This is a genomic window from Thioclava sp. JM3 (genome assembly GCF_002213185.1).
In the GTDB taxonomy this organism is placed as follows: Bacteria; Pseudomonadota; Alphaproteobacteria; order Rhodobacterales; family Rhodobacteraceae; genus Thioclava; species Thioclava nitratireducens.
Genome location: NZ_NBOB01000010.1, coordinates 1 through 56,563, shown reverse-complemented (window position 1 = coordinate 56,563; position 56,563 = coordinate 1). Strand labels below are relative to the sequence as shown.

Genomic DNA, 56,563 nt, shown 5'->3' with positions numbered 1-56,563 from the left:
CCGGCTTCCTGATCGAAGGCCCGGGGGTCAACATCTGGGATCTGCCGATGCCTGACCCCGCGTTCGAGGATGCGCTTCACGGTTGCGGTTGGCTGGACGATCTCGCCGCGCTGGGCACCCGCGAGGCCCGGATCCGCGCGCAGGATTGGGTCTTCGGCTGGATCGACCGCTTCGGCGACGGCAAAGGGCCGGGCTGGACGCCTGATCTGACCGGGCGCCGCCTGATCCGCTGGATCAACCACGCGGTCCTGCTTCTGAACGGGCGCGAGCGCGTGGATGCCGACCGCTTCTTCCACGCCTTGGGCAAGCAGACGATCTTCCTTTCGAAGCGCTGGTCCGGCGCGGTGCAGGGGCTGCCCCGGTTCGAGGCGCTGACCGGTCTCGTCTATGCGGGACTTGCGCTGACCGGGATGGAGCGGCACGCCGCCCCCGCGCTCGAGGCGCTGTCGCGCGATTGCGCGCAGGAAATCGACGCGGAGGGCGGGATCGCCAGCCGGAACCCCGAGGAACTGCTCGAGATCCTGACGCTTCTCAACTGGGCAGCCGAGGCATTGGAAACGGCGGGGCGCACGCCGCCGGGTCCGCTCCTCGATGCGATCGCTCGGATTGCGCCCACCCTACGCGCACTGCGCCACTCCGATGGGGCGCTGGCGCGGTTTCACGGCGGCGGACGCGGCCCCGAAGGGCGGCTCGACGCAGCGCTCTCGGCGACCGGCATCCGCAGCGTGCGGCGCGAACCGATCGCGATGGGCTATGTGCGAATGCAGGGGGGGCGCGGCTCTCTCATCATCGACGCGGCGCGACCTCCGCAGGGCGAGGCCTCGGCCAATGCCCATGCGTCGACGCTGGCTTTCGAGCTGACCTCCGGTCGTCGCCCGCTGATCGTCAATTGCGGCTCGGGCGCGCAGTTCGGCGCGGATTGGCACCGGGCGGGCCGGGCCACCGCCAGCCATTCGACCCTCTCGATCCGCGGCTATTCCTCGTCGCGCCTCGGCCCCGAGCGCCTCTTCGGACGGGCACCGCGCGCCTTTCTCGACAAGACGCCGAAAAACGTCTGGTTCAAGCCCGACGATCTGTCTGAGACCGGGATGATCTTCGGCCATGACGGCTATGCCGAGACCCACGGCATGTCGCATATCCGCGAATTGGACCTCTCCGTCGACGGGCGCGAATTGCGCGGCCGCGACACCCTAGGGGCGATGACTCCCGACGATATCGAGCGCTTCGACCAGATCTTCGAGCGCGAGGGGCTGCGCGGCATCCCCTTCGATATCCGCTTTCACCTGCATCCCGATTGCGACGCGGCACTCGATCTGGGTGGCACCGCCGTTTCGGTCGCGCTGCGCACCGGGGAAATCTGGATTTTCCGCCATGACGGGGTCGCCGATCTGGCATTGGAACCCTCGGTTTACCTGGAAAAAGGGCGCATTCGCCCGCGTCCTGCACAACAGATCGTGCTTTCCAGCAAGGTTCTGGACCGGGCCTGCCAGATTGGCTGGACCTTTTCGCAAGCACGCGATAACCCCTCGGCCATCGACGCGCCCTGACCTTGGGGCAAATCCCCCAAGGATGGCCGGGCGCCCCTGACCTGAGCCTTGCGAGGAGCTGCCCGTGACCCGCCCGATCCCCCTGACCCGTGCGCTGATTTCCGTTTCCGACAAGACCGGACTGGTCGACTTCGCCCAAGCGCTTGCTGCGCGCGGTGTGGAACTGCTATCCACCGGCGGCACCGCCAAAACCCTGCGCGAAGCTGGCCTCAGCGTGCGCGACGTGGCCGATCTGACGGGCTTCCCGGAGATGATGGACGGTCGCGTTAAGACGCTCCACCCGAAGGTGCATGGCGGCCTGCTGGCGCTGCGCGACAACGAAGAACACCTCGCCGCGATGGAAGCGCACCAGATCGAGGCGATCGACCTGCTGGTGGTGAACCTCTACCCGTTCGAGGAAACCGTGGCGAAGGGCGCCGATTACGACACCTGCATCGAGAACATTGATATCGGCGGCCCGGCGATGATCCGGGCTGCGGCGAAGAACCACGCGTTTGTCTCGACCGTCGTGGATGTCGAAGATTACGCCGCCGTGCTGGAAGAGCTCGACGCGAATGATGGCGCGACCTCCTACCCGTTCCGCCAGCGCCTCGCCCAGATCGCCTATGCGCGCACCGCGGCCTATGATGCCGCCGTCTCGACCTGGATGGCTGGCGCCATCGGCGAGCAGACCCCGCGCCGCCGCGCTTTCGCGGGTACGCTCGCCCAAACGCTGCGCTATGGCGAAAACCCGCACCAGTCGGCGGCCTTCTACCTCGACGGTACGAACCGCCCCGGCGTCGCGACCGCGAAGCAGCTGCAGGGCAAGGAACTGAGCTACAACAACATCAACGACACCGATGCCGCCTACGAGCTGGTCTCGGAATTCGGTACCGAGAAGCCCGCCGTCGCGATCATCAAGCATGCCAATCCCTGCGGCGTGGCGACAGGCGAAACCGTGATCGAGGCCTATAAGCGCGCCTTCGACTGCGATCGCACCTCGGCCTTCGGCGGCATCATCGCGCTGAACCAGACGCTCGACGCGGCGACCGCCGAAGAGATCACCAAGATTTTCTCCGAAGTCATCATTGCGCCCTCGGTGGACGAGGCGGCGAAAGAGGTTATCGCGAAGAAGAAGAATGTGCGCCTTCTCGAAACCGGTGGCCTGCCCGACATCACCGCACCGATCACGACCTATCGTCAGGTCGCGGGCGGTTTCCTCGTACAGGACAAGGACAACGGCGTGATCTCGCTGGACGATCTGAAAGTCGTGACCGAGCGCCAGCCCTCCGAGCAGGAGCTGAAAGACCTTCTGTTCGCGTGGAAAGTCGCGAAACACGTCAAGTCGAACGCGATCATCTACGTCAAGGACGGCGCGACCGTCGGCGTGGGCGCGGGCCAGATGAGCCGCGTCGACTCGACCCGGATCGCGGCGCGCAAAGCGGAAGACATGATGGAAGCCGCTGGTCTGAGCGAGACTCCCACCAAGGGGTCTGTCGTGGCCTCGGACGCCTTCTTCCCCTTCGCCGACGGCCTGATCACCGCGGCTGAGGCAGGCGCCACCGCGATCATCCAGCCCGGCGGCTCGATGCGCGATCAGGAAGTGATCGACGCGGCGAACGAGCGTGGTCTCGCGATGGTCTTCACCGGAATGCGCCATTTCCGCCACTGATCCGCCCGTATCTTCGCGTAGCCCGGTGGATGCCGGGCTGCACCTTCTGGCATGAAGACGTGACGAGAAACAAACGAGGGCCAGATGCGGCTAGCAGCGAAAGTGACAGCGGGCGTCCTGCTCCTCGACCAGGTGTCGAAATATATCGTGGTGCAGGGGATGCATCTCGACCAGCGCGGCGCGATCGACGTGGTGCCGCCCTACCTCAACTTTCGCATGGCATGGAATCGCGGCGTCAATTTCGGCCTGTTCTCCGGCGAAACCGACTGGATGCGCTGGGTGCTGATTGTCGTCGCGCTGGTGATTTCGCTCTGGGTCTGGGTCTGGATCGCGCGTGAGCCGCATTCGCGCCGGGTGAATATCTCGGCCGGGCTGCTGGTCGGTGGCGCGCTCGGAAACGTCGTCGACCGGCTCGTTTACGGCGCGGTGGCGGATTTTCTCAACATGTCGCTACCGGGTTGGGAGAACCCCTATTCTTTCAACGTGGCAGATGTGGCAATTTTCCTTGGCGCTGTCGGTCTGGTGCTGTTCACCGGCAAGGACCATCGCGCCAACGAAGGCTAGCCTGTTTTTCGCAGGTGACGACGCTCCAATGTTGCGTTAAGACAGGGGCGGAACTGGCAAGGGAGTGGTTCATGCAGGCGAAGATCGGCACGCTCGGACTCGCGTTTACAGCGGTACTGACGCTGGCTGCCTGCGGCAATTCCCGCGACCCCAGCCTGATGAATCTGCGGTCTTCGCACCAAGGCCCGGACGAATTCGGCGTAATTCCGACGAAGCCGTTGGAGATGCCGGAGAACCTGGATGCCCTGCCGCCGCCCACGCCGGGCGGCGCGAACATCACCGATCCCACGCCCGAAGCTGATGCCGTCGCCGCTCTTGGCGGCAATCCGCGCCGCCTCGATCGGAACGGCCAGGTGCCGACGTCGGATCGGGCGCTCGTCTCCGCGGCTTCGCGTTACGGCAGCCAGGCGGGCATCCGCCAGACCCTCGCCGCCGAAGATTACCAGTGGCGCAAGGATCACGACGGTCGCCTGCTCGAACGTCTGTTCCAGGTTTCGGTCTACTACAAAGCCTACAAGCCGATGGAGCTCGACCAGTCGGCAGAGCTCGAGCGCTGGCGCCGTCTCGGCGTCGTCACCCCGGGCGCCCCGCCCTCGGGTGAAGCGCAGCAAGCGGTCAAGTAATCCGAAAGATCATCACGAGAACGTCACCAGCGTTTGCACGCGAAGCGAGAGTGCTTATCTTCGCCGAAACTGTGTCTTGTGAGGAGTTGGGCATTGCGTGCATTCCTGTTCGCCCTGCTGACATTGGCAGGTCTGAGCCCGGCGGTGGCCGGTGACGTCTCTACTTTCGAGTTGGAAAACGGCCTGAAAGGCGTCGTGATCGAAGATCACCGCGCGCCCGTCGTGGTCCATATGGTCTGGTACAAAGCCGGATCGGCCGACGAGAAGCGCGGCAAATCCGGCATCGCGCATTACCTTGAACACCTGATGTTCAAGGGCACCGACACCATGGCCCCCGGCGAGCTGTCGAAGACGGTCGCCGCCAATGGCGGTTCGGACAACGCCTTCACCAGCTTCGATTACACCGCCTATTTCCAGCGCATCGCCGCGGACCGACTGCCGCTGGTGATGAAGATGGAAGCGGACCGGATGCGCAATCTGCGTATCTCGCCCGACGACGCGAAGACCGAGCTGCAGGTGATCCTGGAAGAGCGTGCGCAGCGTACCGATTCCAACCCGCAGGCGCTGTTCAACGAACAGGAGCGCGCCGCCCAGTTCCTCAACTCGCCCTATGGCACGCCGGTCATCGGCTGGCGCAAGGAAATGGAAGGCCTGACCCGGCAGGACGCGCTCAAGTGGTATCACGAATATTACGCGCCAAATAACGCGGTACTCGTGGTCGCGGGCGATGTGAAGCCCGACGAGGTGAAGGCGCTGGCCGAGAAGTATTACGGCAAGCTGAAACCGACCGAGGACCTGTCGCCCCGCGCCCGCCCGCAAGAGCCGCCGCAACGCGCCGCGCGCCACCTGACCTTCGAGGACGCCCGCGTCGCCCAGCCCTATCTGGTCCGCACCTATCTCGCCCCCGAGCGCAATCCGGGCGATCAGAAGCGCGCGGCCGCCCTGACCGTTCTGTCGGAGATTCTCGGCGGCAATCAGGCGACCTCCGTACTTGGCCGAAAGCTGATCTACGGCGACGGCACCGCGATCTACGCGTCGAGCTATTATGACGGCATGTCGATCGACCCGACGACGTTCAACCTCTCGGTCATGCCTGCCAAGGATGTGAGCCTCCCCGAGGCCGAAAAGGCGCTCGACAAGGCGCTGGCGCAATTTCTGAAGGAAGGCATCGACCCTGAGCAATTTGCCCGCATCAAGACGCAGGTGAAGGCCTCCGAGATCTATTCGCGCGACAACACGCAGGGCCTCGCACGGCGCTATGGCGAAGCACTGGCCTCGGGCTTCACGGTGAAGGATGTCGAGGACTGGCCGGACGTTCTGATGTCGGTGACCGAGGAGGACGTGATGGCCGCGGCCCGCGATCTGTTCCAGAACAAGTCCTCGGTGACGGGCTATGCCAAGCGTCCCGATGACGCCCCCGCCGAGACTGCGGCCCCCGCCGCGCCGCCCGTGACCGCGCAGGAGATCACGCAATGATCCATACCCGTTTCCCGATCACAGCGCGCCTCGTGATGGCGTCGCTCTTCGCCTTTGTGCTGGCTCTGCCCGCCCGCGCGATCGACATTCAGCAGGTCACCTCGCCCGGCGGTATCAAGGCGTGGCTGGTGGAGAACCACGACATCCCCTTCACCGCGCTCGACATCGCCTTCCGGGGCGGGGCGAGCCTCGATGCCAAGGGCAAACGCGGCGCGATCAACCTGATGACCGCCACGCTCGAAGAAGGCGCGGGAGAGAAGAACTCGCAGCAATTCGCCGAGGCCGAGGAAGCACTGGCCGCACAGTTCGGCTTCGATGTGGGCGACGACTCGCTCGACATCTCGGCCCGGATGCTGACCGAGAACCGCGACAAATCCGTCGATCTTCTGCGCGAGGCGCTGGTCAATCCGCGCTTCGATCAAAGCGCGATCGAACGCGTGCGCCAGCAGGTGCTCGCCGTGATCGCGTCGAGCAAACAGGACCCGAACGACATCGCGGGCGAGAAATTCCGCGAGATCACCTATGGCGATCATCCCTATGGTAGCTCGCTCAACGGCACCACCGAGAGCGTGAAGGGCCTGACGCGCGAGGACCTGTTCGAGGCCAAGGACCGTGTGATGACCCGCGATCACATGGTGGTCTCCGCAGTGGGCGACATCACCCCGGAAGAACTCGGGCCGATGCTCGACAAGCTGCTGGGCGATCTGCCCGCCAAGGGCGCCGACATGCCACCCCCCGCGGATCCGAGCTTCAAGGGCGGCGTGACCACGGTCGATTTCGACAGCCCGCAATCGGTGGTGATGTTCGGCCAGAAGGGGATCGGGCTGAAAGACCCCGATTTCTTCGCGGCCTATGTCCTCAACCAGATCCTCGGCGCGGGCGGGTTCTCGTCGCGCCTGATGGACGAGGTGCGCGAGAAACGCGGCCTGACCTATGGCATCGCCTCCTATATCGTCGACAAGGATCTGGCGAAGACTTGGCAGGGCAGCTTTGCCTCCGCCAATGAGAAGGTCGCAGAGGCGATCTCGGTCGTGAAAGAACAGTGGAAGAAAGCGGCGACCGGCAAGGTCACCGACAAGGAGCTGGAGGACGCCAAGACCTACCTCACCGGTGCCTATCCGCTGCGTTTCGACGGCAATGGCACGATCGCGGGCATTCTCACGGGGATGCAGCTCAACGACATGGCGCCGAGCTATATCGACACCCGCAACGACAAGGTGAACGCGGTCACGAAGGAGGATATCCAGCGCGTGGCCAAGCGCATCCTGAACCCCGACAACCTGACCTTCGTCGTCGTCGGACGCCCGCAGGGCCTGAACTGATTTCGCTGGGGATAGCTGGCGCGAATCTCTTTAGATGAGCGCCGCGCCATGCTATCCGTAGTGGAATGAACCAGCACAACCGCAATATCGGCGCGTCTGAGCGTCCCGTGATCCGGCAGCTCGATGACGCTGCGGCAAACCGCATCGCAGCGGGCGAAGTGGTCGAGCGCCCGGCATCGGCGGTGAAAGAGCTGGTGGAGAACGCGCTGGATGCAGGCGCGTCTCGGGTCGCGGTGGAATATTGCGATGGCGGCAAGACGCTTATCCGCGTGACCGATGACGGCTGTGGGATGACCGCCGAGGATCTGCCGCTGGCGCTCTCGCGCCATGCCACCTCGAAGATCGACGGATCGGACCTTCTGAACATCCACACTTTCGGCTTTCGCGGCGAGGCGCTGCCCTCGCTCGGCGCGGTCGGACGGCTAACGATCACCTCGCGCGTCGATGGTCTCGACGCCTTCCAGATCAGCGTGGCGGGCGGCCAGATCGGACCGGTGAAACCGGCGGCGCTGAACCGGGGTACCGTGGTCGAACTGCGCGACCTGTTCTTCGCCACGCCCGCGCGGCTGAAATTCATGCGCACCGACCGGGCCGAGGCGCAGGCGATCGCCGATGTGATGAAGCGGCTGGCGATGGCGGAGCCCTATGTCAGCTTCACCCTCACCGATGTGTCCAACGGCAAATCGCGCGAGATTTTCCGCGCCGATGGCGAGCAGGGCGAATTGTTCGACGCGCTGTCCGAGCGTCTGGCCCGGGTGATCGGGCGGGCCTTTTCGGACAACGCGGTGAAGATCGACGCCGAGCGCGAAGATATCCGCCTGACCGGTTACGCCGCGCTGCCCACCTATTCGCGCGGCGCGGCGGTGGAGCAGTTTCTCTTCGTCAATGGTCGCCCGGTCCGCGACAAGCAGCTGACCGGCGCACTGCGCGCGGCTTACATGGATTTCCTCAGCCGCGAGCGTCACCCCGCCGCCTGCCTGTTCCTGACCTGCGAGCCCGAGCGCGTCGACGTCAACGTCCACCCCGCCAAGGCCGAGGTCCGCTTCCGCGAGGCCGCGACCGTGCGCGGGCTGATCGTGACGGGGCTACGCCATGCGCTGGCGCAAGCGGGGCATCGGGCGTCCTCGACCGTCTCGGATGCGACGCTCGGCGCGATGCGGCCCGAACCGACCGTCGATCAGCCACCGCGCATTTACCAGATGGATCGCCCGAGCCTTGGCGCGATGCGGTCGTCCTACTCCGCGCAGGCGCCGCTGCCCGATCCGGCCTATCAGCCCCCATCCTACCCGCAGCCGTCCTTCCAAGAGGCCCCTGCGCCCAGCTTCGACTATGCGCCCTCGGCGCGGGCCGAGGCCCCGGCCCCCGCAGAGCCCGCGCTGACCGAAAAGCCCTTGGGGGCTGCCCGCGCGCAGGTGCATGAGAATTACATCATCGCCCAGACCGAGCGCGGCATCGTCATCGTCGATCAGCACGCGGCCCATGAGCGGCTGGTCTATGAGAAGCTGAAGGGCCAGATGGCCGAGAACGGCGTGCCCGCGCAGGCGCTGTTGATCCCCGAGATTGTGGAGCTTTCCCAAGGCGACGCCGCGCTGCTCCTGGAACATGCCGACGCGCTTTCCCGCCTTGGGCTGACCATCGAACCCTTTGGCGGCAGCGCGATTGCGGTGCGCGAAACCCCTGCCGTTCTGGGCGAAATCAATGCCGAAGGGCTGCTGCGCGACGTGCTCGACGAGCTGTCCGATCTGGGCGACAGCCAGTTGGTGCAGGCCAAGATCGAAGCGGTACTCAACCGCATGGCGTGCCACGGCTCGATCCGCTCGGGCCGCCAGATGCGCGCCGACGAGATGAATGCGCTGCTGCGCCAGATGGAGGCCACCCCCCATTCCGGCCAATGCAACCATGGGCGTCCGACATATGTCGAACTGAAGCTCAGCGATATTGAAAGACTGTTTGGCCGCACATGATCCAGCTCGGTTCCCTCACGCTCGACCTCAACGATCCCGTGGTTCAGGCTCTGATCGGCGCAGTCGTCGTCGCGCTGATCTTCGCCGGGCTGTGGCTGTCTGCGCGCAAGCGCGCGGCGGAACTGGATGCCGATCTGACCGCGGCCGAACCTTATCGCGAAGAGGCCCAGAACCTGCGCGAGGCGCTCGCTGCCTCTGAAGCTGCGGCAGAACGTCTGCACGAGGTCGAGGCCACGCTGGAGCGTACGCGAAACGCGCTCAACGACGAATACCGGGCGCGCGTTGCCAAGTCCGAGGCTTATGAGAGCCTGCAGCGCGAACATGCGGCGCGCCTCGAAGAATTGCGCGGCATGAAGAAGGAGATCGAGGATCGGTTCTCCTCGGTCGCCTCCGGCGTGCTGCAGAAGAACTCCGAGGCTTTCCTGTCGCTCGTCTCGGAACGGTTCAAAACCCATGAGAAGACCGCGCAGGAGGAACTCGACCGCCGCCGCGATGCGATCGAGCATCTGGTGAAGCCGCTCAACACCCGGCTCAACGAGTTCGGCGAGCAGATCCAGTCGATCGAGAAGGCCCGCAACGAGGCTTACGGCGCGATCCATGCGCAGGTGAAGACGCTGGCCCAAGGGCAAGCGCATCTGGGGCAGGAGACCCGCAAGCTTGTGCAGGCGCTACGGGCGCCGAAGACGCGGGGGCGCTGGGGCGAAATGCAGCTGCGGCAGGTCTTCGAGATGGCGGGGATGTCCGAGAACGTGGATTTCCACCTCGAGCAGCATTTCCAGACCGATGCAGGCGCGCGCCGCCCCGATGCGATCGTCCATATCCCCGGCGGCAAGAGCATCGTGATCGACGCCAAGACCCCGCTCGAGGCTTATCTCGATGCGCTGGAGGCGGAGACCCCGGAACTGCAGAACGCGGCCATCACCCGCCACGCGCAGCAGGTGCGTCAGCATGTGAAGCTGCTGTCCTCGAAATCCTATCAGGACCAGCTGCACGAGACGCCCGATTTCGTCGTCATGTTCATCCCCGGCGAGACCTTCGTGGCCGCCGCCGCCGAGGCCGATCCGGGCCTTATCGAATACGCGTTCGAGAACAAGGTGCTGATCGCCTCGCCGACGACGCTGATGGCGCTGGTGAAAGCCATCGCCTATGGCTGGCAGCAGGAGAAGATGGCCCGCAACGCCATTGAAGTGCAGAAGACCGCCAAGGATCTCTACGAGCGGATCAAGACCTTCGGCGGCCATGTCGAATCCGTCGGCAAGGCGCTGACCCGCTCGGTCGAGAGCTACAACAAGGCGGTGGGCTCGCTGGAAAGCCGCGTGCTGCCTTCCGCCCGCCGCTTCGAACAGATGGGCGTCGTGCCCGATGGCGGCACGCTGGAGACGCCCGCGCTGGTCGACAGCCATCCGCGCGCAGTCTCCGCCCCGGCGCTCGTGCAAGAGGAAGACTGACACCTATTGCCGCGTGCGCAAAAGAGGGCGGAGGCGCAAACTCAAGCCTCAGGAGGGATACATGCTCACCATAAGCCCGGCCAAAATCGCCCATGTCATCATCCGCGCCCGCAAGTTCGACGCGGGCGTGCCCGGCTCCGGCCAAGCCCGTGAGCTGCGTGCCTTCATCGCCGCGCTGAACGAGGATGAGCAAGCAGGTCTGACTGCGGTGATGTGGGTCGGGCGCGACACTTATGACGCGTCGGAACTGGATGAGGCGATCGCCACCGCCAAGGCCGAGGCCACCGCGCCCACCGAAGATTACCTGCTGGGCAATCCGATGCTGGCCGATCATCTCGAAGACGGGCTGAATGCGCTTGGTATCTCGCTCGAAGAGGCCGAGGAAGACATCTACCCCACGGTCTGAGCCGCGCATCCCAAGCGCCGGACAAGGAAAAGGCGGCCCCCGCAGGAGCCGCCTTCCTCATTTCCAACCTTGGCGCGCGTCACGCAGCCCATGCCGCATAAAGCGTCTCGGATCAGGCCACCAGACGATAGCCGCCCGATTCCGTCACCAGCAGGCGCGCATTCGAGGGATCGGGCTCGATCTTCTGACGCAGGCGATAGATATGCGTCTCGAGCGTGTGGGTGGTGACACCCGCATTATAGCCCCAGACCTCGTGCAGCAGCACGTCGCGCGGCACCACGCCGTCGGTCGCGCGATAGAGGAACTTGAGAATATTGGTTTCCTTCTCGGTCAGACGCACCTTGCGGTCCTTGTCGTCGACCAGCATCTTCATCGCGGGCTTGAACGTATACGGGCCGAGCTGGAATACGGCGTCTTCAGACTGTTCATGGGTGCGAAGCTGGGCGCGCAGACGTGCCAGAAGCACCGGGAACTTGAAGGGCTTGGTGACGTAGTCGTTGGCGCCGGAGTCGAGGCCGAGGATCGTATCGGCGTCGGTGTCATGCCCGGTGAGCATCACGATCGGACATTTCACACCGCTTTTGCGCAGCTTCTTGCACAGTTCACGGCCATCGGTGTCGGGAAGGCCCACATCCAGAACGACGAGGTCGTAAAGCGTCGATTTCGCCTTATCTACAGCTTCGTGACCATTGCTGGCCTCGAACACCTCGAAATCATCGGTCGCGACGAGCTGCTCGGCGAGCGCCTCGCGCAGATCGTTGTCATCGTCAACCAAAAGGACCTTCTTCAATGATGCCATGTCCTGAGCCTCCATTTGCGTTTGACGAATAGCTGTTGCCCTTTCACAGCGATGGCAAGGGTGGTGAAACCTATCTCACGCTGACGTGTCGAATCACCGGCAGATATTTCAATTTGTTACAGTCGAGGCTATCTCAGAGCGCATGACCGGTACCTATTCCCTCGGGCCGAGCCCGGCTGAACGACTGAATCGCGCCCGCGCCGATCTGCGCATGGGGCTGCCCGTCTTGCTGTCAGATCACCTCGCGGTGGCGGTCGAAACGCTCTCGCCCGAGCGGCTAGCGGCGTTGCGCGCACTGGGGCCGCTGACGCTGGTGCTGACCGCGCGCCGGGCCGAGACGCTGAAAGCCCGGGTCTATGACGCCGATATCGCCCGGATCGAAGTGCCTGCAGACGCCGATCTGCTCTGGCTGCGCGCGCTCGCCGATCCGGCCGACGATCTGCGCGTGCCGATGAAAGGCCCGCTCAAGGCCCTTCGCGGCGGCGATGCGGATCTCTCCCGTGCCGCTATCCGGCTGGCAAAGTCCGCCCAGCTTCTGCCCGCAGCGCTGATGGTCGCAGCGCCCGACCCCACGCCGACGGATCTGACCTGCATCACCGCCGAAGAGGCGCTCGCCGCTGCCGACATCCCGCAGGCTTTCGCCCCGGTCTCTGCCGCGCGCGTGCCGATGCGCGCCGCCGAAGCGGGGCGCCTGCATATCTTCCGCCCCGACAATGGCGCCGAGGAGCATTACGCGATCGAGATCGGTCGCCCCGATCGCTCGAAACCGGTTCTCGCGCGGCTGCATTCGGCCTGTTTCACCGGCGACGTTCTGGGCTCTCTGAAATGCGATTGCGGCCCGCAGCTGGACGCGGCGCTGACGCTGATGGGCCATGAGGGCGCGGGCATCCTGCTCTATCTCAATCAGGAAGGGCGCGGGATCGGGCTGGCCAACAAGATGCGCGCCTATTCGCTGCAGGATCAGGGTTTCGACACGGTCGAGGCGAACCACCGCCTCGGCTTCGAGGATGACGAGCGCGATTTCCGGATCGGCGCGGCGCTGCTGCGCAAGCTCGGGTTTTCGCAGGTGCGGCTGCTGACCAACAACCCCGCCAAGGTCGCGATGCTGGAGGCCAACGGCATCGACGTGACCGAGCGCGTGCCGCTGAAGGTCGGCATGAGCCGCCATAACGAAAACTACCTCGCCACCAAGGCGGCGAAATCGGGGCATATCCTGTGATGCGCCTGACGCCCGCGGGCCTGCTGTTTCGCGGCCGCCGTTTCCCGGTCGAGATCGGCCGCGGCGGCATCACAGGCAGCAAGCAGGAGGGCGACGGCGCGACCCCGTCGGGGCGGCTGCATATCCTGCGGATGTTCTACCGCGCGGATCGAATTGTCGCGCCTCAAGACTGGGCCGAACCGATTGGGCCACGCGATCTGTGGTGCGACGCCTCCGGGGATTCGGCCTATAACCAATTGGTTCGCGCCCCCTACCCCGCCTCGCATGAGGCGATGCGGCGCGCCGATCCGCTTTACGACATCGTACTGGTCACCGATTGGAACTATCCGCAGGCGCAGGCAGGCAAAGGCTCGGCCATCTTCCTGCATCAGCGCCGCCGCGCGGGCTACCCTACCGCAGGCTGCCTCGCCTTCCGCCGGGACCACCTGATCTGGATCGCGCAGCATGTTGCACCGGGCGAACCGCTCGACATTCCAATTCGGCTTGGAGGAAATATCCTCCGGGGGTCCGGGGGCGGAAAGTCCCCGGCGCTCAGCGCCCGGTACAAAGCTTAGGAATAGTCGCGTGCACCGAAGATTGCCGAGCCTACGCGCACGTGGGTCGCGCCGGCGGCAATCGCTTCCTCGAAATCAGAACTCATCCCCATCGACAGACCGTCGAGCCCGTTGCGCCCGGCCATCTCGGCCAGCATCGCGAAATGCGGCGCAGGGTCTTCGGATTCGGGCGGGATGCACATCAGCCCGACGACCGGAAGATCCTTCGCCCGCATGTCCGCGACGAAAGCGTCCAGATCATCGGGCAGCACGCCCGCTTTTTGTGGCTCCTCGCCAGTATTGACCTGAATGAAAAGATCGGGAGAAGCCCCGCGCGCCTGCGCCAGATTGGCCAGCTTCTTGCCCAGCGAGGGCCGGTCGAGCGTGTGAATTGCCTCGAACAGCTCCACCGCCAGCTTCGCCTTGTTCGACTGCAGCGGTCCGATCATATGGACTTCGCAGCCGGGAAAGTCCTCGCGCCAGGCGGGCCATTTGCCTTGCGCTTCCTGCACGTAGTTTTCGCCGAAGAGCCGATGCCCTTTGCGCAGAACCGCCTCGACCCGCTCGGCGGGCTGAACTTTCGACACGGCGATCAGCTTCACCGATCCCGCGTCGCGCCCTGCCTCGTCTTCCGCTTTCGCGATCCGCGCCTGAATGTCACTCAGTCCCATCTGGCCCTCCCTCGTCAGCGCGCCCAAGAAACACCGAAGGGCCCAAAAAGAAAAGAGCGGGCGCAAGGCCCGCTCTTCCCATCGTTCTGTCCCGAAGGATTAGAACGAGAACTTCACGCCGAGGTCGGCAACCATGTCCGAACCCGTGAGGTCGTTGTCAGCAACGCCGCCCTTGATGGTCGCGCCGCCGCCGAGGTCGTACTCAGCACCGAGACCGTACCAGGTCACGTCGGTGTTGTCGGTGTTGTCTTTGGCGTGCTGAACGTAGCCACCGACGGTGGTTGCGCCGAAGACGGACGAAGCACCGATGCCGTAGTAATCAAGGTCGAGATCTTTGCCAGCATGCGCGATGTGGGCTTTGACCGAGGTGTTGCCGAACTGAGCGACACCAGCGAGGGTGACCATGTCAGCTTTGCCGGTCGCGTCGACGGCCGGCGGGGTATTACCATCGAAGAAGGTCGCGTCGAGGTATTCGTAGCCCAGACCAACGGTGTAGTTGCCGAAGGTGTAAGCACCCGCAATGGCGTACTCTTGGCTTGCATCGGTCGAGTCTGCTTTGCCATCCGACATGGAGGCTGCGACCGAGAACGCACCGAAGGTACCGGTGTACAGCAGGTTCGGGCCGGTGTTCATAACCGTCTGCGTAGTGGCGGCTGCAATGCTACCCACGTCACCGCCGTTATCGCCGGTCAGGTACATGATGTCGTTGCCGTAGCCGTCCATCGAGGACAGATCAGTGTAGCCGACTTCGTAGTAGTCGCCGAACAGAGCTTCCGGAGCGCCAACAACGTCGCCCATCGAGAGCTTGCCGAATGCGCCGGAGATGTAGACCGAAGCAGCGGTGCCGTTGGTGGCAGCAGTCGCTTGGTCAGCGCGCATGGAGCCGCCGAACTCGAGGCCACCGTCGGTGGTGCCCGAAGCGGTGAACGAGACGCGGATACGGCTCGAGAAGTTCCAGTCGGTGCCGTTGTACACGACACCCATGCGGCCGTCGCCGCCAACCGAGACCTCAGCGGCAGCGATGCCAGCCGAGAACACGAGCGCGGTCGTCGCGAAGAGAACCTTTTTCATCGTTTTCCCTCATTGTCTTACAGGTAACCCCCAACCTGGGGAATCCGAAGTTGGGTATGACGGTGTTTTCTCTCCCCACCCCTTTTATTGCAACTCAAAGCGCCCGACCGGGTCGAATAGGGTGTTTGATGGTGCAGACATGTCACAGTAACGTCAGCCCGCCCTTGCAGCCTTTCCTTGCCACCGCCTCGCGATAGCCCTCATGTGCGTGTATAGCGGCACAAGACCCGCGAATGGCAGCGGGCCGATCGGGCGAATTCCGGGGCGAAAAGGGAAAAACCTTGTCGGGCTTGGGGCCATGGGCTAGAGAAAAGGCAACCAATGACGCAGGCCGACGGGGACAGCTTCGCATGACTTCCAGAACCCTTTTGAAACGCACGGCAATTCTGGGCCTGTGCCTCGCGCTCGCAGGCTGCGGCAAGGGTATCTCGAGCGGCAACATCTTCTCGGGTAGCGGTGGCACCCCCGCGCAGCGCGATGCCAATCAGCTCGACCACCTGTCCGGCTCCAACGAGGCCGTAATCGACGGGCCCTCGCGCCGGGTTCAGAAAAAATCCACCGTTTGGGACCTCTTCAGCGGCAAGGGCGATCCGAACATCACCGTCGAGGTGAACAAGTATCTCTGGCAGGCTTCGCTCGAAGTGCTCGACTTCCTGCCGATTCAAGAGGTTGACCCCTTCTCCGGCGTCATCGTGACCGGCTACGGCACCCCGCCGGGCGGCGGTCGCGCCTACAAAGCCACTGTTTACGTCACCGATCCGGCGCTCGATGCGCGCTCGCTGAAAGTGTCGATCCGCACCCGGGGCGGAGCAGTTTCCGCCGATACGCAGCGCGCCGTGGAGAACGCGATTCTCACCCGCGCACGTCAGCTGCGGGTCCGCGACTCGCAACTCTGATCCCGAAAGTCGACCGCAGGACGCATTCAGATCCCCGCCCGAGCCAGCCTCCGGCGGGGATATTTCTGTCCAAATGAGCGCGGCGGCTGGACCTCGCCCCCAAGGCCAGTGTAGCAAGCTCGCGCAGAATTCGACGTGATGAGGGGCCCGACATGGCACGCTACGAACCGAGCCAGAGCGAGACGAAATGGCAAGAGGCCTGGAACGAGGCGGATCTCTTCGCCGCGCGCCGTGATCCGGCCAAGCCGAAATATTACGTCCTCGAGATGTTCCCCTACCCGTCGGGCCGCATCCATATGGGCCATGTGCGCAACTACACGATGGGCGACGTCGTCGCGCGCTACAAGATGGCCAAGGGCTTTTCCGTGCTGCATCCGATGGGCTGGGACGCCTTCGGGATGCCCGCCGAGAACGCCGCGATGGACAATGGCGGTCACCCGAAGGACTGGACCTACGGCAATATCGCCGTAATGAAGGACCAGATGAAGCCGCTGGGCCTCTCGATCGACTGGTCGCGCGAATTCGCGACCTGCGACCCGGACTATTACGGCCAACAGCAGGCGATGTTCATCGACATGCTCGAGGCCGGTCTCGTCTATCGCAAGAACGCGGTGGTGAACTGGGACCCGGTCGACATGACCGTGCTTGCCAATGAACAGGTGATCGATGGCAAGGGCTGGCGCTCTGGCGCCGAGGTCGAACGCCGCGAGCTGACGCAGTGGTTCTTCAAGATTTCCGACTATGCCGAAGAACTGCTCGACGCGCTCGACAACCTGAAAGACTGGCCGGAGAAGGTGCGCCTGATGCAGGCAAACTGGATCGGGAAATCGCGCGGCCTGCAATTCGCCTTCTCGACCGTCGATGCGCCGGAAGGTTTCGACCGGCTGGAGGTCTACACGACCCGCCCCGACACGCTGCGCGGTGCGAGCTTTGCGGCGATCTCGCCCGATCATCCGCTCGCCAAGCATCTGGAACGCCACGATCCCAAGGTCGCGGAATTCGTCGCGAAATGCCGTGCGGGCGGCACGACGGAAGAGGCCATCGAGACCGCCGAGAAGCTCGGCATGGATACCGGCATCAAGGTCCGCCACCCGCTCGACACGAGCTGGGAACTGCCGGTCTATATCGCGAATTTCATCCTGATGGATTACGGCACCGGCGCGATCTTCGGCTGCCCGGCGCATGACGCGCGCGACTTCGAATTCGCGACGAAATACGAGCTGCCGATCACGCCCGTTTTCGAGCCGCTCGAGGGCGACTATCCCGACGCCGAATACGTCCCGCTGAAATCGGAAAAAGTCCGCTATATCCGCGGCTTCGCGGGCGACGAAGTGCAGACCGGCGAAGAGGGCGTAGCAGCCGCGATCGCCTTCTGCGAGAAAAACGGCATCGGTCAGGGCGTGACCAAGTTCCGCCTGCGCGACTGGGGCCTGAGCCGCCAGCGCTACTGGGGCTGCCCGATTCCGGTCGTGCATTGCGAGACCTGCGGTGTGGTGCCGGAGAAGAAGGAAAACCTGCCCGTCGAGCTGCCTTACGACGAGGACGGCCAGAAGATCGACTTCTCGATACCTGGCAACCCGCTCGACCGTCATCCCAGCTGGCGCGACTGCACCTGCCCGAATTGCGGCGGGCCGGGTCAGCGCGAGACCGATACGATGGATACCTTCGTCGATTCGAGCTGGTATTACGCGCGCTTCACCTCGCCCGGTGCCGCCACGCCGACCGATCCGGCCGAGGCCGAGTATTGGATGAACGTCGATCAATATATCGGCGGCATCGAGCATGCGATTCTTCACCTGCTCTATTCGCGCTTCTATGCCCGCGCGATGCACAAGACCGGCCACCTGCCAGCGAAAGCGATCGAGCCGTTCGATGCGCTGTTCACGCAAGGCATGGTGACGCACGAGATCTACCTCACGCGCGACGCCAAGAATCGCCCCGTCTACCACCTCCCCGAAGAGGTCGAGGACGGTAAGCTGAAGGCGACCGGCGAAGCGGTCGAGACCATCCCCTCGGCCAAGATGTCGAAATCGAAGAAGAATGTCGTCGATCCGATGAACATCATCGCCGAGTTCGGGGCCGATACCGCCCGCTTCTTCGTGATGTCCGACAGCCCGCCCGAGCGGGACGTGGAGTGGACCGCCGCCGGCGCCGAAGCCACGTCGAAATTCCTCGCCCGCGTGCACCGCATTGCCGACGATATCGCCAATTCGGATGCGCCCGCGAACGAGGCCGAGGATACGGCGCTGCTTAAGGCCACCCACAAGGCGGTCGACGAGGTCACCAAATCGATCGAGGGCTTCACCTTCAACAAGGCGGTCGCGACGCTCTACGGCCTGACCAATACGATGTCGAAATCGAAGGCCGGGGCCGAGACAAAGCGCGAAGCGATGAAGCTGATGGCGCAGCTGATGGCGCCGATGGTCCCGCACCTCGCCGAAGAGGTCTGGTCGATGCTGGGCGGCGAAGGTTTCGTGATCGCAGCCCCTTGGCCAGAGGCGGACCCGGCCCTGCTGGTCGAGGATTCGGTGACGCTGCCGATCCAGATCAACGGCAAGCGCCGCGCCGAGATTTCGGTGCCCAAGGACATGCCGAAGGAAGAGGTTGAAAAGCTGGTTCTGGCCGACGAAGCTGTGGTCAAGGCGCTGGCCGGTGGCCAGCCCAAGAAGCTGATCGTTGTGCCGGGGCGGATCGTCAATGTGGTCATCTGACAGACGCGGATTTCTGGGGCTCGCGGGGGCCGCTGGCCTGCTCGCGGGCTGCGGCTTCACCCCGGCCTACGGGCCTCAGGGCGGGGCCGCGAAACTGCTCGAAGGGGTCGAACCGGCTGCGCCCACGACGCGCGACGCCTTCGCCCTCGTTCAGCAGCTGAATGCCCGACTCGGCCCGTCGCAGGCCACCCGCTACCGGCTCGATTACAAGATCGACACCGAGGCGGTCGGTCAGGGCATCTCGCCCGACAACGCGACCACGCGCTACCAGTTGAACGGCACTGTGGATTACACGCTGCGCGATGCGGCCGATAACGCCGTACTGCTGACCGGACGCGTCACCTCCTTCACCTCGTGGTCCGCGACCGGCACCGTGGTCGCCTCACAGGCCGCGCAGGAAGACGCTCATCGCCGTCTGATGGTGATCCTTGCCGATCAGATCGTGACGCGCCTGCTGTCCCAAGCACCGAGCCTTCCGGAATGAAACTGACCGGCGTAGCAGCGACCCGCTATTTCGCCAAACCCGAGCCAGAGCGCACCGGCCTGCTGATCTTCGGGGGCGATGCGATGCGCGTGGCCCTCCGCCGTCAGGAAGTCATCGCCGCATTGATTGGCGCAAAGGGCGAAGAGGAGATGCGCCTGAGCCGGATCGCGGGCGGCGATCTGCGCAAGCAACCCTCGCTGCTGCTCGATGCGATCAAGGAGGTCGGCTTCTTCCCTGGCCCGCGCGTGGCCTTCGTCGAAGACGCGACCGACGCGGTAGCCGATGCAGTGAAAAACGCGCTCGACGCATGGCGCGAAGGCGATGCGCAGATCGTGATCACCGCAGGCTCGCTCGCCGCGAAATCGAAGCTGCGCAAAGCTTTCGAGGGTCACAACAACGCCTATTCTGTAGGGATTTACGACGACCCGCCGAGCCGCGAGGAAATCGAGGATATCCTGCGCCGCGCCGGTCTGCGCGACATCTCGAACGACGCGATGACCGATCTCGTGGCGCTGTCTCGCGCGCTCGATCCGGGCGATTTCCGCCAGACCGTCGAAAAGATCGCGCTCTACAAATTCGGTGATACTACGCCGCTTGCCCCTGCCGATGTGGCTGCCTGCGCGCCGTCTTCGGTCGAGGCAGGCGTCGATGACGTGCTCTCCATCGTGGCCGAGGGCCGCGCGCCCGAGCTTGGTCCGGTGATGCGGCGGCTGGAAAGCCAAGGGGTGCAGCCCGTGCAGCTCGCCATCGCCGCGATGCGCCATTTCCGCGCGCTGCATGCCGCGGCCTCCGACCCGCAAGGCCCCGGTGCAGGCATCGCCCGGATGCGTCCGCCGATCTTCGGCCCGCGCCGCGACCGGATGCAGCGGCAGGCGCAAAGCTGGGGCATGTTCAAGCTGGAGACCGCGCTGAAGGAACTGGTCGAGACCGACCTGACCCTGCGCTCCGCCAGCCGCGCGCCGCAGATGGCGGTGATGGAGCGCGCGCTGATGCGGCTCGCGATGCTGGCCCGGCGGTGAGCGCGGCGGCGAAATCCGCGCTCGTCATCGGTGGCGGCCCGTCGGGACTGATGGCAGCCGAGGAACTGGCGCGGGCCGGTGTCGCCGTGACATTGGCAGAGGCCAAGCCGACGCTCGCGCGCAAATTCCTGATGGCGGGAAAGTCCGGGCTGAACCTGACCAAGGATGAGCCGCTCGATGCCTTCCTGTCCCACTATGCCCACCCGCAGATCGCCGCGATCACGCGCGCGTTCGGCCCCGAGGCGACGCAGAGTTTCGCCCGCGATCTGGGTATCGAGCTGTTCACCGGCTCCACCAGTCGGGTCTTCCCGACGGGGATGAAAGCCTCGCCGATGCTGCGCGCCTGGATCGCGCGGCTCGAATCTCTCGGCGTCACGATCCACACCCGCTGGCGCTGGCAGGGCTTCGATGGCGACGCACTGATCTTCGACACGCCCGAGGGACGCCAGAGCTTGAGCCCCGATGCCACGATTCTCGCGCTTGGCGGCGCAAGCTGGCCGCGGCTTGGCTCGGATGCGGCATGGGTGCCTTGGCTGAGCGCGAAGGGCGTAAAGATTGCCCCCTTTGCCCCCGCCAACATGGGGTTCGAGATCGACTGGTCGGCGCATATGACAAGCCAGCTCGGCCAGCCCGTGAAAGGGGCCGCGCTGATCACGCCGACCCGGCGCACGCGCGGGGAAATCGTGATCTCGGAGCGTGGCCTTGAGGGCGGCGGCATCTATGAACTTTCCGCCGAATTGCGCGAGGGCGCGCCGCTGAGCCTCGATCTCGCCCCGGATCAGAGCGCCGAAGACCTCGCCGCGCGGCTTGCGAAGATCCCGCCCAAACAGAGCCTGACGAACCGCTTGCGCAAAGGCGCGAAGCTGGACCCGGTGAAACTCGCGCTCGCTCTGGAATGGGGACGCCCGCTACCCAAGGACCCGACGCAACTTGCGACAACGCTCAAATCCTTGCCCGTGCCTCTCGGCGCGCCGCGCCCGATCGCCGAGGCGATCTCCAGCGCGGGCGGCATCGCGTGGGACAGCCTCACCGACGACCTGGAACTGACCGCCCTGCCCGGCCTCTACGCCGCAGGCGAAATGCTCGACTGGGAGGCCCCGACGGGCGGCTATCTGCTGACCGCCTGCCTCGCCTCCGGCCGCCATGCCGGACGCGCCGCCGCGCGACAGCTCTCTTCTTCTTGATAGAAATATCCCGGGGGAGGTCCGTAGCACCGGGGGCAGAGCCCCCTTACTCGTCCCGCTTCGCCACCGCGCGCTTATAGGCGGGGCGCGCCCGCATCCGGTCGTGATATTCGCTCAGCCGATGCTCGACGATCGGGAATTTCGCCATCAGCGCCCAGTCGAGGCAATGCGTCAGGATGATATCGGGCACGGTCATTTCCTCGCCCATCACGAACTCCCCATCCCCCATTCGGTGGATGAGCGTGCGCTGCGAGCGCTCGAACTCCCAGCGCAGGGAATTCTTGATGCCCGACAGCCGCAGCTCTTCGGGCAGGACGAAACTGTGGCGCGCGGCGGTCCAGAGATTCGCATCGAACTCGTCGAGCAGGAATTGAGTCAGACTGTCCTGCCGCGCACGCTCCAGCGTACCCGCCTCATGGGTGAACTTCCCATGCGCATCAGCAAGATAAGTGAGGATCGCGGTGGAATCGGTGATCGGCGTGCCGTCGACAACGAGCACCGGCACCTTGCCTGCCGGGTTGAAGGCCACGACATCCTCCGAGCGCGGCGCGGCCCGCACGTGCTGATACTCCACGCCCAGCTCCTCCAGCATCCACAACACGCGCAGCGTCCGCGAGCCGACCGTTCCGATAACCGTATACATCCTGCCTCCCCTCGAAAGTCACGCCATTGGGCCATGGCTGCGGGGGAGGTTCAAGAGCGGCTCTGGGGCATTCCCGCGCGATTGTGACCGAGACAAGCTCGCGATTGACGCGCTGCAGCATCCATGGCGATATGCCGCCCGCGCGGAAGGGAGATCCGCCGGGAGACGTAGAATGACACAAGGCAGACTGTTCACGCCGGTTCTGATCGGAGGGGCCGTGATCCTGATGCTGAGCTTCGCCATCCGGGCGAGCTTCGGCGTTTTCCAGATTCCGATCGCCAGCGAGTTCAACTGGCCACGCGCCGAATTCTCGCTCGCCATCGCGGTGCAGAACCTCGCCTGGGGCATTGGTCAGCCGATCTTCGGCGCGATTGCCGAGCGCTGGGGCGACCGGCTGGCGATCATCCTCGGTGCGCTGGTCTATGCGCTCGGCCTCGTGCTCTCGGCCTTCGCGGTGGAGCCTGGACAGCATCAGCTCCTGGAAATCCTCGTGGGTTTCGGCATCGCGGGTACCGGCTTCGGCGTGATCCTCGCCGTGGTAGGCCGAGCGACCTCGGACGAGAACCGCTCGCTCGCGCTTGGCATCGCGACGGCGGCAGGCTCGGCCGGTCAGGTCTTCGGCGCGCCGATGGCGGAGCTGCTGCTAGGCCATTTCCCGTGGCAGACCGTCTTCGTGATCTTCGCCGCCGTGATCCTCGCCTCGCTGACCTTCCTGCCGCTGATCCGCGCGCCTGAGCGCGCCAGCCGCGAAGAGATGGCCGAGAGCATGGGCACCGTTCTGATGCGCGCCTTCCGCGATCCGTCCTACACGCTGATCTTCCTCGGCTTCTTCTCCTGTGGTTATCAGCTGGGCTTCATCACGGCGCATTTCCCCGCGATGGTGACCGAGATGTGCGGCGCGGTGCCGCCCGGATCGCTGCTGGCCGGGATCGGGATCGAGACGACCTCGGCGCTCGGCGCCGCCGCGATCTCGGTGATCGGCCTCGCCAATATCGCTGGCACGATCTATGCGGGTTGGGCGGGCAAGCGCTGGTCGAAGAAATACCTGCTGGCGGGAGTTTACCTGCTGCGCACATTCGTCGCCGCCGCATTCATCCTGACGCCGATGACGCCCGCGACGGTGCTGATGTTCTCGCTCGCGATGGGGGCGCTGTGGCTCGCGACCGTGCCGCTGACCTCGGGGCTGGTCGCGCATATCTACGGGCTTCGTTACATGGGCACGCTCTACGGGATCGTCTTCTTCTCGCACCAGGTGGGCGCCTTCCTCGGCGTCTGGCTGGGCGGCAAGCTCTACGACATCTACGGCGATTACACGCTGGTCTGGTGGGTCGGCGTGGGCGTGGGTGCCTTCTCCGCCATCGTCCACCTGCCCGTGCGCGAGAAGCGGGTGGAGCTTCAGCCCGCCTGATCGAGAAGCGCGCGCAGCCCTGCGCGGTAATCCGGATAGCGCAGCGTGACTCCGAGGTCGTGTTTGATCTTGTCGTTTCGCACTCGCTTGCTCTCCGCATAGAAGCTGCGCGCCATCGGGCTAAGATCGGCCTCCTCAAACGGCACCTCGGGCGGTAGCGGCAGGTCGAGCAGTTCCGCAGCATAGGCGATCACGTCCTGCGGCGGCGCGGGATCGTCGTCGCAGACATTATAGACCGCGCCCGGATCGGGACGGTCGATCGAGGCGAGCAGCACCTGCGCGATGTCCTCGACATGAATGCGCGAGAAGACCTGCCCCTCCTTGATAATCCGCCGGGCCTTGCCCTGCCGCACCTTCTCGAAGGGCCCGCGCCCGGGGCCGTAGATGCCCGCGAGCCGGAAGATATGCAGCGGCAGGTCATGGGCTGCGGCCAGCGCACCCCAAGCCGCCTCGGCCTCCACCCGCGCCTGCCCGCGCTTGGTCGAGGGAGTCAGCGGCGTTGCCTCATCTACCCAGCCGCCCGCGTGATCGCCATAGACGCCGACGGTCGAAAGATAGCCGATCCACTCCAGATGCCGCGATGCAGCAATTTCGGAATGCTGCGCAGCGAGGACCGGATCACCCTCCTGTCCCGGGGCAACCGAAGACAGCAGATGCGTCGCTTGATCGAGCGGCAGAGGCCCACCTTCCCAGACCAGCGGCTCCACGCCTTCGCTGCGCAGCATTTCGGCCTTCTCGGCGCTGCGCGTGGTGCCGATCACGCGCCAGCCACGCGCCAGAAGAAGCGGTGCGAGTGCACGGGCGGAATAGCCGTGTCCGATGGAAAGAAGCGTCGGCATCACGGCCTCCTTTGCGTTTCTGTCATCCGTCATAGGTAGAGGCTGTGTGAAGGCATAACAACGTCTCTTGAACCTTCCCGCACGCAATGACAGGCTTGGACATGGAACAGAAGAACAAGATCAAATCCTGGCCCGAAGCCGCACCGCGATTGATTGCCGTGGCTGCCGGGCGCGAACCTGCCGACCTCGTGATCCGGGGTGGCAAATGGGTCAATGTCCACACACGAGAGGTTCTCGACGGCTACGATATTTCCGTGACCGAGGGGAGATTTGCTGCCGTGGCCCCCGATCTCTCGGACAGCATCGGACCCGATACCGAAGTGATCGAGGCCGGAGGGCGCTATATGGTGCCGGGCCTGTGCGACGCGCATATGCATATCGAGAGCGGTATGCTCACGCCCGCCGAATTCGCCGCCGCCGTGATCCCCCACGGCACGACGAGCATGTTCACCGATCCGCATGAGATCGCGAATGTGCTGGGGCTCGCCGGCGTGCGGATGATGCATGACGAGGCGCTGATGCAGCCGGTCAACATCTTCACCCAGATGCCTTCCTGCGCGCCCTCTGCGCCCGGGCTGGAAACGACGGGCTTCGAGATCACCCCCGAAGATGTGGCCGAGGCGATGACATGGCCCGGCATCATCGGTCTGGGCGAGATGATGAACTTCCCCGGCGTGATCAATGCCGACCCGAAGATGCTCGCCGAGATCGCAGCGACGCAGAACGCGCATAAGACCGTGGGCGGACATTACGCCTCCCCCGATCTGGGCGCGCCGTTCCGCGCCTATGTCGCGGGCGGGCCCGCCGACGATCACGAAGGCACCTGCGAGGCGGACGCGATCGCGCGGGTGCGCAACGGGATGCGCTCGATGATGCGGCTGGGCTCGGCTTGGTATGACGTGGAGACGCAGATCACCGCCGTCACCGAGAAGGGTCTCGACCCGCGCAATTTCATCCTGTGCACAGATGACTGCCATTCCGGCACGTTGGTGAATGACGGGCATATGAACCGCGTCTTCCGCCACGCCGTGGCGTGCGGGGCAGATCCTCTGGTCGCGCTGCAGATGTGCACGATCAATACCGCGACCCATTTCGGGCTGGAGCGCGAGCTGGGCTCGATCACGCCGGGCCGCCGGGCCGATGTGATCCTGACCTCGGATCTGGCGACCCTGCCGGTCGAGCAGGTCATCGCGCGTGGGCGCACGGTGGCGAAGGATGGAAAGCTGCTGGCGGACTGCCCGCATTACGACTGGCCTGAAAGCGCCCGCAACACGGTGCATCTGGGCAAGACCCTGACGGCTGCGGATTTCGAGCTTGCCGCGCCGGAGGGCGCTAACACAGTGACCGCCAAGGTGATCGGCGTGGTCGAGAACCAGGCCCCGACCAAGGCGCTGACCGCAGAGCTGGACGTGACCGACGGGCTCGCCCAGCCCGACACCTCCAAGGACATCGCCCAGATCGCGCTGGTGGAGCGCCATCAGGGCACGGGCGGCGTCACCAACGGCTTCGTCTCAGGCTTCGGCTACAAGGGCCGCATGGCGATGGGCTCGACTGTCGCTCATGACAGCCACCACATGATCGTGGTCGGCACTGATCGCGAGATGATGGCCGCCTGCGCCAATGCCCTCGGAAAAATGGGCGGCGGCGTCTCTGTCTGGAAGGACGGCGCAGAAATCGCCGCCGTCCCGCTGCCGATCGCAGGGCTGATGTCGGACGATCCGGCACAAACGGTCGCCGCGCGCGCCGCCAAGATGGTCGAGGCGATGGGCGCCTGCGGCTGCACCTTGAACAACGCTTACATGCAGCATTCGCTGCTCGCGCTCGTCGTCATTCCCGAGATCCGCATTTCGGATCTTGGCCTCGTCGACGTGACGCGTTTTGAACTGACGGACCTTTTTGAATGAACGAAACGCTAGACCTCATCACCCCTGACGCAGCCCCTGCGGAGAGCTTCACCGATGCCGCCGAGGCCGTCGCCCGGCTCGAGGCGCTCTATGACGAGGCGACCGCCTTCCTGCTCGAGAAATTCAACGAGACGTTGGAGAGCAAGACCGCGCGGAACCGCTTTCGCGCCTTCTACCCGGAAGTGCGCATCTCTGTGCCATCGCATATCAAGGCCGACAGCCGGCTGAGCTTCGGCCATGTGGCGCTGCCGGGTACCTACATGGCGACGATCACGCGGCCCGACCTGTTCCGCAACTACCTGACGCAGCAACTGGGCCTGCTGATCAAGAACCACAATATCCCGGTCACGGTCGGCCCGTCGGAAACCCCGATCCCGGTGCATTTCGCCGTGGCTGCGCATCCGGAAGTGACCGTTCCGCAGGAAGGCGTGCTCGATTTCAGCCTGCGCGACGTGTTCGACGTGCCGGACCTTGCGGGGATGAACGACGATATCGTCAACGGCATGGCGGGGCCGAACCCGGACGGCTCGGGCCATCTCGCCCCCTTCACCGCGCAGCGGGTGGATTACTCGCTGGCGCGCCTGTCGCATTACACCGCGACCAAGGCCGAGCATTTCCAGAACCACGTGCTGTTCACGAACTACCAGTTCTATGTCGACGAGTTCGAGGCCGTTGCGCGCCGCCTGCTGGGCGACAAGAACTCGGGCTATACGAGCTTCGTGGCTCCCGGCAATCAGGAGATCACCGACCCGCAGGACGAGATCCCGGGCCTTGCGAAACTGCCGCAGATGCCCGCCTATCACCTCAAGCGCGCCGATGGCGGCGGGATCACGCTGGTCAATATCGGCGTCGGCCCGTCCAACGCGAAGACCGCGACGGACCATATCGCCGTGCTGCGCCCGCATGCCTGGCTGATGGTCGGTCACTGCGCGGGTCTGCGCAATTCGCAGCAGCTGGGCGATTTCGTCCTCGCCCATGCCTATCTGCGCGAGGACCACGTGCTCGATGACGACCTTCCCGTCTGGGTGCCAATCCCGGCGCTGGCCGAGATCCAGATCGCGCTGCAGGAAGCGGTGGCAGAGGTGACGAAACTGGAAGGCTACGAGCTGAAGCGGATCATGCGCACCGGTACGGTAGCGACGATCGACAACCGCAACTGGGAGTTGAGAGACCAGTCAGGCCCGGTCCATCGGCTGAGCCAGTCGCGCGCGGTTGCGCTCGATATGGAAAGCGCGACGATCGCGGCGAACGGCTTCCGCTTCCGGGTGCCCTACGGCACGCTTCTCTGCGTCTCGGACAAACCGCTGCATGGCGAGCTGAAGCTGCCCGGCATGGCGACCGAATTCTACCGCACCCAAGTCGCGAGCCATTTGCTCATCGGCATCCTCGCAATGGAGAAACTTCGCGAGATGCCTCTGGATCGTATTCACAGCCGGAAATTGCGTAGCTTCGAGGAAACAGCTTTTCTGTGACGTGGGAAAAACCCGCGCATTCTGGGAAAAGGGCTTGCCATGCTCAATAAAAACGTGTGGAACATGGCCCACCAACCGTGCAACGCGGACGAAATTGACCCTGGATTACCGGGGCGGAGAGAGGAACGAACATGTCGAAACCGATGACCAAGACCCAGCTGGTGGCAGCCCTCGCCGAGGCGATGGACGCCGACAAGAAGACGGCTTCGGCCGCGCTCGACGCAATCACCGACGTCGTCACCAAAGAAGTGTCGAACGGCGGCGCCGTTACCCTGCCGGGCATTGGCAAAGTCTACTGCCGCGAGCGCCCCGAGCGCATGGTCCGCAACCCGGCCACCGGCGAGCAGATGCAAAAGCCGGCTGACAAGCAGGTCAAAGTGACCGTGGCGAAAGCGCTCAAGGACAGCGTGAACTCCTGATCGCAGGACTCTCTCTAGAGAGGGACAGCCAAGTTTTTAGGGCGCCCGCGAGCAATCGGGGCGCCCTTTTTCAGGCCCGGAGGAAAGATGGATCTGCGCGCGATCGGAATGGGGCTCGCCTTTGCCCTGATGTGGTCTTCGGCTTTCACGTCCACGCATATCATCGTGGCGGAGGCGCCGCCCCTTGCGGCGCTGGCGTTGCGGTTCGCCCTGTCCGGCGGGATCGGCATCGCGCTTGCGCTGGCCTTCGGGCAAAGCTGGCGGCTGAGCCGGGCCCAATGGCGCGCCACGATCATTTTCGGTATTTGTCAAAACGCGCTCTACCTGGGGTTTAACTGGGTCGCGATGACGACGGTCGAAGCCTCGGTCGCAGCGATCATCGCCTCGACCATGCCGCTGATCGTCGGCGCGCTCGGATGGATCGTCTTCCGAGACCGGATTCCGCTCCTCGGTATCGCCGGGCTGATCGCTGGTTTCGCGGGCGTCGGCATCATCATGGGGGCGCGGCTGCAAGGCGGGATCGATCCGTTCGGGCTGGGTCTTTGCGTCGCGGGCGCCTTGGCGCTGGCAGTGGCCACGCTGACCGTGCGCGGCGCGAGCGGCGGCGGCGGCGGCGTCTTGATGATCGTCGGGCTGCAGATGCTGGTGGGTTCCGTGAGCCTCGCCGTGGTCTCCGCCTTCACCGAGCATCTGGACGTGACCGTTACGCCGAAACTGGCGCTGGCCTTCACCTATACGGTAATCGTGCCAGGCCTGATGGCGACCTGGGTGTGGTTCCGCCTCGTGGGCCGCATCGGCGCGGTGCGCGCGGCGACGTTCCACTTCCTCACGCCGGTCTTCGGCGTCGCCATCGCCTGGGCTGTGCTGGGCGAGCATGTCGACTGGCACGACGCGCTTGGCGTGCTGGTGATCGCAGGCGGCATTCTCGCCGTGCAGATCTCAAAGCAAGAGGCGCGGAGGTAAGCCCCGCGCCCCTGCACTTCGCGTTCGCCAATTCACGAGCCGCGCAGCACCTGCAGCAACTCCAGCGTAGCGTAGCCATCGGGCGGAAGACCGCGCGACTTCTGGAAGGCCACGATCGCCTTCGAGGTATTCGCACCGATCTTGCCGTCGGTCCCGTCCGTATCGAAGCCCGCCGCGGTCAACCTCTCCTGCAGCTCGACCTTCTGCTTCGAATTGAGCGGCTTGCCCGTGCGGGGCCAATCCTGCACGAAGGGCCCCTTCCCTTTCAGACGATCGGACAGATGCCCGACGCCGATCACGTAGCTGTCGGCGGAGTTGTAGCGCGAGATGGCGCGGAAGTTGCCGAAGATCATGAAGGCCGGACCTTTCGCGCCTGCGGGCACGAGGATCGACGCTGCGCCATAATTCGGCACCGTGCCGCCCGTGGCCGAGCGCACGCCAAGCGCCGCCCAATCGGCAGGGCTCTTCTTCGTGCCCTTGCCAGTGAGGCCGTAGTCGAAGCCAGAGGGCAAGATGACCTCCACGCCCCACGGCTGCCCCTTCGACCAGCCCGAGCGCGCCAGATAGGCCGCCGTCGAGGCCAGGGCATCGGTTGGATCTTCCGACCAGATATCGCGCCGACCATCGCCGGTGAAATCAACCGCGTAGGACAGATAGGAGGTCGGGATGAACTGTGTATGGCCCATTGCCCCGGCCCAGGAGCCGGTCATGTGCCGCGCATCCACGTCGCCGGACTGGATGATCTTGAGCGCGGCGATCAGCTGCTTGGCGAAGAACTCGCCGCGTCGCCCGTCATAGGCCAGCGTCGCGAGCGCCGGGATTATCGCCGTCTTCCCACGATAGGCGCCGTAACGGCTCTCCATGCCCCAGATCGCGACGACGACTTCCTTGTCGACCCCGTATTTGCGTTCGATCGCATCCAGCTGCGGGCCATATTGGCGCAGCATCTGCTTGCCGGTGGCGACGCGCTCATCCGAGACCGCGCTGTCGAGGTAGTCCCAGATCGACTTGGTGAATTCCGATTGGTAGCGGTCGCGCTCGATCACCTTGGGATTGTAGCGCACGTCGGCCATCGCGCGGTTCCAGGTGTACTCGGTGATGCCGTTCGCCAGCGCGCGTGATTTGAAGCCCGCGAGCCAGGACTCGAAACGCGCTTCCGTTGCGGCGTCCGTCGGCGGGATCGGATCCGCCACGGGCGCGCTGCCCCGCGCCAGCGGCCGGGGCGAGGATTCGGGAGGCCCCGCACAGGCCGAGAGCGCGGAAAACGCCATGAATGTCAGTGGGATAATCTTGCCCGGAATTGCCATGTTGCCTGCTCGCTGTTTTGCCCTTTGAACCACTGTATCAACGGTTCGTGAGGTTTCAACGGGCGTCAAAAGACACTCTATGGCTTACTGCAGCGGCTTCTTGTCGTTGCCGAAAAACGGCTCCATCTGGGCGATTATCACGGAGTTCTCGTCGAGCGCCCGTTGCATCAATTCACGTTCAGCGTCGTCGATCTCGTGCCCCTGTTTCTCGCGTTCCGCGAGCGTGCCGTAACCCGTGACGTCAAGCGGCGCCATCTCGGCCTGCTTGAGGATCGCCACGGTCTCGCGCACGGCCTCTGCCTCGTCCACGCCCGATGCGTAGCAGAGCAGCCCCGCCCCGGACGCGCCTTTCGGCAGACCGTCATTGGGCGAGCGACCGACCTCGACCAGCAGGGTGAAGACCTGCTGGCGCGAGGGTTTCTTCTTCGGCTTTTCCGGCTTGTCAGTCACGCAGCAGCTCGTTGATGCCGGTCTTCGACCGGGTTTGTGCGTCGACGCGCTTCACGATCACCGCGCAGTAGAGGTTGATGCCGTTCTTGGACGGCATCGAGCCCGACACGACGACCGAATAGGGCGGCACTTCGCCATACATCACGTCGCCGGTCTCCCGATCAACGATCTTGGTCGACTTGCCGATATAGACGCCCATGCCCAGAACCGAGCCTTCGCGGACGATGCAGCCTTCGACGACTTCCGAGCGCGCGCCGATGAAGCAGTTGTCTTCGATGATGGTCGGGCCGGCCTGCATCGGCTCCAGCACCCCGCCGATGCCAACGCCGCCCGAGAGGTGAACGCCCTTGCCGATCTGCGCGCAGCTGCCGACGGTGGCCCAGGTGTCGACCATCGTGCCCTCGTCGACATAGGCGCCGAGGTTCACGAAAGAGGGCATCAGCACCACGCCCGGTGCGATGTAGGCCGATTTACGCACGATGCAGTTCGGCACGGCGCGGAAACCGCCGGCTTTCCACTCGTTGTCGCCCCAGCCCTTGAACTTGCTGTCGACCTTGTCCCACCAGTGACCGCCCTGCGGGCCGCCATCCTGCTGCTCCATGTCCTTCAGGCGGAAGCCCAACAGAACCGCCTTCTTGGCCCATTGGTTCACATGCCAATCGCCGTTCTCGCGCTTTTCGGCCACACGCAGTTCGCCGCGATCCAGCGCGTTGAGCGTGTCCTCGATCGCCTCGCGGGTCTCACCGCCGGTTGACGGGGTGATCGTGTCGCGGGCTTCCCAAGCGGCTTCGATTGCAGTTTCGAGCGCGGCGTTCGACATGGGCAAATCCTCTTTCAGGTGGCCTTTACAGCGTTCAGCCTATAGTTGGTCAGAGCCAATCGCGCAATGAGCAGGTGCCCCTATGAAGGACGACACGACGCATTCGTTCCGCCACTCGCGGGAAGACGCGCAGACCGCAAAGAACATTCCCGACACGCCACAGACCCGCGCGCCCGCCTATCGGCTGGCCTATACGGACGTGGACTTCATGCTGCGCGACGAGCTGCGCCCGGTTCGGCTGCAGCTCGAATTGCTCAAGCCGCAACTGATCATGGACGAGCGCGGCATCGAGTCGACCATCGTCATGTTCGGCGGCGCACGCATCCCTGCCCCCGAAAACAAGGCGAGCGCCAAGACCGAATATCTCGCGGAACTGTCGGGTTACTACGAGGAGGCCCGCAGCTTCGCCCGCGCGATGACGGAGCGTTCGATGCAGGAATATGGCCGGGAGAACGTGATCTGCACCGGCGGTGGCCCCGGCGTGATGGAGGCAGGCAACCGCGGCGCGCATGAAGCGGGCGGACAGTCCATCGGCCTCAATATCGTGCTGCCGCACGAGCAGGCGCCCAACGAATTCGTGACGCCCGATCTGACGTTCAACTTCCACTATTTCGCGATCCGGAAGATGCATTTCCTGATGCGCGCCCGCGCCGTCTGCGTTTTCCCCGGCGGCTTCGGCACGCTCGACGAGATGTTCGAGGCGCTGACGCTGATCCAGACGGGGCGGATGTCGAAGATCCCCTTCATCCTGTTCGGGCGAAAATTCTGGGAAGAGATCATCAACTGGGATCGGCTGGCCGAGGCCGGGACGATCTCGCCCGAAGATCTCGAGCTCGTCAGCTTCGTAGAGACCGCAAAAGACGCAGTCGCGATCATCGACGGCTGGGATTACGACAACTGCTGAGGCGTGGGCTCAGGCCTTCGCCTCGGCGCTGACCTCGGGAAGCTGCGCGCGATGTTCGACACCGGCGCGCGCGGCCGCCACCAGCGCCCGAAACAGCGCCCGTTGCCGGTGTGCATAGGTGAGGTATTCCGGGTGCCACTGAACGCCGAGGGCGAAAGGTTCCTCGATCCGCTCCACCGCCTGCACCATGCCCGAGCCGTCGCGCGCCGCGACCCGTAGGCCGTCGCCCAACCGATCCACCGCCTGACTGTGGAGCGCGTTGACCCGCATCAGCTCCAGGCCGGCCAGCGCACCGAGGCGGGTGCCGGGTTCGATCCGCACATCCTTTTTCGGCAAGAGCGTCGTGTGTTTGCGCGCGTTGTAATGGTCGTAGGCGTCCTGATGCAGATCACCGCCGAGCGCCACGTTGATCATCTGTGCGCCGCGGCAGATCCCCAGCACCGGCTTTCCCTGTGCCATCGCCTCCTCGACCAGACATTTCTCCAACTCGTCGCGCGCCGGATCGAGGACCGCGCTCGCGATCAGATCGCCGCCATACAGCTCTGGAGAGATGTCGTCGCCCCCGCCCACGATGACGCCATCGACATGGCGCACCTCGGCGCGTTTGCCTGCTACCCAGCGCACCGAACGCCCGCCCGCAAGCCAGACACCGAAGGCGATGAAAGGATAGACCCGCCACCCGGTGCGACGCGAGGTCGATATGCCGATCAGAGGCTTCATTTATGCCCGGCAAGCCTCAGAATTTTCTCGCAGGTTTCGAGCCATTTCCCACCCAGCAGATGAAATTCGGTTTTCGCCGTCAACCATTCGCGACACATCAGACCCAGCAGTTCAGGGTCTGCCGCGAGCGTCTCCACGAACCACCAACGCTTCCATTCGTTATCGAGCGACCATGTCTCATCGTCGATGCGGCAATCGGGCAGCCGGAAATGGAAGGCGGGACGCGGCGAAACGGTGCCACCCTTCCCTTCTTCCGGCGCGATCAGGTCGGGTCGCAGTTCGCAGAAGATCGGAAGCATGTCGAGCCCGTGGTTCCGCGACAGCGTGTGCTTGCGATAAGCCAGGATCACCGCGTCGAGCGCGGCATCCGGGCCGAGCCGCGCCAAATCTTCGATCAGCTTCTTGGGGTAAGGGGCGGTGAAGGGCAGCACTTCGCGGGTCGCCTCGATCGGCCATGTCTCCCGCATCCACTCCTCGATCAGCGCGAAGGCCAGTAGAGGGCGGACGATGTCCTCTGCGTTGCTGGACGCGATCTCCGGGTTTAGGTGAAGCCCGAAACCATAGAGCAGCGACCGACCGGTTCCTTGCGCGCCCTCGCTGCGCAGCAAGTCAAGGAAATCAGATAGCTGCAGGAGCCCTTCGCGGTCCAGCGGATCGGTCACGATCTCGACCGGAATGACCTCGCGCCCGATGCGTAGACCAAGCTCTTTGAGCGTCCCACCGGCTTGTTTGCGCAGCGAGATATCGAGATAGACCTGCAGATCGCCGAGCTTCGTACCGGTGACTTCCCAGTCCTGACCGTCGCTGCGCCGCGCCTCGCCCCCCAAGGCCCGCGCAGCGATCTGCGCGATGCGCGCCTCGGTCAGCCCCGCGAACTCGATCTCCACGCCGGTGCGGCGCGGTTTTCCCTCGGCATTGCAGGGCTTTGGCAGCGGGGCGATGGCCTCTCGCGTCATGACGTCTCCGGAAACTAGCCACACCCAGCGTCAATGCGGACCCGGCGAAGCGGGTTCCTTAAAGACCCGCCTCCGCCTGAATTTGCGCCCGCGACTTGCGCGCCCGCTCGGTCGCCGATTTCAGCTGACCGCAGGCGGCCATGATGTCCTCGCCGCGCGGCGTACGGATCGGCGAGGCATAGCCCGCCTTGTAGATGATGTCGGCGAAGCTCTCGATCCGCTCCCAGTCGCTGCGCTCGTAGGGCGCGCCCGGCCATTCGTTGAACGGGATCAGGTTGATCTTCGCGGGGATGCCGCGGATCAGCTTCACCAGGCGCCGCGCGTCCTCGTCGCTATCGTTCACCCCCTTGAGCATCACGTATTCGAACGTGATCCGCTCGGAGTTCGACAGGCGCGGATATTCCCGCAGCGCGTTCAGCAGCGTCTCGATATTCCAGCGCTTGTTGATCGGCACCAGCTTGTCGCGCACTTCGTCGGTCGTGGCGTGGAAGGACACCGCCAACAGACAGCCGATCTCCTCGGCGGTCTTCGCGATCTCCGGCACCACGCCCGAAGTCGAGAGCGTGATCCGGCGGCGGCTGAGGCTCAGCCCCTCGCCATCCATCACGACCTTCATCGCGTCGCGGACATTCTCGAAGTTGTAAAGCGGCTCGCCCATGCCCATCAGAACGACGTTCGACACCAAACGGGTCTCGTTCTTCGGGCTGTTCTTCTCGGGCCATTCGCCCAGATCGTCGCGTGCGAGCATGACCTGGCCGACGATCTCGCCGGGCGTCAGGTTGCGCACGAGTTTCTGCGTGCCGGTGTGGCAGAACGAACAGGTCAGCGTGCAGCCCACCTGGCTCGAGATGCACAGCGTGCCGCGGTTTTCCTCGGGGATGTAGACCGCCTCGACTTCGTGGCCGCCCGCGATCTTCAGAAGGTATTTCCGCGTGCCGTCCTCGGAGACCTGCTTCGAGACGATCTCGGGCAGGGTAATCTCGAACGTCTCGGCCAGCATTGCCCGGTAATCCTTGGCGAGGTTGGTCATCGCCGCGAAATCGCGCACACCCCAGTAATAGATCCACTGCCAGATCTGGCCGACGCGCATCTTCGCCTGCTTCTCGGGCGTGCCCGCCTCGATCAGCGCCGCGCGCAGCTGGTCACGGGTGAGGCCGATGAGATTCACCTTGCCGCCTTCGGGCAGCTTGCGCGGGATCGTGTGCACGTCTTGCGTGATCGGAGCCTGAGACTGGGTCATCGCATGTTTCCTTGAAATGAGGCGCCTCATATAGGGGATTCGCCCCTGCATTAACAGGGGGCGTCGCGCTTTTGGCTCGAACGCGAAAACCCCGGCGCATGGCCGGGGCTCAAATGTCAGGCGCGAGGGTCGCTTACTTGCAGCGCTGCTCGGCCTCGTCGGTCGCGGCGGTGAAGCCCATCAGCGAGAACGTGTCCTCGGTCTGGGTGCCACGGCTCGAACGACCGGTCAGTTTCACGTCTGCGCCAGCCTTTAGGGCGGCGATGATCTTCGCGTCCTCTTCCGGCGATCCGGCCCAAGCGCCGCCACCGTCGGTGAAGAGGGTGTATTTCTGCCCCCCGACTTCCAGATCGACGGTCGAGCCATCCGCGAAAGGATAGCCGCCCATGAAGGAAATCTCGGGCGCCTTACCCGGACGATAGGTCACGAAGAGCAGGATATCCCCGCGGTTCACCTGTACGACCTTCCCAGCCTTGGTGTTGACCGTTTTCTTCGGCTTCGACACGCCCCAACATTCTTTCGGATCGTTATCGACGAAGACGCTCCAATCGGTATTCGCAGCGACGCGGTTGGTGCTTTCCTGCGCAATTGCGCCGTGCCCCGCCCCGATCATGAGCGCGGCGACCGCCGCGATCCGCAGACCCTTCATCATCATGCTTACAGCCTCCAGCTGTCACGTTGCCTCTGCATCGCCCGGGCTGGTCACCCTGTTTTCGGTGGCGGATGCGTTTTCCTCTCGATAACACTCATTTAACCCTAAAAAGCCTAGGGGGAAAACCCCGCGACGGCGAGATTTCGCGCATAGGAGGCAGGCGATGACGGCACCCGAGGCAATGATTGAGCTATGGCGCGGAGGGATGTGTGAATCCGTCCATCATGGCCATGCAGTGATCTTCGGCCCCGAGGGCATCGAAGCGGCTTGGGGCGATCCCGAAACAGTAATTTTTCCGAGATCGTCCGTGAAGATGATTCAGGCTTTGCCGCTGCTGGAAAGCGGGGCGGCGGAGGCGGCTGGCCTGACCACTTGCCAGCTGGCCCTGTCCTGCGCGAGCCATTCCGGCGCTCGCATGCACCGCGCCGCAGTCGAAGACTGGCTCGCGACGCTCGGGATGAAGGACGATGATCTGCGCTGCGGGGCCCATCTGCCGCGCGACAAGGCCGAGAAGAAACATCTGATCTGCGCGGACGACGCGCCTTGCCAAGCACACAACAATTGCTCGGGCAAACATGCCGGCTTCCTGACGCTGAACCGGCATCTGGGCGGCGGGCCGGACTATATCGATATCGATCACCCGGTGCAGCGCGCCGTGAAATCCGCCTTTGAAGAGGTGACCGAAGAGAGCTCTCCGCGCTATGGGATCGACGGATGCTCGGCCCCGAATTTCGCGACGAGCCTCGCTGGCCTCGCGCGAGCGATGCAATTCTTCGCGTCGGCGAAACCGGACGGCGATCTGCGGGCGCGCGCTGCCGCCCGACTGGTCGACGCGATGATGGAGTATCCTGAAATGGTCGCGGGCGAAGGGCGCGCCTGCACCGAAATCATGCGCGAGGCGAACGGGCGTGTCGCCGTCAAAACCGGTGCGGAAGGCGTCTACGTCGCCATGCTTCCGGATCAGAAGCGCGGCGTCGCCCTGAAAATCACTGATGGCGCAACCCGGGCCTCGGAAGCGGCGATAATCGCGCTGCTGATCCGCCTTGGTGCGCTCGATGCCAGCGCGCCGGTGGTACATCGCAGATTGACCGGGCCAATCACCAATTGGCGCGGCCTGAAAACGGGCGAGCTGCGCCGTGCAGCGCAGTTCCCCTAAAGCCTAGAGTCGAAGGGACAGGCCCTGCGTCCCTGTGTTCCGCAACAGGCTGAGCGCGACATTCTGCGGAGAGACGCTGGCCTTGTTCGAAAGCTGCGCGCGCAGTAGATAGTCCCGCGTCAGGGCAGCCAGCTTCTCCGGCGCGGCGAGTTCAGCCGGATCGGAGGTGCCGTAGACGCGTTGCGCCTTGGACATGTAGATGTCGCGCTGCTGCTCGACATCCAAAGCGCCGACACTCGGCGGCAGGTTGAGCGCGGTCTGGAAGACCCGGCTCAAAGCGGGCGATCCGATAATCGTGTACCATTTCGCAGGCTCGGACAGGTCCCTTGCCGCGAGTGCGGGCAGATCACGCTGAAGGGACATCGCCATGCGCATGTCGTTGTCGACCCCGCCGACCGCGACTTCGAATTCCCGGCTCTCGAATTGGTTCAGGATCTCATCCGCGAATGTCGAAAGCTTGGTGCGCGGAATAGCGAAATCTCCAAAACCGAATGCCTTGGTCAGTGCGAGATAGCTTTTATCCGACAGCTTATTGGCAAGCGCCGTGCGATCCAAAGACCCCTCTTCGAGTACTTTGCGGATGAAGTACTTGTTGTCGATATCGGCATCGAGACCGAACGCGCCCAGCGCCACGCTCAAAAGGCGCCGGTCATCGACCAGTTCCTGTGCCGTATCGATGCTTCCGATCGTCTCACGGAAATAGCGATCAAGACGCTGGTTTTCCGACGACGCCGCGAAAGCCGCCTTCTGCGTTTCCATCGTGCGCGAGAGAAACCGCCACCCCGCGAACCCGGAAAAGGGAATAACGGGTTGATAAGTCATGACGCCCCCGCGGCGAGAAGACGTTCCTCCCGTGGGAGAAGCGTCCGTAGCGCCTTCAGCGCTTGGTAATGCTGGTTCTCGATCACGGCGAGCGTGGCCGCATTCAGCTGCGCCCGGCTATCGTGATCCTTGAGAACTTGGCTGAGTTGTTCGATCCCCCGAAGCAACTGCATCCTTGCCTCTTCGGGGTCGGTGTCCCCCGACAGCACGAGCTGCGCGATATAGCACACGCGCCGGACAGGCGTGTTCACCTCTTCCGGATGGATCGCGTCGCGCAACCGCAGGATATTTGCGTTCGGCGTCATGATCGCGAGCCGCGATCGGCGATCTCCGTTTTCGATAACCGCGCCATTAATCAGCACTCTCTCCTTTGGGGCGAGTTTAAGCACGAGGCCGCTCATTGTTTGATCCCTTCTTGCCGCAACCCGCGCATGATTGCGGTGTTCACGTCGATCAAAACATCGACCGAACGCTTTTCCGAAAGGACGAGGCGGCTATGCGCCTGCGTGAACTCGTTTAGAAAGAAAATGCGCGCGCGGAGGTCCTGCGGCAAGCCATTCTCGGGATCCGCCACATCCGCCGCGAGCGCGGTCCAGAGGCGGCGGTTTTCGAAGATCGCTTCTGCCAGCGCGGCAAAGGGCACGTCCTGCGAAGACACCTGTTTAAGGCGACGCGTGATGCGGGCAAATAGCTCGAATTCGAGACCGCGCGGTGTGCGCATCGGCTGGCTCGGATTGGAATAGGCCGTTTTGGCCAAAGTCGTCGCGTACACGGGAAATCCTTCCGGTGACTGAAACTGATCATGTGCGGAGGGCATGAGGGAAGCGGGGGCGCCGGATCAGGCGCCCCTACCCGAACTTTAACGGAACAGCGAAAGGATGTTCTGGGGCTGCTGATTGGCGATCGAGAGCGCCTGGATACCTAGCTGTTGCTGAGTTTGCAGAGCCTGAAGCCGTGCCGAGGCCTCTTCCATATCCGCGTCTACCATCGACCCGATACCGGCCTTGAGCGAGTCGCTGAGGCTGGAGATAAAGTCGGCTTGCGTGCCAATCCGGCCCTCGACCGAACCGAAGGAAGAAGCCGCATCGGTTGCCGTCTGGATCAGCGTCTCGATATTGGTGAGCGCAGCGGTCGCCCCCGCGTCAGTGGTCACGTCAATCGATGCGACCGCGGCGAGACCGCCTGAGCCCGCATTGAGGAATTGCGACACGATCGTCAGATCGCCGGCCAGATCGGCGCCGCCATCATTCTTGAAGGTCAGGGTCGAGTCGCTGGTGGTGCTCACACCGGCGGTGAAGTCGACTTGCAGGTTGGCGATGCCCAGCGCGTCGATCGCCGATTTCAGTCCAGCGGCGATCAAGTCGGTGCGTGCAGTGCCGGTCTGCGCCGCATCCGCTTCGGAGAGCGTGTAGCTGACCGTTTGATCTCCGAGGCTGACCTTCACGCTATCGCCCGCGGCCCAGGTAACCGTGTCATCGAGAAAGACTTTGACGCCCGTCGTATCAGCCTTGGCGAGAGTCGTGGCGGCGGTATCCTTATCGGTAGACACCCCGGCCGAACCGGTGAAGGCCGCTTTCGCAGAGTAACTGCCGACAGAGAGGTTTTGGGCGGTGACGTCGATATGGCTCGCGGAAACGGTGCCGTCCGAGGCGCGGTCGAGCGACGACAGCACTTTAACGGTCGCAGCCGAGGAGCCATCGACCAGGTTCAGGCCATTGAACTGCGCCGCCCCGACGACCGACGTCAGTTGCTCCTGAAGTGCGTCGATATCCGTCTGAATCTTGTCGCGGTCGACATTCGACTCCTGTGCCGCGACGATCTTGCTTTTCATATCGGTCAGCAGGTCAGTCACGGTTTCGGCGGCCTTACGGGCCACCGCGACAGTCGATTCCCCCAGCGCGAGGCTATCCGAAATGCCAGAGAAGCTTTTTACGTCGGACTCCATGACCTTCGAAATCGCCCATACGGCCGCGTTGTCTTTCGCCGAGCCGACCGATTTGCCGGTCGAGATTTCAGATTGGGTGGTGGCGAGGCCGGAATTGATCCCTTTCAGAGTCTGCAGCGCGATCATGGCGCCGGTATTCGTCAGAATGCTGGACATGATTTATCCTTTTAATGTCGACGCTTTGCGTCACTCGGTTGCAAAGCCGCGTGTTCGACGCGGCGCTCATGGCTTTCTGACCAATGCGCCTCGTGAGCTTTGAAGCGCGCCATCGCTTGGATGCGGCGCCACAATGGCCGAGCAAAGGCTAACAACCTGCTAAATCCTGTCCCTAAACTCTTGAGAAATGTCTTTCATGATTAACAGCTTATGCACGCCGCTCGAAATCCGCACTACCGCGGCGAATAGGCTGCGGACGCCCTTCTCGGTCATAGGAATCGAAGCCTTTCGCCGCCGCCACAATTACCTCGAGACGGGCCTGCGCAGCGCGCACTCCTTCCAGAGCAGAGGCCAGCAGCACCTGATTCTCGCGGGCAAGCGCCTGAATCTGCTCGACCCTGCCGCGATCAGGCTTCGTCAGCGCGGCCATCGCGCGCTCCTTTCGGTCGCTCAAGGCAATGAGGTCGGAGAACTCCGCCGCCCGGATTGCTTCTCGTTCGAGGCGCAGTAGCGAGATGAGCTCTTCCGCGGTAGTCGTTTCAGGCATCCTGTTCTCCGTTCTTGAGCGATTCGAAGATGACTTCGGCAAGGCCGATCCCCCCCGCGTCGACCATGGCCTTCGACTGTTCGGCTCTTAAGAAAGATGCGAATTGCGCTTCCCCGATGCCGCCGCCGAAAGCGCCGTCGTCAGCCTGCAGTCCGGCCTCTTTCAACATTTCCGAAAGGAAACCAGCTTCGAACGCCTTGGCTCTCGCGAAAAGTTTGGCGTCTTGCGGCGAAAGGACCGGGGCACGCGGCCCTGGTGACATGGTCGGGCGAAGCATCGAACTCTCCAATTGCGGATAATTTTCTGCACTCTGCCAGTCGGGCGTAAAGAATCGGTAAGTTCCTGCCGCGATAGTGGTTTCGACACAGACAGAGGTCGTGAGGACCATGATTCCCTTTCCGATGCCAGAAATGCCGAAAGGCGTGGGCAGCCAAATCAAGTCAGCGACCGTCAATACCGGGGCGGATGAAGCGCCGAGCGGGGATTTCGCGCTCGTGGCCGAGGCAGCGGCGCCTACTACCGACGAAGCTCGTAATACGGACGCGGCCGCATCAAAGGAGAGCGGCGCAGGATCAGAGGACGATCAGTCCGCGCATGAGGAGAGAGAGGGTGCCGTTCTCCGCGCATCGGTTTCAAATGACTTGTCTGAGGTCATCGTGCTGCTTGGACCGCAGAAATCCCATCGCCAACTGCAGTCTGCTTCCACGGTCGAACGAAACCAGGTCAAAGGGACCGATATCGTGAAGCCCACGGAGAAGAACGTTGCCGCGAGAGACGGCGTCGCGCGCCCTCGAGGGAGAGAGAACGGCGCCGAGACAGACAAGTCCAGCGAAACGCACCCGACAAAAGCCGCAGCAAAAGTCGCTGAGACTACCTCCGGCAACGTGATGACTTCTGCTCCAGTTTCGAGCGGAGTCACGATGCAACCACATATCGAGCCCCAAAGAAACGACTCCAGACAGGATGGGCTGGCACCACGATCACTGTCGAACCGGGAGCCACTCGCGGTGCCGAGCGACGCGCGAGAACAAAGAACTGCCAATCCCGGGCAAACATCTGCGGTGTCCTTGCCGCCAATAATCGGTGCGTCTGCTTCCGATAGTGTGGTCGTTCACAGTGCCGAGCATGCCCCGAAAGCAACCTTCGACGTGAACGAGTCGCTCGCCCCCGCCCCCGAGAATGAGCAGCCAGTAGCTGAGCATGTTGCATCAAAGCGTCACAGGAAAAGGGACACGGGAGGCACGAAGCCTCTCCGTCCCCGTGCCTCGCCGGAAACTTTGCCCGTGGAGACCGAGGAGACGGCGCGGTCCGCGCACGCGCCTCCTGCAGAAACCGGGGCTCAGGCGCCATCTCTATCCGCAGAGTCGTTTTTTCAGGGGCGGAGTAACACCGCAGCGAAAGCGAACGGGGAAGCGATCCGGGCTGTAATCCGCCAAGGGCCAGAGCCAGCGCCACCGCAAGCATCCCCGAACAGAGGCGACCACGAAGCCGCGACGCCGGTTTTCACGTCAAAACCGGCCACAAGCACCGAGGCAGCCGACGCTATGCCTCCAAGCGCGGGAGCTGCGGGGATCACAGTGCGGCGGAGCGCATCCTTGGAAACGGTCGAAACGGTCGCTGTGTCCGCAAAAGTAGTGCAGAGCGGGAAAGCATCAGACCCTCACTACGCTTTGGCGGCCAAAGCTCCGCCAGTCGACGCAGAAATTGCGCGGGCCTCTACCCGCTGGCAGCCGCCGCCACAACTACAGTTCAACTCCGCGCGCCTTTTCAGCACATCAAGCGATACGTCCAAGAATGACAAAGCCGAGGCGCGCGAACCTTCGGTCCGGGTGGATCGTGATATTCTACCCATGGACGTTGCGGCCCATGCCCCGACTGCTCGCATGAGCCATGCTCAGGCTATCTATCTGGGGACAGCTGCGCTTCGGGCGGCGCAGGGGGACACGGAGAGGTCCGAGTTGCCCAGAGCGCGGTTCAGTACGGCTGAGACGCCCGAAACCTCAGCCGCGCACAGCGCACCACTGGCTGCGGGGACAGGCGGGGCGGCGCCGACAAGTTCAGCGCCGCAGCCCGCCCCGGCTTCTATCGCGCAGTCAATAGCGCATCAGATTGGTATTTCACTGCAGCGGATGCCCGATCGGCCAGTGGAAATTGCGCTTTCGCCGAAAGAATTGGGCCACGTGCGCGTGATCCTCCATGCAAGCCAGCATGGCATGACGGTCGCGATACAGGCCGATCGCGCCGAAACACTCGAGCTCATGCGCCGCCATATCGATACTTTCGCGCGCGAAATACGCGACTTGGGTTATGGCACGCTCGATTTTCAGTTCAGCCAGCGCGAGGAGCGCCCCCAGCGGCGGCCCGATATATTCGACAGGTCAGGCACTGGCCCAGGCGTCGCCCACGTTGAGACGCCGATTGACCCCAATCCGCGCCCCGCCACCCGCCTAGCCCCACCCCGAGGCGGGCTCGACCTGCGCATGTAGGAGATCATCATGACCACCACCACTTCCCCCGTAACCCCGGCGACCCCCAACGTCGCCGCCACGGCCGCAGCGAACAGTGGCGATGCAAAAGCCCCATCGGCGCTCAGTTCGGATTTCGAAACCTTCCTGACGATGCTCACCGCCCAGATGAAAAATCAGGATCCGCTCAATCCGATCGAAAGCGCCGATTTCGCGGTGCAACTCGCGACATTCTCCAGCGTCGAGCAACAGGTAAAGACCAACGATCTGCTGATCGCTCTGTCAGGCCAGATTGGACTTGGCAGTTTGAGCGAACTGGCGAGCTGGGTCGGAATGCAGGCCCGCGCCGAGGCACCGAGTTACTTCGACGGCTCGACGCCGATCGACCTTGCGCCCGCGGCGCAATCGGGGGCCGACGCAGCCGTTCTGGTGATCACGGATTCGACCGAGGAACAGGTCGCGAAGAAGCTGATTTCGCCTGCGCTCGAAAGCTATGCGTGGGACGGAACCAACGAGGCGGGCCAATCGCTAGGGGCTGGGCAATACCGCTTCTCGCTGCAAAGCTACGCGGCGGGCAATCTGATCGGCACCGATCCGGTCGCGGCCTATAGCCGGGTGGTCGAGGTGCAAGCAGGCGCTAACGGCGCGATGTTGACGCTCGAAGGCGGGGCCAAAGTTCCCGCCGATACGGTCAGCGCGCTGCGGGAGGGTTAAAGCAGCTCGCCCAGGACGACGCCAAGCAGCAGAAGGGCCGTCCCGGCTGAGATCAGTGCCGCGTAGCGCCAGCGGGTCACCGTCACCGGGGGCGGTGTCGGTTCGGTCTGCTTGCGGATCGCCGCCTTCACGAGGTCAGGAAGTTGTGGCCCGAAGCGACCCAGAACCTGCACCGTCTTGCGCAGATCATTCGCGATGGCACGCGGACCGAGGCTTTCGCGAATGTATTTCTCCACGACCGGCTTTGCGACTTCCCACATGTTGATCGACGGGTGGAGCGAACGCGCCACGCCTTCAACAACGACCATCGTGCGCTGCAGCAGGATCAACTGCGTCTGGGTCTGCATCCCGAAGCGCTCCGTCACCTCGAAGAGATAGGCCAAAAGCCGCGCCATCGAGATATGGGCGGCGTCCATCCCGAAGATCGGCTCTCCCACGGCGCGCAGCGCCAGCGCGAACTCGTCGACATCGCGATCGGCGGGGACGTAACCAGCCTCGAAATGCACCTCGGCCACACGCTTGTAGTCGCGCTGGATGAAGCCCATGAGTATCTCGGCATAGACCCGGCGGGTATATTCGTCGATCTGCCCCATGATCCCGAAATCATAGGCGAGGATATCCCCGTTCCCAGCCACCTTGAGATTGCCATGATGCATGTCGGCATGGAAAAACCCGTCGCGCAGAGCATGGCTAAGGAACAGTTGCAACACGCGCTCGCCGATGGCGGCCACGTCATGTCCCGCATCGCGCAGACCCGTCGGGTCGCCCATCGGCAGACCTTCCGCCCAGTCAAGCACCATCACCCGCTTGGCCGAGAGGTTCCAGACCGGCTGTGGCACTAGGAAGCCCGCATCACCTACGGTATTGGCGCCGAATTGCGAAGCCGAAGCTGCCTCCAGACGCAGATCCAACTCGCCGAGAACCACGGATTCGAAGTGTTTGATTACCTCGCTCGGGCGCAAGCGCCGCGACGCGGGCGAAATCCGCTCGATCATCGCGGCGGCGAAATGGAAGGCGTCGAGATCGCGACGGAAAGCGCGCTCGATCCCCGGGCGCAATACCTTCACCGCGACCCGTTCACCCGTGTCCGCTCGGCGCGCGGAATGGACCTGCGCGATCGAAGCGGCGGCGACGGGCTCGGAAAACTCGATGAACAGCTGATCGGCGGGCGCGCCCAGTTCGTCTTCGACCATACGCTTGGCGATAGAGGTCTCGAAGGGCGGCAGCTTGTCCTGCAGCACGCGCAGCTGATCGGCCAATTCGGCGCCGACCACGTCCGGCCGCGTCGAGAGGACCTGACCGAACTTGATATAGGCCGGGCCCAGCGCGGTGATCGCGCGCGTAACCGGCGGTAGCTCCGGATCGCCCTTGTAGCCAAGCCATGCGAAGGGCGCGCTGATCGCATAGGCCACGGCGCGCAGCCGCGGCGGCGCATCCATCGCCTCAAGCGCCTGATGCATCGCACCCGTGCGGATGAAGGTCGCGCCCGTCCGGATCAGGCGCCAGATGTTGTGGGGTCCGCGCATCGGTTAAAGTTTCCAGCCCGAGTGCAGCGCCGCGATTCCCATCGACAGATTCCGGTAGGAGACATTGTCGAACCCGGCTTCACGGATCATCTGCGCGAAGGTCTCCTGCGAGGGGAACTTGCGGATCGATTCCACCAGGTACTGGTAGCTGTCGCGGTCATTCGCGACGATTTCGCCCATCTTCGGGATCACGTTGAAGGAATAGAGATCATAGGCCTTCTGCATCAGTTCATTCGGGATCTGGCTGAACTCCAACACCATGATCCGTCCACCAGGCTTGAGCACCCGGTAGGCCTCCGAGAGCGCATCCGCGATCCGCGTCACGTTCCGGATGCCGAAAGAGATCGTGTAGACGTCGAAGGAATTATCCGCGAAGGGCAGCGCCATCGCGTCGCCGACCACCCAGTCGAGACTGTCGGCCATGCTTTCGGCCTCGGCGCGCTTGCGGCCCTCGATCAGCATCGATTCGGTCATGTCGCAGACCGTCGCGTGGCCCGAGCCTGCGCGTTTCAAGAAGCGGAAGGACACGTCGCCGGTCCCGCCCGCCACGTCGAGCAACTTTTGACCCGGTCGCGGCGCGAGCCAATCCATCATCGCGTCCTTCCAGACGCGGTGGATGCCCATGCTCATCAGGTCGTTCATGATGTCGTATTTCGATGCCACTCGCGAAAACACGCCGTGAACCATGCCTGCCTTGGCATCTTCGTCCACGGTCTGAAAACCGAAATGCGTGGTCTTTGATTGCTCTGCGCTCATGGGCCCTTGCCGATCCTCATTTCACCCCCTTCTTATAGGGGCCCTTTGCCCCAAGACAATGCGATGAGGAGGAACTATGCCCGAATTGCCCGAGGTCGAGACGGTTCGTCGCGGGTTGGTCCCGGCCATGGAAGGCCATCGGATCGAGCGTGCCGAAGTCAATCGGCCCGACCTGCGCTGGCCCCTGCCCGAGCGGATGGCCGAGCGGTTGCAGGGGGCCCGCGTGGACCGTCTGCGGCGACGGTCGAAATACATCCTCGCGGATCTCGACAGCGGAGAAAGCCTGCTGATCCACCTCGGGATGTCGGGCCGCATGCTGGTCTCGGGCGTGGCGCTTGGCGAGTTTCACCTCGAACATCCCGCGCCTGCGAAACACGATCACGTTGTTTTGCACATGGCGGGTGGCGGACGTGTGACCTTCAATGACGCGCGTCGCTTCGGGGCGATGGATCTGGTGCTGACCGAGCGCGAGCAGGCGCATTGGCTTTTGGCGGGCCTGGGCCCCGAGCCCTTTGGTAACGACTTCCACGAAGACTATCTGGTCGAGGCGCTCAAACGCCGCGCGACCCCGATCAAGTCTGCGCTGCTCGACCAGCATGTCGTGGCGGGTCTCGGCAACATCTATGTCTGCGAGGTGCTGCACCGGGCAGGTATCGACCCGCGCCGTCAGGCGAAGCGGATTTCGAACGCACGCATCGCCTCGCTGGTACCGATCATCCGCGAGGTGCTGACCGAGGCGATCTCGGCGGGAGGGTCGTCTCTGCGCGACCATCGGCAAGCGGATGGGGAACTGGGATATTTCCAGCACAGCTTCCATGTCTACGACCGCGAGGACGCCCCCTGTAGCACGTGCGGCACGCCGATCCGGCGCATCGTTCAATCCGGACGATCCACCTTTTTCTGCCCGGCCTGCCAGAAATGACGCAGCGCTCCGGCATCACAAGACGCTTGATCTGATTTGACGCTCTGCTAGGAGTCCCGTTCAGAGACAAGGAAAGGCAAGACCGAAATGGCCTACCAGACCCTGATCGTCGAGATCGAGGATTACGTTGCCCTGATCCGGCTCAACCGCCCCGACGCACTGAACGCCCTGAACTCCCAATTGCTGGGGGAACTGGCCGAGGCGCTGAAATCGGCGGAAGAGAATGACAAGGTGCGTTGCATCGTCATCACCGGTTCGGAAAAGGCCTTCGCGGCTGGCGCAGACATCAAGGAAATGTCGGAAAAGAGCTTCGTGGACATGTTCACGAGCGACTTCTTCGGCAAGGAAGCGGATGCCATCAACCGCATCCGCAAACCGATCATCGCTGCAGTGGCGGGCTACGCGCTCGGCGGCGGTTGCGAATTGGCGATGATGTGCGATTTCATCATCTGCGCGGAGAACGCCAAGTTCGGCCAGCCCGAGATCAATCTCGGCGTGATCGCCGGGATCGGCGGCACCCAGCGCCTGACGCGCTTCGTGGGCAAGTCCAAGGCGATGGACATGCACCTCACGGGCCGCTTCATGGATGCCGGCGAGGCCGAACGGTCGGGACTTGTCAGCCGGGTCGTCCCGAATGCCAAGCTGATCCCCGAGACTATGGCTGCGGCGCAGAAGATCGCCGAGAAGTCGATGCTTGCGACTCGCGCCGCGAAAGAAGCGGTGAACCGCTCCTACGAGACGACGATGAACGAAGGCATCCTGTTCGAGCGTCGTCTGTTCCACGGGCTCTTCGCCACCGACGACCAGAAAGAGGGCATGGCTGCCTTCCTCGAAAAGCGCGAGCCTCAGTTCCGCGACAAGTGAGCCCTTTCGGGCCGCTCGCACGACACCAGATGGCGGGGCTTCGGCCCCGCTTTTCATTATTCCCTTTCCCTTTTGCGCAATTTGCCTTATGAGGCCGCCTCACATGCGCGTGGAGCCCGCTTAGGCTAGAATCATCTAGGTTCGCTGGAGCCCGGGGTCTGTCGTGCGATTGAAAGATTTGAACAGACCCGGAAAGTGGGAAGATACACATGGCTAACACGCCCCAGTCCAAGAAACGCGCCCGTCAGAACGAGCGCCGCCAAGACGTCAACAAAGCTCGTCGTTCGCGCATCCGTACCTTCATCCGCAAAGTCGAAGAAGCGATCGCTTCGGGCGACTACGAAGCGGCAACCAACGCTCTGCGCGCTGCCCAGCCCGAGCTGGCTCGCGGCGTCACCAAGGGCGTTCTGCACAAGAACACCGCATCGCGCAAAGTCTCGCGCCTTGCGTCGCGCGTGAAGGCTCTCAACGCCTGATCTGCGCCCCGGGGTCGAGCCGGCTCCGGAATACGCTGGATTCCTTGAGAAAAAACGCGTCCGCCTATTTGGTGGGCGCGTTTTTTCTTGGACAATCAGTGCCTTGACACGAAACTGTTGCAGTTTTGCGCAGCCCCCTCAGATTCGTTTCGGGGAATCTCACGTCAAGCGCAAAGGTCGGTTGCCTGCTGGCTCGCCAGCTTGCTAGCTTCTACCTGCGATTCACGTCGCCTTGGGGGACATGACGCATTTATCTGGCCGTCGGGGGCAAATAAGTCTGCCACGACAAATGAAAAAGCCTGTTGGCGACCAGCGAAATGCGATTCCGATTCTCGAGGGGGTCCAACTCCTCACTTTCGGCAACTCTGCCTGAAACCGGGTTTCAATCCCGGCAGGTAGGTCGTGTCTGTTTGTAATCGAGGCCGAGCTGCCAGCCGGGCTTGCCGCAATCCCAAGGGACGAAGACGCAACTTATTTGTGTTTGGCGATGGGCGGAAAAATGACGGACGAAACTTGGGGGCAGGTCTGCAATGAGCTTCAAAAAGCTGTTGGGCAAAACAACTACACGACCTGGATCGCTCCGCTCGAGCTGATCGACCTCGAGGACGGCATCGCCTCATTCCAAGCACCGACGAAATTCATGTGCGACTGGGTCTCGCGCAACTTTGCGGAACCGATCCTGAGCGAACTGCGTCGGGCGGGCATCTCTGCAGAGCGCGTCGACATCTCGGTCCCGGCCCGTCGTCCGATGAACGGCACGGCGAATGGCGCGACCCGCCCTGCGGTTCCGGCCCCTGCCCCGGCTCCCGCTGCAGCCGCCAAGCTCCGCAAGACCCCGCGTCCCGACGAGCCGCTTCCCGGCGCGCCGCTAGATTCGCGCTTCACCTTCGACAGCTTCGTCGTCGGCAAGCCGAACGAACTGGCCCATGCCGCCGCCAAGCGCGTTGCCGAAGGTGGCCCGGTCACGTTCAACCCGCTGTTCCTCTATGGCGGCGTCGGGCTTGGTAAGACCCACCTGATGCATGCGATCGCGCATGACCTACAGCATCAGCGTCCGGATCTGCGCGTGCTCTACCTTTCGGCCGAGCAGTTCATGTATCGCTTCGTGCAGGCGCTGCGCGAAAAGCAGATCATGGACTTCAAGGAGATGTTCCGCTCGATCGACGTTCTGATGGTCGACGATGTGCAGTTCATCGCCGGGAAAGATTCCACGCAGGAAGAGTTCTTCCACACGTTCAACGCGCTCGTGGATCAGGGCAAACAGATCGTCATCTCGGCGGATCGTGCCCCGGGCGAGATCAAGGACCTCGAAGAGCGCATCAAGTCGCGCCTGTCCTGCGGTCTCGTCGTCGACCTGCACCCGACCGATTACGAACTGCGCCTCGGTATTCTTCAGACCAAGACCGAAGCCTACAAGGTTCAGTATCCCGACCTGCAGATCGCCCCCGGCGTTCTGGAATTCGTGGCACACCGGATCACCTCGAACGTGCGCATCCTCGAAGGCGCGCTGACCCGCCTCTTCGCCTATGCCTCGCTGATCGGGCGCGAGATCACGATGGATCTGGCGCAGGAATGCCTCAAGGACCAGCTGCGTCAGTCCGAGCGCAAGGTCACCGTCGAAGAAATCCAGCGCAAGGTGGCGGAGCATTACAACGTCCGTCTCTCCGATCTCGTGGGGCCCAAGCGCCTGCGCGCCATCGCTCGTCCGCGCCAGGTGGCGATGTTCCTCGCGAAATCGCTGACCACCCGCTCGCTTCCCGATATCGGGCGCCGCTTCGGCGGGCGCGATCACACCACGATCATGCACGGCATCCGCAAGATCGAGGAACTGCGCGGCACGGATTCGCAGCTCGCCGAAGATATCGAGTTGCTCCGCCGCCTCCTTGAAAGCTGATCTGGCCCGCTGGGCTTGACGCTCCGGACAAAGCGACCGAATGTCTGCGAAAACCGTTGTGCCGGTGGCGCGAGGTGCTACCTTGCCAGCCCCGGAAAGTCGTGAGGGATCGACATGAAATTCAGCATCGAACGCGCCGCGCTGCTCAAGGCCGTCTCGCAAGCGCAATCCGTTGTGGAACGCCGCAACACGATCCCGATCCTTGCTAACGTGCTGATCGAAGCCGAAGGCGACACTGTCCAGTTCCGCGCGACCGACCTCGATATCGAGGTGGTCGACAAGGCGCCCGCGCAGGTCGAACAGGCCGGGGCCACGACGGTCTCGGCGGTCATGCTGCATGAAATCGTGCGCAAACTGCCCGACGGCGCGCTGGTCTCGATCTCGGACGACCCGGCCGCCGGGCGTCTGAACGTGCAGGCCGGTCGGTCGAGCTTCAACCTCGCCACGCTGCCGAAGGAAGACTTCCCGGTGATGGCTTCTTCGGAATACACCGCGAATTTCACGGCCAAGGCCGGGGTGCTCAAGCGCCTGTTCGACAAGTCGAAATTCGCGATCTCGACTGAAGAGACCCGCTATTACCTCAACGGCGTCTACATGCATATCGCGACCGGCGAAGACGGTCAGGTGCTGCGCTGCGTCGCCACCGACGGTCACCGTCTGGCGCGTATCGATTCCGGCCTGCCCGAAGGCGCCTCGGGTATGCCCGGCGTGATCGTGCCCCGCAAAACGGTGAACGAGCTGCGCAAGCTGCTGGAGGACGACGATCAGGAAATCGCGGTCTCGGTCTCGGAAACCAAGGTCCGTTTCGCGACCCCGGTGATCACGCTGACCTCGAAGGTCATCGACGGCACCTTCCCCGATTACACCCGCGTCATCCCGACCGGGAACACCCGCCAGCTGGAAGTCGACGCATCGGAATTCGCAAAAGCGGTGGACCGTGTGGCGACCGTCTCGTCGGAGCGGTCGCGCGCGGTGAAACTGGCTCTGGAAGCCGACAAGCTGGTACTTTCGGTCAACGCACCCGATGCCGGTGCCGCGGAAGAAGAGCTGGTCGTGGCCTATGCCGACGAGCCGCTGGAGATCGGTTTCAACGCGAAATACCTGCTCGAGATCGCGAGCCAGGTCGATCGCGAAAATGCCGTCTTCCTGTTCAACTCCTCGGGCGATCCGACCCTGATGCGCGAAGGTGGCGACACTTCGGCGGTCTATGTGGTCATGCCGATGCGCGTGTGAGGCCTGACGGAAGCCTCCGGCGGGGATATTTCCATCGAGAAGAAGAGGCGCGATGCTGCGTGAACTGAAGATATTGCAGTTCCGCTCGCATCGTCGTGCCGAAATCGCTTTCGACGGGCGGCCCGTGGCAATCTACGGGCCCAACGGCGCGGGCAAGACGAATATCCTCGAGGCGGTGTCGCTGCTTTCACCCGGGCGTGGGCTGCGCCGGGCGCAGGCCGACGAGTTGATGCGCCGCGCCGAAGCCGTTGGCTGGAAGCTGCGCGCCGCCACCGACACCCATGAGATCGAGACCTCCGCCCTGCCCGGCGAGTCGCGCCGGGTCGAGATCGATGGCAAAGCCGCGCCGCAGGTGGCACTGGCGCAGATTCTGCGGGTGCTGTGGCTGGTGCCTTCGATGGACCGGCTCTGGATCGAAGGGGCCGAGGGGCGCAGACGGTTTCTCGACCGGATGGTGATGAGCTTCACCCCCGCCCATGCCGAGGTCACGCTGGCCTATGAAAAGGCGATGCGCGAGCGGAACCGCTTGCTCAAGGACATGGTCCGCGATCCGAACTGGTATCACGCGCTGGAGGCACAGATGGCCGAGGCGGGCGCTGCGATCCGGGCGAACCGGGCCGAAGCCCTCACGCGGATCATGCAGGCGCAGGCGGATGCGGCGACGGCGTTTCCAGCAGCGCATCTGGTCCTCGAGAACGAAGGCCCCGGGGATCTGGCCGCGGCCCTCGACGCCAATCGCCCGCGCGACATGTCAGCGGGCCGCACGCTGGAGGGGCCGCACCGGGCCGATCTTCTCGCCACATATGTCGAGAAAGATGCCCCCGCCGCGCAATGCTCGACGGGCGAGCAGAAGGCGCTGCTGATCTCGCTGATCCTCGCCAATGCGCGGGCGCTTGCGGGCGAGGATGTGGTGCTTTTGCTCGACGAGGTCGCCGCCCATCTGGACTCCGGCCGGCGCGCGGCGCTTTATGACGAAATCTGCGCGATGGGCGCGCAGGTGTTGATGACCGGCACGGGAGCTGAGCTGTTCGACGCGCTCGGGGACCGGGGGCAATATCTCGAAGTGGTCGAGGGGCCGCAGGGCTCTGAGGTGAGGGAGGCTATGCCGTGAGCTATCCGCAGCAACGTGTGACGCTGATCACGCTGGGCGTGGCCGATCTCGACCAGTCGAAGCGCTTCTACGCAGCGCTCGGCTGGCAGCCCCATGCCGAGCAGGAGGACGTCGCCTTCTACCAGTTGCACGGGATGGCGCTGAGCCTGTTCTCCTTGCCGGCGCTGGCCGCCGATCAGGGCCTTACCCGCGCAAGGCTGGGCACAGGCGCGATGACGCTGGCGCAGAACTTCGACAGCCCCGAAGACGTGGACGCCGCTTTCGATGCCGCCCTCAAGGCAGGCGCAACCGAATTGAAAGCCCCCGAGAAGACTTTCTGGGGCGGCTATGCGGGCTATTACGCCGATCCCGACCACCATGTCTGGGAACTTGCCCATAATCCCTTCTGGCCGCTGGCCGACGACGGAAGCCTTACCCTCCCATGACCCTCACCTTATCGCAGATCGCGCTCTACACCGGCGCGCTTCTGGTTCTCTTCCTCACCCCCGGGCCGGTCTGGCTCGCCCTTCTCGCTCGCGCGATGGCCGGCGGGTTCGCCTCTGCATGGCCGCTCGCGCTTGGCGTGACGGTGGGCGACATGGTCTGGCCCGCACTCGCAATCTTGGGCGTATCGTGGCTGGTCGGCGAATTCAGCTGGTTCCTCGATGCGCTGCGCTGGGTGGCGGTCGCGATGTTCGTGGGGATGGGGGCGCTCCTGATCCGCCATGCCGAACATCAGATCAGCTCCGACAGCCGCCTGACGCGCCCGGGCATGTGGGCGGGCTTCGTCGCCGGGCTCATCGTGATCATCGGCAACCCCAAGGCGATCCTGTTCTACATGGGCATCCTGCCGGGCTTCTTTCCGATCGCCACGATGACCTGGATCGACATCGCCACGGTCAGTCTGATCTCGGCCATCGTACCGCTGACCGGCAACCTTATCCTCGCCGCCTTCGTGGGCCGCATCCGCGCCTTTGTACAAAGCCGCGGCAAGCTCGCAAAGCTCAACCGGATCGCGGGTGGGCTGATGATCCTCGTCGGCCTTCTTATCGCCGTGACGTGACCCCCTAAATCTTGTGTCTGACGCGTGACATTCCCGGGCCCAGCCGATATAAAACCGGCAACAGATAAAGGACGGGCAGGCATGACCGACGACACCCCGAAGAAGAACGCATACGGCGCCGATTCCATCAAGGTTCTCAAGGGCTTGGAGGCCGTGAGGAAACGGCCCGGCATGTATATCGGCGATACTGATGACGGCTCGGGCCTGCACCACATGGTTTACGAGGTCGTCGACAACGGGATCGACGAGGCTCTCGCGGGTCACGCCGACTACGTTGCCGTGAAAATTCACGCGGATTCTTCGGTCTCCGTGCGTGATAATGGGCGCGGGATTCCCGTCGACATTCACGCCGAAGAAGGCGTCTCCGCGGCCGAGGTCATCATGACCCAGCTGCACGCCGGCGGGAAATTCAACAACACCGACGACGACGGCAACGCCTACAAGGTGTCGGGCGGTCTGCACGGGGTTGGCGTCTCGGTGGTGAACGCGCTGTCGGACTGGCTGGAACTGACGGTTTGGCGCGACGGCAAGATCCACAAGGCGCGCTTCGAGCATGGCGAATGCGTCGAGCATGTGCATGTCGTGGGCGAGGCCCCGAACGAGAGCGGCACCGAGGTGCGCTTCCTCGCGTCGAGCAAGGAAGACGATCCCGAGGGCACCTTCTCGAACCGTGAGTTCGTCTTCGCCACGCTGGAAAAGCGTCTGCGCGAACTGGCTTTCCTGAACTCCGGCGTCCGTATCATCATCGAAGACGAGCGCCCCGCCGAGCCGCTCAAGACCGAGCTGCACTATGAAGGCGGCGTTCGGGAATTTGTGAAATATCTGGATCGCTCGAAAAACGCCGTGATGGAGGACCCGATCTACATGGTCGGCGAGGTGCGCGGCATCGGCGTCGAATGCGCGATGTGGTGGAACGACAGCTACCACGAAACCGTTCTGCCCTTCACCAACAACATTCCGCAGCGTGACGGCGGCACCCATATGGCGGGCCTGCGCGGGGCACTGACCCGCACGATCACGAAATACGCGCAGGAAAGCGGCATCGCCAAGCGCGAGAAGGTCGACTTCACCGGCGACGACGCGCGCGAAGGTCTGACCTGCGTGCTCTCGGTGAAAGTGCCCGATCCTAAATTCTCCAGCCAAACCAAGGACAAGCTGGTCTCCTCCGAGGTCCGTCCGGCGGTCGAGAACCTCGTGAACGAGAAGCTCGCCGAATGGTTCGAGGAAAACCCGAACGAGGCCAAGCAGATCGTCGGCAAGATTATCGAGGCTGCGTTGGCCCGGGAAGCTGCTCGCAAGGCACGCGAACTCACGCGCCGCAAGACGGTGATGGATGTGGCCTCCCTGCCCGGCAAGCTCGCCGACTGTCAGGAGAAGGATCCGTCGCTCTCCGAAGTCTTTCTCGTCGAGGGTGACTCCGCGGGCGGTTCAGCCAAGCAGGGCCGCGAGCGCAAGAACCAGGCGGTGCTGCCGCTGCGCGGCAAGATTCTCAACGTCGAGCGCGCGCGCTTCGACCGGATGCTCAGCTCGGATCAGATCGGCACGCTGATCACCGCGCTCGGCACCGGAATCGGTCGTGACGAATTCAACATCGACAAGCTGCGCTACCACAAGATCGTCATCATGACGGATGCGGATGTCGATGGTGCGCACATCCGAACGCTTCTGCTGACCTTCTTCTTTCGCCAGATGCCCGAGATCATCGAGCACGGCTACCTCTACATCGCGCAGCCGCCGCTTTACAAAGTCGCGCGCGGCAAATCCGAGGTCTACCTAAAGGATCAGACCGCGCTGGAGGATTACCTGATCGATATGGGCGTCGAAGGGGCGATTCTGCGGCTCAACACCGGCGAGGAGATCAGCGGTCAGGATCTCAAGCGCGTCGTGGAAGAGGCCCGCCTGATCAAGCGGATCCTCGCAACCTTCCCGACCCATTACCCGCATCACATCCTCGAACAGGCCGCGATCGCGGGCGCTATGGTGCCGGGCAAGATCGACGGAGACGCGCAGGGCGTCGCGAACTCGGTGGCCGAGCGCCTCGACCTCGTCGCTCTGGAATACGAGCGCGGCTGGCAGGGCCGTCCGACGCAGGATCACGGTATCCGCCTCGCCCGCGTTCTGCGCGGCGTGGAAGAGGTCCGCACGCTCGACGGTGCCGTGCTGCGCTCCGGCGAAGCGCGCCGTCTGGGCAGCCAGACCGAGCAGCTGCAAGAGGTCTACGACCGCCCGGCGAAGCTGGTGCGCAAAGAGCGCGAAATCCTGATCCACGGCCCGCTCGAACTGCTCGACGCGATCTTGAACGAGGGTGAAAAGGGCCTGAGCCTGCAGCGCTACAAGGGTTTGGGCGAAATGAACCCCGAGCAGCTGTGGGAAACCACACTCGACCCCTCCGCGCGGACCCTGCTTCAGGTGCGAGTCGAGGACGTGGCCGAGGCCGAGGACATCTTCTCGAAGCTGATGGGCGACGTCGTGGAACCCCGCCGCGAGTTCATCCAACAGAACGCCCTAGCGGTGGAGAACCTCGATTTCTGATGGGTTGTAGCTGACCTGCTCCCCTTTGAGTCCGCGTTTCTAGGTTAGCTCTGTTCAGGGTTTGGTCCTCTTTCGACCTTTGGTGATACTCCCACGGGGCGAGCCCGTCGAGGCTCG

General features: G+C 63.8%; 54 protein-coding genes (1 of these 54 cut by a window edge). 34 read left to right on the top strand and 20 right to left on the bottom strand.

What is annotated here, in order from left to right; genetic code table 11:
- From B6V73_RS17070 to B6V73_RS17030, 9 genes are all read left to right on the top strand, one after another.
- A protein-coding gene (locus tag B6V73_RS17070; protein ID WP_240504168.1) for a heparinase II/III family protein crosses the window boundary here: on the top strand, nt 1-1,547 show its 3' portion. It extends 175 nt beyond the left edge of the window; only the last 1,547 of its 1,722 coding nucleotides appear in the window; the start codon falls outside the window, past its left edge; its stop codon occupies nt 1,545-1,547.
- A gap of 64 nt (nt 1,548-1,611) precedes the next feature.
- The gene (gene purH, locus B6V73_RS17065) at nt 1,612-3,198 is read left to right on the top strand and encodes a bifunctional phosphoribosylaminoimidazolecarboxamide formyltransferase/IMP cyclohydrolase (RefSeq protein ID WP_088723421.1); all 1,587 of its coding nucleotides are present in this window, start codon (nt 1,612-1,614) and stop codon (nt 3,196-3,198) included.
- 84 nt (nt 3,199-3,282) lie between these two features.
- Complete coding sequence (gene lspA, locus B6V73_RS17060; protein ID WP_088725892.1) at nt 3,283-3,762, top strand: signal peptidase II; 480 nt, start codon at nt 3,283-3,285, stop codon at nt 3,760-3,762.
- A 71-nt stretch (nt 3,763-3,833) separates the two neighbouring features.
- Nucleotides 3,834-4,385 (top strand): DUF3035 domain-containing protein, encoded by a 552-nt coding sequence (locus B6V73_RS17055; RefSeq protein WP_075776816.1) that lies wholly within the window; start codon nt 3,834-3,836, stop codon nt 4,383-4,385.
- A gap of 93 nt (nt 4,386-4,478) precedes the next feature.
- A complete protein-coding gene (locus B6V73_RS17050; protein ID WP_077701340.1) occupies nt 4,479-5,861 on the top strand; it encodes a pitrilysin family protein in 1,383 nt (460 codons plus the stop codon).
- A complete protein-coding gene (locus B6V73_RS17045; RefSeq protein ID WP_075776815.1) occupies nt 5,858-7,183 on the top strand; it encodes a pitrilysin family protein in 1,326 nt (441 codons plus the stop codon). The genes B6V73_RS17050 and B6V73_RS17045 overlap by 4 nt, the downstream gene beginning before the upstream one ends.
- A 65-nt stretch (nt 7,184-7,248) precedes the next feature.
- The gene (mutL, locus tag B6V73_RS17040) at nt 7,249-9,147 is read left to right on the top strand and encodes a DNA mismatch repair endonuclease MutL (RefSeq protein WP_088725891.1); all 1,899 of its coding nucleotides are present in this window, start codon (nt 7,249-7,251) and stop codon (nt 9,145-9,147) included.
- Complete coding sequence (rmuC, locus tag B6V73_RS17035; protein WP_088725890.1) at nt 9,144-10,595, top strand: DNA recombination protein RmuC; 1,452 nt, start codon at nt 9,144-9,146, stop codon at nt 10,593-10,595. The genes mutL and rmuC overlap by 4 nt, the downstream gene beginning before the upstream one ends.
- Nucleotides 10,596-10,656: 61 nt before the next feature.
- Nucleotides 10,657-11,001, top strand: a complete 345-nt coding sequence (locus B6V73_RS17030) for a DUF3775 domain-containing protein (protein ID WP_075776813.1) — start codon at nt 10,657-10,659, stop codon at nt 10,999-11,001.
- 112 nt (nt 11,002-11,113) lie between these two features.
- Here B6V73_RS17030 and B6V73_RS17025 read toward each other — a convergent pair whose 3' ends face one another.
- The gene (locus B6V73_RS17025) at nt 11,114-11,800 is read right to left on the bottom strand and encodes a response regulator transcription factor (protein WP_075776812.1); all 687 of its coding nucleotides are present in this window, start codon (nt 11,798-11,800) and stop codon (nt 11,114-11,116) included.
- A gap of 142 nt (nt 11,801-11,942) precedes the next feature.
- Here B6V73_RS17025 and ribA point away from each other — a divergent pair, with 142 nt between their 5' ends.
- Together ribA and B6V73_RS17015 are read left to right on the top strand one after the other, a co-directional pair.
- Entirely contained in the window at nt 11,943-13,019 is a 1,077-nt protein-coding gene (ribA, locus tag B6V73_RS17020; RefSeq protein ID WP_088725889.1) for a GTP cyclohydrolase II, read from the top strand.
- On the top strand, nt 13,019-13,573 hold the full coding sequence (locus B6V73_RS17015) for a L,D-transpeptidase family protein (protein ID WP_088725888.1): 555 nt from the start codon (nt 13,019-13,021) through the stop codon (nt 13,571-13,573). Before ribA ends, B6V73_RS17015 begins: the two co-directional genes overlap by 1 nt.
- Here B6V73_RS17015 and B6V73_RS17010 read toward each other — a convergent pair.
- Nucleotides 13,570-14,223 carry a YggS family pyridoxal phosphate-dependent enzyme gene (locus B6V73_RS17010; protein ID WP_088725887.1) on the bottom strand — a complete coding sequence of 218 codons (654 nt, stop codon included), beginning with the start codon at nt 14,221-14,223 and terminating at the stop codon, nt 13,570-13,572. The two genes, B6V73_RS17015 and B6V73_RS17010, sit on opposite strands and share 4 nt — an antisense overlap.
- Before the next feature lie 99 nt (nt 14,224-14,322).
- A complete protein-coding gene (locus B6V73_RS17005) occupies nt 14,323-15,294 on the bottom strand; it encodes a porin (RefSeq protein ID WP_088725886.1) in 972 nt (323 codons plus the stop codon).
- A gap of 350 nt (nt 15,295-15,644) precedes the next feature.
- On the opposite strand from B6V73_RS17005, the gene B6V73_RS17000 reads away from it, so the two are divergent.
- The 5 genes from B6V73_RS17000 (at nt 15,645) to B6V73_RS16980 (ending at nt 21,588) form a co-directional block, all read left to right on the top strand.
- Entirely contained in the window at nt 15,645-16,190 is a 546-nt protein-coding gene (locus B6V73_RS17000; protein WP_075776807.1) for a DUF3576 domain-containing protein, read from the top strand.
- 152 nt (nt 16,191-16,342) lie between these two features.
- Nucleotides 16,343-18,901, top strand: coding sequence for a leucine--tRNA ligase (gene leuS / locus B6V73_RS16995; protein ID WP_088725885.1), 2,559 nt, complete (start codon nt 16,343-16,345; stop codon nt 18,899-18,901).
- A complete protein-coding gene (gene lptE, locus B6V73_RS16990; protein WP_088723414.1) occupies nt 18,888-19,385 on the top strand; it encodes an LPS assembly lipoprotein LptE in 498 nt (165 codons plus the stop codon). Before leuS ends, lptE begins: the two co-directional genes overlap by 14 nt.
- On the top strand, nt 19,382-20,404 hold the full coding sequence (gene holA, locus B6V73_RS16985) for a DNA polymerase III subunit delta (protein WP_075776804.1): 1,023 nt from the start codon (nt 19,382-19,384) through the stop codon (nt 20,402-20,404). Before lptE ends, holA begins: the two co-directional genes overlap by 4 nt.
- Complete coding sequence (locus B6V73_RS16980; protein WP_168174925.1) at nt 20,401-21,588, top strand: TIGR03862 family flavoprotein; 1,188 nt, start codon at nt 20,401-20,403, stop codon at nt 21,586-21,588. Before holA ends, B6V73_RS16980 begins: the two co-directional genes overlap by 4 nt.
- A gap of 46 nt (nt 21,589-21,634) precedes the next feature.
- Here the strand turns inward: B6V73_RS16980 and B6V73_RS16975 are convergent, their stop codons facing one another.
- Nucleotides 21,635-22,231 carry a glutathione S-transferase family protein gene (locus B6V73_RS16975; protein ID WP_088725884.1) on the bottom strand — a complete coding sequence of 199 codons (597 nt, stop codon included), beginning with the start codon at nt 22,229-22,231 and terminating at the stop codon, nt 21,635-21,637.
- Between the two features lie 172 nt (nt 22,232-22,403).
- On the opposite strand from B6V73_RS16975, the gene B6V73_RS16970 reads away from it, so the two are divergent.
- Nucleotides 22,404-23,639 (top strand): MFS transporter, encoded by a 1,236-nt coding sequence (locus B6V73_RS16970; protein ID WP_088725883.1) that lies wholly within the window; start codon nt 22,404-22,406, stop codon nt 23,637-23,639.
- Here the strand turns inward: B6V73_RS16970 and B6V73_RS16965 are convergent.
- A complete protein-coding gene (locus B6V73_RS16965) occupies nt 23,627-24,478 on the bottom strand; it encodes an SDR family oxidoreductase (RefSeq protein WP_088725882.1) in 852 nt (283 codons plus the stop codon). The genes B6V73_RS16970 and B6V73_RS16965 overlap by 13 nt on opposite strands.
- 101 nt (nt 24,479-24,579) lie before the next feature.
- On the opposite strand from B6V73_RS16965, the gene ade reads away from it, so the two are divergent.
- The 4 genes from ade (at nt 24,580) to B6V73_RS16945 (ending at nt 29,236) form a co-directional block, all read left to right on the top strand.
- Nucleotides 24,580-26,382 carry an adenine deaminase gene (ade, locus tag B6V73_RS16960; RefSeq protein WP_088725881.1) on the top strand — a complete coding sequence of 601 codons (1,803 nt, stop codon included), beginning with the start codon at nt 24,580-24,582 and terminating at the stop codon, nt 26,380-26,382.
- Nucleotides 26,379-27,854 (top strand): AMP nucleosidase, encoded by a 1,476-nt coding sequence (locus B6V73_RS16955; protein WP_088723411.1) that lies wholly within the window; start codon nt 26,379-26,381, stop codon nt 27,852-27,854. Before ade ends, B6V73_RS16955 begins: the two co-directional genes overlap by 4 nt.
- A gap of 131 nt (nt 27,855-27,985) precedes the next feature.
- Nucleotides 27,986-28,273: an HU family DNA-binding protein gene (locus B6V73_RS16950; protein ID WP_075776797.1), complete on the top strand. Its 288-nt coding sequence runs from the start codon at nt 27,986-27,988 to the stop codon at nt 28,271-28,273.
- Between the two features lie 87 nt (nt 28,274-28,360).
- Nucleotides 28,361-29,236, top strand: a complete 876-nt coding sequence (locus B6V73_RS16945) for a DMT family transporter (protein ID WP_075776796.1) — start codon at nt 28,361-28,363, stop codon at nt 29,234-29,236.
- 32 nt (nt 29,237-29,268) lie between these two features.
- Here B6V73_RS16945 and B6V73_RS16940 read toward each other — a convergent pair whose 3' ends face one another.
- The 3 genes from B6V73_RS16940 to dapD all read right to left on the bottom strand — a co-directional run bounded on the left by B6V73_RS16940 (nt 29,269) and on the right by dapD (nt 31,813).
- Nucleotides 29,269-30,543, bottom strand: coding sequence for a lytic murein transglycosylase (locus B6V73_RS16940; RefSeq protein ID WP_088725880.1), 1,275 nt, complete (start codon nt 30,541-30,543; stop codon nt 29,269-29,271).
- An 84-nt stretch (nt 30,544-30,627) separates the two neighbouring features.
- Nucleotides 30,628-30,993 (bottom strand): hypothetical protein, encoded by a 366-nt coding sequence (locus tag B6V73_RS16935; RefSeq protein WP_075776794.1) that lies wholly within the window; start codon nt 30,991-30,993, stop codon nt 30,628-30,630.
- On the bottom strand, nt 30,986-31,813 hold the full coding sequence (dapD, locus tag B6V73_RS16930) for a 2,3,4,5-tetrahydropyridine-2,6-dicarboxylate N-succinyltransferase (RefSeq protein WP_075776793.1): 828 nt from the start codon (nt 31,811-31,813) through the stop codon (nt 30,986-30,988). Before dapD ends, B6V73_RS16935 begins: the two co-directional genes overlap by 8 nt.
- A gap of 82 nt (nt 31,814-31,895) precedes the next feature.
- Here dapD and B6V73_RS16925 point away from each other — a divergent pair, with 82 nt between their 5' ends.
- Nucleotides 31,896-32,717, top strand: coding sequence for an LOG family protein (locus tag B6V73_RS16925; protein WP_075776792.1), 822 nt, complete (start codon nt 31,896-31,898; stop codon nt 32,715-32,717).
- Between the two features lie 9 nt (nt 32,718-32,726).
- On the opposite strand, the gene B6V73_RS16920 is transcribed toward B6V73_RS16925, so the two are convergent.
- From B6V73_RS16920 to B6V73_RS16905, 4 genes are all read right to left on the bottom strand, one after another.
- A complete protein-coding gene (locus tag B6V73_RS16920; RefSeq protein ID WP_088725879.1) occupies nt 32,727-33,437 on the bottom strand; it encodes a gamma-glutamyl-gamma-aminobutyrate hydrolase family protein in 711 nt (236 codons plus the stop codon).
- A complete protein-coding gene (locus B6V73_RS16915; protein WP_088720547.1) occupies nt 33,434-34,393 on the bottom strand; it encodes an amidoligase family protein in 960 nt (319 codons plus the stop codon). Before B6V73_RS16915 ends, B6V73_RS16920 begins: the two co-directional genes overlap by 4 nt.
- A gap of 58 nt (nt 34,394-34,451) precedes the next feature.
- Nucleotides 34,452-35,633, bottom strand: a complete 1,182-nt coding sequence (gene rlmN, locus B6V73_RS16910; protein ID WP_088725878.1) for a 23S rRNA (adenine(2503)-C(2))-methyltransferase RlmN — start codon at nt 35,631-35,633, stop codon at nt 34,452-34,454.
- Nucleotides 35,634-35,766: 133 nt separating this feature from the next.
- Complete coding sequence (locus B6V73_RS16905; protein WP_075776885.1) at nt 35,767-36,282, bottom strand: invasion associated locus B family protein; 516 nt, start codon at nt 36,280-36,282, stop codon at nt 35,767-35,769.
- 166 nt (nt 36,283-36,448) lie between these two features.
- On the opposite strand from B6V73_RS16905, the gene B6V73_RS16900 reads away from it, so the two are divergent.
- Nucleotides 36,449-37,441, top strand: coding sequence for an asparaginase (locus tag B6V73_RS16900; RefSeq protein ID WP_088725877.1), 993 nt, complete (start codon nt 36,449-36,451; stop codon nt 37,439-37,441).
- A gap of 3 nt (nt 37,442-37,444) precedes the next feature.
- Here B6V73_RS16900 and B6V73_RS16895 read toward each other — a convergent pair whose 3' ends face one another.
- The 6 genes from B6V73_RS16895 to B6V73_RS16870 form a co-directional block, all read right to left on the bottom strand.
- Entirely contained in the window at nt 37,445-38,263 is an 819-nt protein-coding gene (locus B6V73_RS16895) for a DUF1217 domain-containing protein (protein ID WP_088725876.1), read from the bottom strand.
- The gene (gene flbT, locus B6V73_RS16890) at nt 38,260-38,664 is read right to left on the bottom strand and encodes a flagellar biosynthesis repressor FlbT (RefSeq protein WP_075776786.1); all 405 of its coding nucleotides are present in this window, start codon (nt 38,662-38,664) and stop codon (nt 38,260-38,262) included. The genes B6V73_RS16895 and flbT overlap by 4 nt, the downstream gene beginning before the upstream one ends.
- Nucleotides 38,661-39,035 carry a flagellar biosynthesis regulator FlaF gene (gene flaF, locus B6V73_RS16885; RefSeq protein ID WP_077701342.1) on the bottom strand — a complete coding sequence of 125 codons (375 nt, stop codon included), beginning with the start codon at nt 39,033-39,035 and terminating at the stop codon, nt 38,661-38,663. The genes flbT and flaF overlap by 4 nt, the downstream gene beginning before the upstream one ends.
- Before the next feature lie 87 nt (nt 39,036-39,122).
- Nucleotides 39,123-40,364 carry a flagellin gene (locus tag B6V73_RS16880; RefSeq protein WP_075776784.1) on the bottom strand — a complete coding sequence of 414 codons (1,242 nt, stop codon included), beginning with the start codon at nt 40,362-40,364 and terminating at the stop codon, nt 39,123-39,125.
- Between the two features lie 208 nt (nt 40,365-40,572).
- Nucleotides 40,573-40,911, bottom strand: coding sequence for a hypothetical protein (locus tag B6V73_RS16875; RefSeq protein WP_088725875.1), 339 nt, complete (start codon nt 40,909-40,911; stop codon nt 40,573-40,575).
- A complete protein-coding gene (locus B6V73_RS16870) occupies nt 40,904-41,173 on the bottom strand; it encodes a rod-binding protein (RefSeq protein WP_206185602.1) in 270 nt (89 codons plus the stop codon). Before B6V73_RS16870 ends, B6V73_RS16875 begins: the two co-directional genes overlap by 8 nt.
- Nucleotides 41,174-42,506: 1,333 nt before the next feature.
- On the opposite strand from B6V73_RS16870, the gene B6V73_RS20865 reads away from it, so the two are divergent.
- On the top strand, nt 42,507-43,397 hold the full coding sequence (locus tag B6V73_RS20865; RefSeq protein WP_168174924.1) for a flagellar hook-length control protein FliK: 891 nt from the start codon (nt 42,507-42,509) through the stop codon (nt 43,395-43,397).
- A 9-nt stretch (nt 43,398-43,406) separates the two neighbouring features.
- Complete coding sequence (locus B6V73_RS16860; protein ID WP_088725872.1) at nt 43,407-44,090, top strand: flagellar hook capping FlgD N-terminal domain-containing protein; 684 nt, start codon at nt 43,407-43,409, stop codon at nt 44,088-44,090.
- On the opposite strand, the gene ubiB is transcribed toward B6V73_RS16860, so the two are convergent.
- Together ubiB and ubiE are read right to left on the bottom strand one after the other, a co-directional pair.
- Nucleotides 44,087-45,616 (bottom strand): 2-polyprenylphenol 6-hydroxylase, encoded by a 1,530-nt coding sequence (gene ubiB, locus B6V73_RS16855; protein WP_088723400.1) that lies wholly within the window; start codon nt 45,614-45,616, stop codon nt 44,087-44,089. The two genes, B6V73_RS16860 and ubiB, sit on opposite strands and share 4 nt — an antisense overlap.
- A gap of 3 nt (nt 45,617-45,619) precedes the next feature.
- Nucleotides 45,620-46,372, bottom strand: a complete 753-nt coding sequence (gene ubiE, locus B6V73_RS16850; protein ID WP_075776778.1) for a bifunctional demethylmenaquinone methyltransferase/2-methoxy-6-polyprenyl-1,4-benzoquinol methylase UbiE — start codon at nt 46,370-46,372, stop codon at nt 45,620-45,622.
- A gap of 76 nt (nt 46,373-46,448) precedes the next feature.
- Between ubiE and mutM the strand changes: the two genes are divergently transcribed.
- The 9 genes from mutM (at nt 46,449) to gyrB (ending at nt 56,446) form a co-directional block, all read left to right on the top strand.
- A complete protein-coding gene (mutM, locus tag B6V73_RS16845) occupies nt 46,449-47,294 on the top strand; it encodes a bifunctional DNA-formamidopyrimidine glycosylase/DNA-(apurinic or apyrimidinic site) lyase (protein WP_075776777.1) in 846 nt (281 codons plus the stop codon).
- Between the two features lie 87 nt (nt 47,295-47,381).
- On the top strand, nt 47,382-48,158 hold the full coding sequence (locus B6V73_RS16840; RefSeq protein ID WP_075776776.1) for an enoyl-CoA hydratase: 777 nt from the start codon (nt 47,382-47,384) through the stop codon (nt 48,156-48,158).
- Between the two features lie 209 nt (nt 48,159-48,367).
- On the top strand, nt 48,368-48,634 hold the full coding sequence (gene rpsT, locus B6V73_RS16835) for a 30S ribosomal protein S20 (protein WP_075776775.1): 267 nt from the start codon (nt 48,368-48,370) through the stop codon (nt 48,632-48,634).
- 499 nt (nt 48,635-49,133) lie between these two features.
- On the top strand, nt 49,134-50,528 hold the full coding sequence (dnaA, locus tag B6V73_RS16830; protein WP_088720565.1) for a chromosomal replication initiator protein DnaA: 1,395 nt from the start codon (nt 49,134-49,136) through the stop codon (nt 50,526-50,528).
- 114 nt (nt 50,529-50,642) lie between these two features.
- The gene (gene dnaN, locus B6V73_RS16825) at nt 50,643-51,761 is read left to right on the top strand and encodes a DNA polymerase III subunit beta (RefSeq protein WP_078521612.1); all 1,119 of its coding nucleotides are present in this window, start codon (nt 50,643-50,645) and stop codon (nt 51,759-51,761) included.
- Nucleotides 51,762-51,813: 52 nt separating this feature from the next.
- Nucleotides 51,814-52,872, top strand: coding sequence for a DNA replication/repair protein RecF (gene recF, locus B6V73_RS16820; protein ID WP_088720557.1), 1,059 nt, complete (start codon nt 51,814-51,816; stop codon nt 52,870-52,872).
- Nucleotides 52,869-53,297 (top strand): VOC family protein, encoded by a 429-nt coding sequence (locus B6V73_RS16815; protein ID WP_088725871.1) that lies wholly within the window; start codon nt 52,869-52,871, stop codon nt 53,295-53,297. Before recF ends, B6V73_RS16815 begins: the two co-directional genes overlap by 4 nt.
- On the top strand, nt 53,294-53,914 hold the full coding sequence (locus tag B6V73_RS16810) for a LysE family translocator (protein ID WP_075776771.1): 621 nt from the start codon (nt 53,294-53,296) through the stop codon (nt 53,912-53,914). The genes B6V73_RS16815 and B6V73_RS16810 overlap by 4 nt, the downstream gene beginning before the upstream one ends.
- 81 nt (nt 53,915-53,995) lie before the next feature.
- Nucleotides 53,996-56,446: a DNA topoisomerase (ATP-hydrolyzing) subunit B gene (gene gyrB, locus B6V73_RS16805; RefSeq protein WP_075776770.1), complete on the top strand. Its 2,451-nt coding sequence runs from the start codon at nt 53,996-53,998 to the stop codon at nt 56,444-56,446.
- Nucleotides 56,447-56,563: the final 117 nt, after the last annotated feature.

Bases quoted from the DNA above. Each gene is read 5' to 3' on its own strand.
- B6V73_RS17010 (WP_088725887.1), bottom strand. From the start codon at position 14,223: ATGGGACTGAGTGACATTCAGGCGCGGATCGCGAAAGCGGAAGACGAG.
- rlmN (WP_088725878.1), bottom strand. From the start codon at position 35,633: ATGACCCAGTCTCAGGCTCCGATCACGCAAGACGTGCACACGATCCCG.
- rpsT (WP_075776775.1), top strand. From the start codon at position 48,368: ATGGCTAACACGCCCCAGTCCAAGAAACGCGCCCGTCAGAACGAGCGC.
- flbT (WP_075776786.1), bottom strand. From the start codon at position 38,664: ATGAGCGGCCTCGTGCTTAAACTCGCCCCAAAGGAGAGAGTGCTGATT.
- B6V73_RS16945 (WP_075776796.1), top strand. From the start codon at position 28,361: ATGGATCTGCGCGCGATCGGAATGGGGCTCGCCTTTGCCCTGATGTGG.
- B6V73_RS16925 (WP_075776792.1), top strand. From the start codon at position 31,896: ATGAAGGACGACACGACGCATTCGTTCCGCCACTCGCGGGAAGACGCG.
- dnaA (WP_088720565.1), top strand. From the start codon at position 49,134: ATGACGGACGAAACTTGGGGGCAGGTCTGCAATGAGCTTCAAAAAGCT.
- recF (WP_088720557.1), top strand. From the start codon at position 51,814: ATGCTGCGTGAACTGAAGATATTGCAGTTCCGCTCGCATCGTCGTGCC.
- B6V73_RS16870 (WP_206185602.1), bottom strand. From the start codon at position 41,173: ATGTCACCAGGGCCGCGTGCCCCGGTCCTTTCGCCGCAAGACGCCAAA.
- B6V73_RS16915 (WP_088720547.1), bottom strand. From the start codon at position 34,393: ATGACGCGAGAGGCCATCGCCCCGCTGCCAAAGCCCTGCAATGCCGAG.
- B6V73_RS17025 (WP_075776812.1), bottom strand. From the start codon at position 11,800: ATGGCATCATTGAAGAAGGTCCTTTTGGTTGACGATGACAACGATCTG.
- B6V73_RS16975 (WP_088725884.1), bottom strand. From the start codon at position 22,231: ATGTATACGGTTATCGGAACGGTCGGCTCGCGGACGCTGCGCGTGTTG.
- dapD (WP_075776793.1), bottom strand. From the start codon at position 31,813: ATGTCGAACGCCGCGCTCGAAACTGCAATCGAAGCCGCTTGGGAAGCC.
- mutL (WP_088725891.1), top strand. From the start codon at position 7,249: ATGAACCAGCACAACCGCAATATCGGCGCGTCTGAGCGTCCCGTGATC.
- B6V73_RS17055 (WP_075776816.1), top strand. From the start codon at position 3,834: ATGCAGGCGAAGATCGGCACGCTCGGACTCGCGTTTACAGCGGTACTG.
- rmuC (WP_088725890.1), top strand. From the start codon at position 9,144: ATGATCCAGCTCGGTTCCCTCACGCTCGACCTCAACGATCCCGTGGTT.
- ubiE (WP_075776778.1), bottom strand. From the start codon at position 46,372: ATGAGCGCAGAGCAATCAAAGACCACGCATTTCGGTTTTCAGACCGTG.
- B6V73_RS16905 (WP_075776885.1), bottom strand. From the start codon at position 36,282: ATGAAGGGTCTGCGGATCGCGGCGGTCGCCGCGCTCATGATCGGGGCG.
- B6V73_RS16880 (WP_075776784.1), bottom strand. From the start codon at position 40,364: ATGTCCAGCATTCTGACGAATACCGGCGCCATGATCGCGCTGCAGACT.
- dnaN (WP_078521612.1), top strand. From the start codon at position 50,643: ATGAAATTCAGCATCGAACGCGCCGCGCTGCTCAAGGCCGTCTCGCAA.
- holA (WP_075776804.1), top strand. From the start codon at position 19,382: ATGAAACTGACCGGCGTAGCAGCGACCCGCTATTTCGCCAAACCCGAG.
- B6V73_RS16950 (WP_075776797.1), top strand. From the start codon at position 27,986: ATGTCGAAACCGATGACCAAGACCCAGCTGGTGGCAGCCCTCGCCGAG.
- lptE (WP_088723414.1), top strand. From the start codon at position 18,888: ATGTGGTCATCTGACAGACGCGGATTTCTGGGGCTCGCGGGGGCCGCT.
- B6V73_RS16840 (WP_075776776.1), top strand. From the start codon at position 47,382: ATGGCCTACCAGACCCTGATCGTCGAGATCGAGGATTACGTTGCCCTG.
- ribA (WP_088725889.1), top strand. From the start codon at position 11,943: ATGACCGGTACCTATTCCCTCGGGCCGAGCCCGGCTGAACGACTGAAT.
- ade (WP_088725881.1), top strand. From the start codon at position 24,580: ATGGAACAGAAGAACAAGATCAAATCCTGGCCCGAAGCCGCACCGCGA.
- gyrB (WP_075776770.1), top strand. From the start codon at position 53,996: ATGACCGACGACACCCCGAAGAAGAACGCATACGGCGCCGATTCCATC.
- lspA (WP_088725892.1), top strand. From the start codon at position 3,283: ATGCGGCTAGCAGCGAAAGTGACAGCGGGCGTCCTGCTCCTCGACCAG.
- B6V73_RS16940 (WP_088725880.1), bottom strand. From the start codon at position 30,543: ATGGCAATTCCGGGCAAGATTATCCCACTGACATTCATGGCGTTTTCC.
- B6V73_RS16875 (WP_088725875.1), bottom strand. From the start codon at position 40,911: ATGCCTGAAACGACTACCGCGGAAGAGCTCATCTCGCTACTGCGCCTC.
- leuS (WP_088725885.1), top strand. From the start codon at position 16,343: ATGGCACGCTACGAACCGAGCCAGAGCGAGACGAAATGGCAAGAGGCC.
- B6V73_RS16900 (WP_088725877.1), top strand. From the start codon at position 36,449: ATGACGGCACCCGAGGCAATGATTGAGCTATGGCGCGGAGGGATGTGT.
- B6V73_RS16970 (WP_088725883.1), top strand. From the start codon at position 22,404: ATGACACAAGGCAGACTGTTCACGCCGGTTCTGATCGGAGGGGCCGTG.
- B6V73_RS17000 (WP_075776807.1), top strand. From the start codon at position 15,645: ATGACTTCCAGAACCCTTTTGAAACGCACGGCAATTCTGGGCCTGTGC.
- B6V73_RS16895 (WP_088725876.1), bottom strand. From the start codon at position 38,263: ATGACTTATCAACCCGTTATTCCCTTTTCCGGGTTCGCGGGGTGGCGG.
- B6V73_RS17030 (WP_075776813.1), top strand. From the start codon at position 10,657: ATGCTCACCATAAGCCCGGCCAAAATCGCCCATGTCATCATCCGCGCC.
- B6V73_RS17015 (WP_088725888.1), top strand. From the start codon at position 13,019: ATGCGCCTGACGCCCGCGGGCCTGCTGTTTCGCGGCCGCCGTTTCCCG.
- ubiB (WP_088723400.1), bottom strand. From the start codon at position 45,616: ATGCGCGGACCCCACAACATCTGGCGCCTGATCCGGACGGGCGCGACC.
- B6V73_RS16860 (WP_088725872.1), top strand. From the start codon at position 43,407: ATGACCACCACCACTTCCCCCGTAACCCCGGCGACCCCCAACGTCGCC.
- mutM (WP_075776777.1), top strand. From the start codon at position 46,449: ATGCCCGAATTGCCCGAGGTCGAGACGGTTCGTCGCGGGTTGGTCCCG.
- B6V73_RS17045 (WP_075776815.1), top strand. From the start codon at position 5,858: ATGATCCATACCCGTTTCCCGATCACAGCGCGCCTCGTGATGGCGTCG.
- B6V73_RS16920 (WP_088725879.1), bottom strand. From the start codon at position 33,437: ATGAAGCCTCTGATCGGCATATCGACCTCGCGTCGCACCGGGTGGCGG.
- B6V73_RS17005 (WP_088725886.1), bottom strand. From the start codon at position 15,294: ATGAAAAAGGTTCTCTTCGCGACGACCGCGCTCGTGTTCTCGGCTGGC.
- B6V73_RS16965 (WP_088725882.1), bottom strand. From the start codon at position 24,478: ATGCCGACGCTTCTTTCCATCGGACACGGCTATTCCGCCCGTGCACTC.
- B6V73_RS16955 (WP_088723411.1), top strand. From the start codon at position 26,379: ATGAACGAAACGCTAGACCTCATCACCCCTGACGCAGCCCCTGCGGAG.
- B6V73_RS16810 (WP_075776771.1), top strand. From the start codon at position 53,294: ATGACCCTCACCTTATCGCAGATCGCGCTCTACACCGGCGCGCTTCTG.